The following is a 55,273-nucleotide window of genomic DNA, read 5'->3' on the forward strand; positions in this document are numbered from 1 at the left end:
GCGATCGAGGTGGCGATGACGAAGCGCCAGGCGAACATGTCCATCGCCGGCAGTGGCGCCTGACTGGCCAGTCGGCTGCCGATGAAGCCGGAGCTCCAGCAGATGACGAATCCCGTCATCAGTGCCACGTTCAGCGATAGATTGCGCATGCCAAGCCTCCTTGTCGGTATCGACGAGCCGTTGATATCGTCCCGGTGCGGATGTCATCGAAGCGCCGGTGTGATCGAAGCGCCGGTGTGATCGAAGCGCCGGTGTGATCGAAGCGCCGGTGTGATCGAAGTGGCTTGAGTCTGCGCGCTCAGGCGAGTTCAATGAATCGAATAAAAATCTATCTGAGTTCAATATGATTGAAGGCAACCAGACGCTCGATCTCGAGCTGTTGCGCACATTCCAGGTCGTCGCGCAGACCGGGTCACTGGCGGCAACGGCAGAGGTGCGCCATCGCACGCTAAGTGCCATCAGCATGCAGATGAAACGTCTGGAAACCGAACTCGACGTGAGGCTGCTCGAGCGGAACTCGCGTGGCGTATCGTTGACGCCGAGCGGCGACGTGCTGCTGCGCGAGGCGCGAGAGCTGCTGCGAGTCCACGATACGCTGGTCAGCCGGTTCAGCGGCGAGCGTCTGAGCGGGCGGGTGCGGCTGGGGATCCCCGAAGACTACGCTCGCGAGCTGCTGGACGATACGCTGCCACAGTTCATGGCGCGTTATCCAGGCATCCTGCTGGACGTCACCACCGATACCAGCGGCCGGCTCGCGCGGGCGCTCAGACAGCGAAAGCTGGATCTGGCCGTGGTGCTCGATCATGCAACGGGGCTGGAGGGCGGCGAAACGCTGTGGCATCCCACGCCAGTGTGGGCCGGCCCCGTTCAGGGCGCGCTTCACCGGGAAGCGATCGTGCCACTGGCGGTGCATCCCGAGGAGTGCCCTTACCGACACCTGGCGACCGGCGCGCTGGACTCGGTTCAGCGCCCGTGGCGGGCGATCTTCACCAGTACCAGCATTCACGCCGTGGAAAAGGCCATCGAAACCGGCATGGCGATCGGCGTGCTCGACCGCGAGCGGGTGACCACGGCCATGCGTCCGCTCGACGAGAGTGACGGGATGCCGCCGATACGCCGGTGTGTCGCGCGTCTGCACTTCGCCCAGGCGATCGAAGTCGGTTCGCAGCCGGCGGTCGAAGCGCTGGCACAACTGCTGCGCGAGCGACTGCACGGGCGCGGGCCCTGGCAGCGTGATGCGCTGAGCGAGCGCGATATCGGAAACAAAAAAGGCCGCCCTGGGCAGGGCGGCACTAAGGACCGTGACTAGCTTGATGAGGAGATAACCATGGCAGGAACCTGACATTCGCTGCTGTGGTCAGTGGCGTTTGGCAGCGCCACGATAAGAAGGTTAATCATTCTCATTTGTGATTGCAAGCGTAACGAGAATCTTTTTTATTTGCAGTCGTCAATTCACGCCGAAGCCGTGCAGCAGCAGTGGCAGCGTCGCCATTGCCAGCAGGGTCTGGCCGGTAATCACGGCGGCCATCAGTTCTGCGTCACCGCCCAGCTGGCGGGCCAGAATGTAGGCGGACGTCGCGGTCGGCAGCGCGGCGAACAGCAGTGCCACGTCGCGATCCGCACCGTGGAGGCCGACCATCCAGGCCAGCGCCAGCACGGCCAATGGCGTGACGATCAGCTTGAGCCCGCTCGACAACCAGAAAGCTTTGCCGCTTCGCCACAGTGCGTGAGGGCGCAGGGCAACGCCCACCGCGACCAGCCCCAGTGGGAGCGCGGCGTTGCCGAGCAGTTCGATGGCCTCAAAGCTCCACCCTGGCAGGCCGATACCGCCAAAATTCAAGCCAATCCCCAGCAGGCAGGCAAGAATCAACGGGTTTCGCAGCAGCGCCAGGGCGCTCTGGCGCAGACTGGCGCTACCCAGCGTGCCGGAGGCAATGAAGGCCAGCACGCAGAGAATATTGGCGCTCGGCACCATCAGCGCGACCGCGACGGCCGCCACCGTCGTGCCGGCAGTGCCGTGCAGGGCCGTCGCCCCCGCGACGCCGACATAGGTATTGAAGCGCACCACGCCCTGGAAAGCCGAGGTGAAGGCGGGAGGATCGAGCCGCAGACGATATCTCGCCAGCCACAGGCCCAGCCCCATCAGCGCCATGGCGCCGAGCAGCGTGACGCCGAGCCGAATGACCGGGACCTGGCTGACGTCGGCAGTCGCCAGCGTCGACACCAGCATTGCCGGAAACAGCAGGTAATAGATGAAGCGCTCGAGTCGTGGCCAGAAATCGCCGCCGGGAAAACGTGCCCAGCCCAGCACGGCACCGAGTAGAATCAACAGAAATAGCGGGCCCAGGGCGTTCGCGATATCGCTCATGTGTCATCCTTGTCGAGCGCCTCGGTGATCTGCAGCGCCTTTGCCCGCTAGTCTATCGGCTAATGCTCAACGCTTGGAGTCTCTGAAAGTTCATGGCTGCGTACGAAGAGGAAACCGCCAGGCCGCGGATGCTCAATCTGCTGATCGGGGTCACGTTGATGACGATCGTCATCGCGCTCTGGTATCTGCTCGACTACTACTACCTGCGTGAGTCGACCCGCGACGTGACCTGGTATCCACCGGCGCAGGGCTGCGACCTGCTGGACGGTGGATGCCATGCCAGCCTGGGGATCGACGCCTCGCTGGCGTTCGCGCTGCAGGAGGCCCGGGACGAGACGGGAACGCTGACGTTCGAAGCTCGCGTTGACGGTCGTGCGCCGCAAACGGTGACGGTCCAGTTCATCGGTCGCGAAATGAACGTGCAGTCGCGACGGCTCTCGTTACGGGCGAAGGGGGATGGACGCTTCGTGGGGGAGGGGAATCTGGGGCTCTGCAGCGCTCACGTGAACGCCTGGCGAGCCCAGGTGGTGGTGTTGAGCGATCATGGCTTGAAGGGGAGCTGGTTCGATTTCGACAGCCGTGACCTGGGTGGAGTGCCAATAGGACGAGGCGACAAGCGCTGCCTGTAAACGCCGACGCCGGTCAGGAGTCAACCTGACCGGCGTCGGATGAGGCAGTGACAGAGGGCCACGGGGTCAGCGTTTAGTTGCCGCTGTCGTCGCCGTCATCGCTGCTGTCGCTGTCCGCATCATCGGGGTTGATGGCGAGGAGTTCGACCTTGAACTGCAGCGCCTGGTTGGGACCGATGGGGCCGCCGGTACCGGCCGGGCCATAGGCCAGGTCGGAGGGTACGGCGATCTTCCAGGTGTCGCCGACGTGCATCATCTTCAGCGCTTCCTGCCAGCCGGGAATGACCTGGTCGACCTTGAACGAGATCGGTTCGCCACGCTTGTAGGAGCTGTCGAAGACGGTGCCGTCCGGCAGGGTGCCTTCGTAGTTGACGCGGACGGTATCGTCGGCGCTCGGAGATTCGCCGTCACCGGATTCGAGGACTTCGTACTGCAGGCCGGAATCCGTGGTCTTCACGCCATCTTTCTCGGCGTTTTCTTTCAGGAAGGCCTCGCTCTTCTTGCGATTCTCGTCCGCGACTTTCTTCTGCTCGGCCTTCTGCTCGGCGACCTTCTTCTGCTGGTACTGGGTCAGCGTGGTGCTGATCTCGTCCTGGGTCATCTGCAGGTCGTCATCACCGTAGACGTCCTTGATGGCTGCCGCGAAGGCGTCGACGTCGAGATCCTTGATGTCCTTGGACAGACCCTGGCCGAGCGTGGCACCGATGCTGTAGCTGAGCTTCGCCTGGTCATTGTCGAGATCGACCTTGTCCTGGGCAAAGGCCGTCAGCGGCAGGGTCATGATGCTGCCGAGGGCGACGGCGGTTACCAAACGTTTCATGCAAACTCCTTGAGTCGGAAAGGAAACCGATGCTGGCCAGAATCGGGAAAGAAGCCTCAAACACCGGTGGGTAGTCGTGCTGTGACTCTAACAGGTGGGTTTTGGTTCCGCATCCGGGGCATCGATTATCCAGCGCGCCAGCAGATCGCGTAACGGCGGGTAAGCCTCGGCGGTGACCTCGCGTAGCACGCGACAGGAATCTAATGCCTGTTTGAGGGGGGCATCCGGCGCGGCCCCGATCGTGGGCAGCGCCGCCAGTTGCGTCAGCATCTCGCGCTCGGCGTAGAGCTCCGCCTGCTTCAGCGCCTGGCGCAACGACTCCAGCCGGGGCCGATGCTGCACCTCGATTTTCAGCGTTCGGCGGCGTTCGCGCAGCGGTAGGGTCATTTCCCGTTGCCAGCGTCTCGCGTCGGCCAGGGCGTGGTCGGCCTTGGGATCCGGGCGCTGGCGGCGTTCGCTCAGCCAGGCGATCCACAGCAATTCGCAGACATCCCAGCCGTGTTCATCCTGCAGCGTCAGGCATTCGGCTTCGACGCCGGGGCGGGCGTATCGCGACAGCGCGTAGGACCATAGCGAGGCAGCGGCGTCGGTGGCTGACATGGCATTCCAACCCGATGGTGGATGGCTGGTAGAATGAGCGCCCATTTGACGCGCCCTGGAGCCCGGCATGATCGCATTTCGCCAACTCGCCCTGCAACGCGGCACCCGACGACTGTTCGAAGGGGCCGATCTGGTGCTGCACGAGGGCCAGAAGGTCGGTATCGTCGGTGCCAACGGTGCCGGCAAGTCGAGCCTGTTCGCCCTGATCCGGGGTGAGCTCGGCGCCGATACCGGCAGCGTGGAGATTGCCGGCGGCAAGCGGATTGCCCACATGGCGCAGGAGGTCTCGGCCATCGAGCGCCCGCTGGTGGAGTACGTGCTCGATGGAGACGTCGCCCTGCGCGAGACCGAAGCGGCACTGGCCGAGGCACAGGCCAACGGCGAGATGCAGCGCGAGGCGGGTCTGCACGGCCAGATCGAGGCGCTCGACGGCTACACGGCACGGTCCCGCGCCGAGCAGCTGCTGGCCGGGCTGGGATTCGCCCAGGACGATCTCTACCGGCCGCTGGCGGCGTTCTCCGGCGGCTGGCGGATGCGTGTCGGTCTGGCCCGGACGCTGTTCACGCCATCGGAGATCATGCTGCTCGACGAGCCGACCAACCACCTGGATCTGGACGCGCTGCTGTGGCTCGAGCAGTGGCTGACGCGCTATCCCGGCACGCTGATGCTGATCTCTCACGACCGCGACTTTCTCGATGCCGTCTGCGATCACATCCTGCATATCGATCAAGGCCAGCTGGTGCTCTATCGCGGCCATTACAGCGCTTTCGAGCGCGCCCGTGCCGAGCGCCAGACACAGCAGCAGGCGGCGTTCGAGAAACAGCAGGCGAGGCGCGCCGAGATCGAAGGGTTCGTCGAGCGCTTTCGGGCCAAGGCGACCAAGGCGCGTCAGGCCCAGAGCCGGTTGAAGATGCTCGAGCGCATGGAGACCATTGCCGCGGCGCGGGTCGATTCGCCGTTTCGCTTTCAACTGCCGTGTGCCGACAAGACCTCGACGCCGCTGCTGTCGCTGGATCAGGCCGCGCTGGGGTATTCCGATCGCACCATTCTCGCGGGGGTGAAGGTATCGATTCTGCCCGGTGAGCGTATCGGTCTGCTGGGGCCCAACGGTGCGGGCAAATCGACGCTGATCAAGACATTGATCGGGGATCTGCAGCCCCTCTCCGGCACGCGTGTGCCGGGAGACAATCTGGTGGTCGGCTACTACGCCCAGCATCAGTTGGAGCACCTGGATATCGGTGCGACGCCGTTCACCCATGTGCAGCGGCTTTCCCCCACCGCCAGCGATCTGTCGATTCGCAATTTCCTGGGTGGATTCGGCTTCCGTGGCGACGACGTGTTCGGCGACGTATCGCGGTTTTCCGGCGGCGAGAAGGCGCGTCTGGCACTATCGCTGGTCGCCTGGGAAAAGCCCAATCTGTTGCTGCTCGACGAACCGACCAACCACCTCGATCTGGACATGCGAGAGGCGCTGGCCGAGGCGCTGGCGGAGTATGAAGGTGCGGTGATCATCGTCTCCCACGACCGCCATCTACTGCGGGCCAGCGTCGATACCTTCTGGCGCGTCGCCGAAGGACGGGTCGAGCCGTTCGATGGCGATCTCGATGATTACCACCTGTGGCTCAAGTCCCGCGAGGCGGAACGTCGGCGCGACCTGAAGCAGGAAGCGCGCCAGGAAAAAGGCGCGGCGGATGGCGGCGATCGCAAGGCGGCCCGGCGCGCAGCCGCCGAACGGCGCGAGCAGATGAAGCCGCTGCGCAAGCAGCGCGATGCCGCGGAGAAGACGCTCGACAAGGCCCAGAGTGCACTGTCGGCGCTGGAAGCCCAGCTGGCGAATCCGGACCTCTATGAGGCCGGTCGCAAGGACGAGCTGGCACGACTGGTTCGCGAACAGGGCGAACGTCAGGCCGAGGTGGAGCGGCTCGAGAGCGAATGGATGGCGGCGGAAGAGGCGCTGGAAACGCTGGAGGCGGAGCTGATACAGGCGGAATCCTGACCCATTCCCGAGACCTGTCGCGACCGTCTACACTGGGGATGAACGTCGGACTCAAGGAGAGATTTCATGCCTTACGATTTCCGTGACGATATCCCCGACAGCGCGCGCAAGGTGCTGCCACCGCACGCTCGCACTATCTACAAGGAAGCGTTCAACAGCGCCTGGGAGCAGTACAAGAGCCCCGAGGCCCGGCGCGGCGACAGTTCTCGGGAGGAGGCCGCTCATGCCGTGGCCTGGAAAGCCGTCGAGGCGAAGTATCGAAAAGGCGACGACGGCAACTGGCATCCGAAGTCCTGAAGACGGGCTTCGATCACGCCCGCATTGGCGCCGTGGTCGATCAGCGCCGGCTTCGGGGCGCCGTGGTCGATCAGTGCCGGTTTCAGGGCGCCGTGGTCGATTAGCGCCGGCTTCAGGGCGCCGTGGTCGATCAGCGCCGGCTTCGGGGCGCCGTAGAGAGCAACGCCGCCTGGATGAGCGCAATCCCTGCCGTCCAGCTCACTCGGCGTAGATCATCTTTTTGCTCATCCCTCCATCCACACTGATGTGCTGACCGGTGATGAATCCTGCCTTGTCGCTGGCGAGAAAGGCGACCGTGGCGGCAACGTCGGCCGGCTCGCCGACGCGTCCGACCGGATGCTGGTCTCGATCGATGGCGCGATGCGCTGGCGTATTGCGTTGGCTGGCCTTTTGCCAGGGACCGGTCTCGATCCAGCCCGGACAGATGGCGTTGACCCGGATATCCGGGCCCAGGCTCACCGCCAGCGCGTGGGTCATCGACAGCAGGCCACCCTTGGCGGCGGCGTAGGACTCGCAGTGGGGTTCCGACTGCAGCGCCCGGGTCGAGGCGATGTTGACGATGGCGCCGCGACGCTGGCGCAGGCCGGGAACGGCGGCGCGCGTGCACAGGAAAGCGCCGGTCAGGTGGCTCTCCTGCCAGATCCGCCAGTCCGCGAGCGCCAGCTCCTCGATCGGGCCGCAGACCGGATCGGCGACGCCGGCGTTGTTGACCAGCAGATCCACGCCCGTGGATTGATCGTTCTCCAGCTGCCAGTCCGACAGATGGAAAAAGGCCTCCTTGACCTGCAACTCGTCGCTGACGTCGACGACCATGGTCAGAAGCGTTGCCGCGGGATGGGTCTCGTCGAGTTCCGCCACGGCTTCCGCGTCGCGATCCAGGGCGGCGACTCGCCAGCCCTCTTTCAGCAGTAGCTCCGTCGTGGCACGTCCGATGCCCTGGGCACCGCCGGTGATGATGGCGAGGGGATGAGTCATGATCGTGATTCCTTTCGTCGCGGCTCGCGGCCGCTATTCCCTGTCGTATGTGGCGCCGCCCATTCTGGCGATCACCATTGCTGCCCGAGTCGCCTCAGAACCTACGCTCTGTCTGAAAAATGCCTGCGCTCGCCCATACGGCGTTAAAAATTGACTCAAAATGCTCATTTACACCTCGTAAACTCCGCTTTTTCGTCAATTTTTGCCTAGTCTGGGCATCGCTCGCCGATTTTTCAGACAGAGCTTAGGTCTCCAGCATGAAGGTCACCGGACCGTCGTTGATCAGCTCGATCTGCATGTCGGCGCCGAAGCGGCCGCTCGCCACCGCCGGCCATGCCTGCCCGGCCTGCGCCACCAGATAGTGAAACATCGCTTGAGCGTGATCTGGCGACGCGGCGCCGGAGAAACTGGGTCTCAAGCCTTTGTCGGTTGCCGCTACCAGCGTGAACTGGGATACCAGCAGCAGCCCGCCGTCGATCTGTTGCAGGTTGCAGTTCATCCGTGCCTCGCCATCGGCGAACACGCGGTAGTGCAGCAGCTTGTGAAGCATGCGATCGACATGGCTCCGGTCGTCCCCGGCGGAAATACCGATGAACGCGAGTAAGCCTTGATCGATGCTGCCGATCCTCTCCCCCTCGACGCTCACCGACGCCCGACTGACTCGCTGAATCAGAGCTCGCATGGCATTTTGGTCTCACCTGAAATCGGGTTGGAGGGTGGGCGAAAGACTATCACGCCGAGCCGTTGATGGAATGATCGAGATTAATAGCCTGCAAAGCGTTATTGAAAGCAGACGCTACGAGAACGTATGTTTATGTTACCAGCGTTTCGGAGGATTTGGGGGTGGCCTGGTCGGGGTGACATTCGGTGGCATGACGAAGCTCGAGCCCGAACGGCGTGCGCCACAGACGGCGGGAAACCGCCCCAGGGCGAAATTGTCATGGTTCAATAAAGCCTTTGACGCCCGCCGCTTGGGTGGTGCTACTATCCTGAAGGATCGATCTGCCATAAATTGTCATGGTTTAGGGGTGATGGATCATGACAATTCGCGGCATGGCCACGCCAGGCTGGGCGAGACGACAAGTGACAATGCGCCCGTCACCGAAAACTTGAGTGAATCGTGATTCGCCGCGGCGGGTCCGAACCTTGCAGACGGAGATTTGAACGATGCGATACAACATCAATAAAGACGTTATTCATAAAAGCGTTACGACACTGATTGCCGGTTCCGTGCTGTCCTGCCTGGCTGTCGGCGTTGCACAGGCGGCGTCGCTTCAGGAGATCAAGGATTCCGGTTCGATCAAGATCGCCGTCGCCAACGAAATCCCCTACGGCTACATGGACATGAGCGGTGAAGCCAAGGGCGCAGGACCCGACGTCATCCGCCATATCATGAACGAGATGGGCGTCGACGACATCGAGTGGGTCACGACCAATTTCAGCTCGCTGATTCCGGGGCTGCAGGCGAACCGGTTCGATATCGCCGCGGCAGAGATGGCGGTGCTGCCGGATCGCTGCCAGCAGGTGATCTACTCCGAGCCCAACTCATCCTACGGTGAAGGGCTGTTGGTCAAGGAGGGCAATCCAAAGGATCTGCATGCGTTCAGCGACTTCGTCGATGGCGACGCCAAGATCGCCATCATGGCCGGCGCTGACCAGCTCGACATGCTGCAGGCGCTCGGTGTGCCGCAGGAAAACATGGTCACCATTTCCAGCAATGCCGACGCAATCTCCACGGTTTCCACCGGTCGCGCCGATGCCTATGCGGCGACCAGCCTGACGGTCAGCGAACTGGCCAACAAGAGCGATGACGTCGAGTCCGCCGGCGATTTCAAGGACCCGGTCATCGATGGCGAAGAGGTGCGTAGCTGGGGCGCTTTCGCCTTCAACAGCGACAACACCGAACTGCGTGATGCGGTCAACGAGGCGCTGGCGAAGTACAAGCAGACCGACGACTGGAGCGAGACGCTGATGGGTTATGGCTTCAGCCAGGCCGATGTCGACGGCTCCAGCCATCACACCACGGAAGAACTCTGCACCGCGGATTCCTGAGTGTTCTTCTCGGGCGTCTAAACCCGATGTGATCGCGCATGTCCGCTCGATGGTTTCGACCTCGAGCGGGCATGTGCGCCGTCATTGAACGGTGTCGGTACTGCCGGTGTCGTTACATCAGCGAATGCGGAGTCTAGCCGATGGAATGGACGAGCTATCTCGCTCCCTTGTCCCAGGGTGCGTGGGTGACCGTGCAGCTCACGGTCTACTCGACGATTCTGGGCGGTCTTTGTGCCTTTGTCTTCGGTCTCGGCAAGCTCTCCCACAACCCCCTGCTCAAGGGGTTCAGCGTTGCCTATATCGAGATCTTTCGCGGCACGTCACTGCTGGTACAGCTGTTCTGGATCTACTTCGCCCTGCCCATCATGGGACAGGCGATCGGGCTCGACCTACGCTTTCCGCCGGTGGTGGCGGGGGTCGTCGCGCTGGCACTGAACATTGGCGCCTACGGTGCCGAAGTCGTACGCGGTGCGGTACAAGCCGTTCCCAAGGAGCAGTACGAGGCGGCAACGGCGCTCAATTTTACCTCCCGCAAACGGCTGTGGCGCATCACGCTGCCGCAGGCGATCCCGGAAATGATGCCGACCTTCGGCAATCTCGCGGTTCAGAATCTCAAGGATACGGCGCTGGTATCGCTGATCTCGCTGGGCGATCTGGCCTTCCGTGCCGAGCAAATTCGCAACTTTACCCAGGACAGCGTGACGGTCTACACCCTGGTGCTGTTCATGTACTTCGGCATGGCGCTGGTCTTGACCGCGTGCATGAAACTGCTGGAACGCTACGTTGGCCGCTGGCGCGCGGCGGGGAGATAACGCATGTTTTTCGGCATCGAATGGGACACCAGTAGCCAGTGGGCCTTCGCAATCTCGATCTTTCCGATCCTGCTGCATGGCCTGGTGGTGACGCTGCAAGCGACCGTGGTCGGCTTTTTCATCGCCCTGGCTCTAGGGCTGGTGCTGGCGGCGCTGAAGAGCGCGCCGACCCGTATTATCCGTTGGCCGGCCAAGTTGGTGACGGAGTTCATCCGGGATACGCCACTGCTGATCCAGCTCTTCTTCCTGTTTTACGTTCTGCCCGAATTCGGGTTGACGCTGCCGGCGTTCCTGACCGGTGCGCTGGCGCTGGGTGTCCAGTACAGCGCCTACACCTCGGAGGTCTACCGCGCGGGTCTGGAGGCGGTGGCCAAGGGGCAGCGCGAAGCGGCGCGGGCGCTCAACCTGGCGTCGTCGCGAACCTTCACCCACATCATTCTGCCGCAGGCGATTCCGCGCATCATTCCCGCACTGGGCAACTATCTGGTCTCGATCATGAAAGACGTGCCCGTGCTGTCGGTCGTGACCGTGCTGGAAATGCTCGGCGTAGCCAAGATCATCGGCGACCGTACCGGTGGCTACCTGATCCCGCTTTCCATGGTGGGTGGCCTCTATCTGGTGATGACCCTCATCGCCTCCTTCGGTGTGCGCTATCTGGATACCCATCTGCCCAAGCGAGGCCTGTCTCTTAAATGAACGACGCCACGAATACTCGCGACCCCATCATCAAATTCGACAAGGTCGTCAAACGCTTCGGCGACCATGTGGTCCTCGACGAGCTCGACTTCGAGGTCCAGCGAGGCGAGAAGGTCACTATCATCGGCCCGTCCGGCTCGGGCAAGTCGACGGTGCTGCGCATCCTGATGACGCTGGAGGAGATCAACGACGGTGTCGTCTACGTCGGCGGCGAGCCTCTCTGGCACCAGCGCAAGGGTGACTCGCTCGCGCCGGCCAGCGAGCAGCATCTGCGCCAGATGCGCAGTCAGCTGGGCATGGTCTTCCAGCAGTTCAATCTGTTTCCGCACATGACGGTGCTGCGCAATCTGACCGAAGCGCCGGTGCAGGTGCTGGGCGTGAGCAAGGCCGAGGCAAGAAAGCGCGGCATGGAGCTGCTGGAGATGGTGGGCCTGACCGATCAGGCCAACAAGTATCCTCACCAGCTTTCCGGCGGCCAGCAGCAGCGCGTGGGCATCGCCCGAGCGCTGGCGATGCGGCCCAAGGTCATGCTCTTCGACGAGCCGACCTCGGCACTGGATCCCGAGCTGGTGGGGGAAGTGCTGAACGTGATTCGCAGCCTGGCCGATGAGCACGACCTGACCATGCTGCTGGTGACCCACGAGATGCATTTCGCGCGTCAGGTTTCCGACCGCATCTGTTTCTTCGATCAGGGGCGGATCAAGGAGCAGGGCAAGCCGGAGGAGATCTTCACCGCGCCGAAGGAGGAGCGGACCAGGGCTTTCCTGAAGGCGGTACTCGACCCGGACGATTGATCGAGGCGCCGGTCATCGTCGCCGCCTCGCCAGCTCGCGGCGCCGATCCAGCCAGCTCATCGACAATCCCGATGTCATCCCGTGGAACAGGATCGAGACCAGCACGATGAAGCTGACCAGGGTCCAGGCGTTGTCGATCTGGCCAAAACTTTCCTGGTTGGTGGCATAGGCGAGATAGTAGAACGAACCCACGCCACGAATGCCGAACAGGCTGACGACCGCTCTTTCCCGCGATTTCATCTGCGAACCGATCAGCCCGATCATGCCGGTGAGTGGGCGAACCACGAACAGGATCGCCAGGCCGGCGAAAGCCATCGGCCAGCTCAATCCGTCGAGCAGGGGGCCGGCGAGGCTGCCGCCGAACAGCACCAGCAGCATCATCATCAATAGCCGTTCGATCTCTTCGGTGAAATCATGCAGGCGCACGTGATAATCGTGCACCTCTTTCTGTGTGCTGCGCAGCGCCAGCGCACCGACGAACACCGCAATGAAGCCGTAGCCGTGAATCGCCTCGGCGCCGGCATAGGTGATGAAGGTGCCGCCCAGCGCCACGAAGCCCTGCCCGGTGCTGGCCAGCGACAGCTTTCCCGAATGAAACATGAACATCGCCAGCAGCCATCCCGTCAGCCATCCCGCGCCGGCACCGGCGACAATGCGCCAGAGTACGTCGACCAGCAACCAGTGCCAGGTCCACTCGCCCAGTTGAGTGCCGTGAATGGCAACGGCAATGGCGAGAAAGGTGAACGGGAACGCCAGCCCGTCGTTGAGCCCGGCTTCCGACGTCAGGCTCAAGCGGACCTTGTCGCTGGGCCCGGAGCGCGGCGGGCCGACCTGAACGTCGGCGGCCAGTACCGGGTCGGTAGGGGCGATGACCGCGCCCAGTAGAATCGCCGTCTCCCAGGGAAAGCCTAGCGCCAGCGCGCAGAGTGCCGCCGTGGCGGCGATGGTCAACGGCATGGTGATGCTGAGCAGGCGACCGGTATCCGCCCACACGCGCCATTTCAGCGGATCGTCGATCCGCAGCCCGGCGCCGGCCAGCGAGATGATTACGGTCAGCTCGGTGAGGATTTCGGTCGTCTGGGGATAGTTGCGAGGCTGCAGCGCACCTTCGCCAATCAGCAGGAAAAAGGCCATGCCAATGCCGATGCAGATGATCGGTAGCGACAGCGGCAGCCCCTTGATCAGGACCGGAACCCAGGCGACGAGCAGTATCAGCAGGCCGAAGCCGCCCAGAATGATGATATGAGGATCCATCAGGCAGCGATCTCCCTTGCCCGTATGAGTGCCAGGCCACGCGTCGCACGTCGATTCACTCGCCGCGCGCCGATACTGGCCTTGACGTTGAAGGCATCCTTGCCTGACGGCATAGCTTAGAGGGCGCTCGGGAATCTAGCTGGAAAAATCGCCACTTTTCGCGCAACGAGGCTTACCACCAGGCGTGGAAGTGATGCGGCGGGCCTTTTCCCTGGCCGACATCGAGACGCTCGCTGGCCTCCAGTGCCCGGTGGAGCCAGCGTTTCGCCGCGTCGATGGCCATCTCGACCTCGGTCTGGGGCGATTGGGGGGGCGCCAGATGGGCAAGATGCGCGGCAATCGCGGAGGATAGGGCACAGCCGGCCCCGTGAAGATTGTGCGTCGGCAGTCGCGGTGCGTCCAGCCAGCGCGTACCGCCCGGCATCCACAGCAGGTCCGGACAGCGATCCAGCGGCAGGTGGCCGCCTTTCAACAGGCCATAGGGAGCCCCCAGCGCCGCGAGATCGCCTACCATCGCTGCCATGTCGGCAAGGGTGACGGGCATGTCGGTGCCGAGCAGCGCGGCGGCCTCGGGCAGGTTGGGCGTGATCACGTCGGCCAGCGGCACCAGCACCTCTCGCACGGCGCGCAGACCGTCATCGTCCACCAACCGGTCGCCGCTCTTGGCGACCATGACCGGATCGAGAACGATCCAGCGCGGTCGACGTCGCGTGAGCGCTTCGGCAATCGTCTCCGCCACGTCCCGACTGGCGACCATGCCGATCTTGACCGCGTCGATCTCGACATCGTCGAGCAGATTGTCCAGCTGGGCGCGAATCATCGCCACCGAGACCGGTTCGACGGCTGCCACGCCACGGGTATTCTGGGCGATCACGGCCGTGATCACATTGGTGGCGTAGACGCCCAGGGCCGAGAATGTCTTGATATCGGCCTGAAGCCCCGCGCCGCCAGAAGGGTCGGATCCGGCGATCGTCAAGCCATTGGGAATCGAGCGAGAGACCATGAGGGCATTGCAAGCAGCGGGAAAGCGTCTAGCCTAAAACAAGACGTTGAAATTGCCTAACGACAAAGCGTGCAAAGACGTTTCACGTCACGGATTCACGGAGTAGAGTGCTGATAGGGTGAGGCGGGACAGGCTTCGACACGACTCCCTGGCATGGATTTGATAGGGGGAGTTGTTTGAGGGTTCTATAGACAGGCCGCCAGATTTGGCGACAGGCTGCAATAGGACTAATTAGCAGGCTTGTTACCGCCCCGTCATCATGTAGACTCGTAAACTTACGAACCTGTCGTTTTCGGTTCGTGATTTCGTCACATTCAGGTTCCATCACGTCTGCGAGGAAGGCATGTCCGATCCGGTCTCCGCATGGATTGCCAGCTACTGGGCTACCGGCCTGTTCGTGGTGGCCATCGTTGTGCTTTGCGGATTGATGATCGGCGCCGCCAGCCTGCTTGGCGGCCGCAGCCGCGGACCCAGCAAATCCCTCCCCTTCGAATCCGGAATCGTCGGCGCTGGCTCTGCGCGGCAACGGTTTTCGGTCAAGTTCTATCTCGTTGCCATGCTGTTCGTCATCTTCGATATCGAAGCCGTTTACCTGTTCGGCTGGGCCGTCTCCGTCCGTGAGGTGGGCTGGACGGGATTCGCGGCAGCGGCAGTGTTCATTCTGATTCTGCTGGCCGGCCTCGTCTATGACGCCCGTGTCGGTGCCCTCGATTGGGCGCCTCGCAAGCGGGGCCGCGAAGATGCGTCGAGAGCGCGCGAATTGGCCGCGGTGCCGGGAGTCGAACGCCATGTACGCTGACACGTACGATAAAGAGAAAAGGCGTTCTGAACTCGGCATGCTGGATCGTGCTGACGATCACCAAAAAGATAATGATGGAAGTCTGGCAGCCATGACCGGCCAGCACTTCCTCGACCGTTTTCCTATCTGGTTTGTTGAGGCCCACTATGCAGTACACCCTGACCCGTGCGGAGGGAGGCGATTCCGCGGCTGATCGTTATCCTCTCGGCCAACGCGAACTTGTCGATGACCCGATGAAGCAGCAAGTTCATCGCAATGTGTTCATGGGCAAGCTCGAGGACGTGCTTCATTCGACCGTTAACTGGGGTCGCAAGAATTCATTGTGGCCCTACAATTTCGGTCTCTCCTGCTGCTACGTGGAAATGACCACGGCGTTCACGTCGCCCCACGACGTCGCTCGTTTCGGGGCGGAAGTGATTCGGGCCTCCCCGCGCCAGGCCGATTTCATGGTCATCGCCGGCACCTGCTTCATCAAGATGGCACCCGTCATCCAGCAGCTCTACGACCAGATGCTCGAACCCAAGTGGGTGATCTCGATGGGATCGTGTGCCAATTCCGGCGGCATGTACGATATCTATTCGGTGGTTCAGGGTGTCGACAAGTTCCTGCCGGTGGATGTCTACGTGCCCGGTTGTCCGCCGCGCCCCGAAGCGTTTCTCCAAGGTCTTCAACTGCTGCAGGAGTCGATTCAGGAAGAGCGGCGCCCGCTCTCCTGGGTGGTCGGCGATCAGGGCGTCTATCGCGCCGAAATGCCGTCTCAGCGCGAAAAGCACCGTGATCGTCGCATCGCGGTCAAGGAGTTGCGCACCCCGGATGGCATCTAGTGCGATCGGTCATCTCGATCGCATCTGCCATTGATTCTTGTGGTCTTTCTCGACCATTGATTTTCGCACCGGGGGCCGCCAACCATGACCGCAGCCGATGACTCTCACAACGAGAGCACGATAACTTCCAGCGCTTCCCATGCCGACGTCGTGGCCGAATTGGCGCGACATTTCGGTGAAGCCGCTTTCACGCCGCAGACGACGATGACCGGCATGCCGGTCATCTGGATTTCGCGAGAGCAGCTGCGAGACGTTCTTGTATACCTGCGCCGTCTGGCCGGGCCGTTCTCGATGCTCTTCGATCTGAGCGCCGTCGATGAACGTCTGCGGACTCACCGCCGCGGCCTGCCGCCCTCGGACTTCACGGTCTTCTACCAGCTGCTGTCGGTCGAACGAAATACCGATCTGATGATCAAGGTCGCGCTGCACGAGCGGGACCTGACGCTGCCCTCGATCAGCGATATCTTCGTCAATGCCAACTGGTACGAGCGCGAGGTGTTCGACCTGTTCGGCATCGATTTTGCCGGCCACCCGCATCTGACCCGGATCATGATGCCGCTGACCTGGACCGGCCACCCGCTGCGCAAGGACTACTCCGCTCGCGCCACCGAGTTCGACCCCTATACGCTGACGGTGAAAGGCCAGCAGGTCGAGCAGGAGTCGCTACGCTTCGATCCCGAACAGTGGGGCATGAAACGCGAAGGCGAAGATACCGAGTTCATGTTCCTCAATCTGGGGCCCAACCACCCTTCGGCCCACGGCGCCTTTCGACTCGTGCTCCAGCTCGACGGTGAAGAGGTGGTCGACTGCGTGCCGGATATCGGCTATCACCATCGCGGCGCCGAAAAGATGGCGGAGCGTCAGTCGTGGCACAGCTTCATTCCTTATACGGATCGCATCGATTATACCGGCGGGGTGATGAACAACCTGCCCTATGTGCTGGCAGTGGAAAAGCTGGCCGGCATCACCGTGACCGATCGCGCCAAGACGATTCGGGTCATGATGGCGGAGATGTTCCGCATCAACAGCCACCTGCTGTTTCTGGGTACCTATCTGCAGGATCTCGGCGCGATGACGCCGGTGTTCTTCACCTTCACCGATCGTCAGAAAGCCTATGAAGTGATCGAGGCGATCACCGGCTTTCGCATGCACCCGGCGTGGTATCGCATCGGGGGTACCGCCCATGACCTGCCCAACGGCTGGGACAAGCTGGTTCAGGGCTTCGTCAACTGGATGCCCAAGCGTCTGGCCGAATACGAGAAGGCGATGATGGACAACGCCATCGTGCGCGATCGGACCCGGTTCGTGGCGGCCTTCGACACCCAGCAGGCGCTCGATTGGGGCGTTACCGGTCCCAACCTGCGTGCCACCGGGCTCGATTTCGATCTGCGCAAGAAGCGCCCCTATTCCGGCTACGAGAATTTCGATTTCGAGGTTCCCACGGCGGTCAACGGTGATGCCTTCGATCGCGGCATGATGCGTATCGAAGAGATGCGCCAGAGCGTGCGCATCATTCAACAGTGCATCGACCACATGCCGGCGGGCGACTACAAGGCCGATCATCCGCTGACCACGCCGCCGCCGCGGGAAAAGATGCTGCAGCATATCGAGACCCTGATCACCCATTTCCTGCAGGTGTCATGGGGCCCGGTGCTGCCGGCCGCCGAGTCGATGCAGATGATCGAGGCGACCAAGGGCATCAACAGTTACTACCTGACCAGTGACGGCAGCACCATGAGCTACCGCACCCGCATCCGGACGCCCAGTTTCCCGCATCTTCAGCAGATCCCCGCCGTGATGCGCGGCGGTTTCGTGCCGGATCTGATCGCGCACCTGGGTAGTATCGATTTCGTCATGGCCGACGTGGATCGTTGAACGAGGCCGGTGAGGACGTTGGAGACGAACATGAATCAGACAACCGCCAGCTCTACTACCGCGACGATCGCCAGCGATGCGTTCGCGCTCGACCCGGCCGATCGTGAGGCAATTCTAGAGGAGCGGGCGCACTATCCCTATCCGCAGGCGGCATGCATCGAGGCGTTGAAGATCGTGCAGAAGCGTCACGGCCACGTGCCGGACGGCGCGATTCCGGCGATAGCCGAGACGCTGGGCATCGGGGTCGCCAACGTCGAAGGCGTGGCGACTTTCTACAGCCTGATCTTCCGCCAGCCGGTCGGTCGTCACGTCATCCTGATCTGCGACAGCAGCTCGTGCTTCCTGACCGATTACGAGGAACTGCGCAACGCCTTCATCGCGCACCTGGGCATTCAGATGGGCCAGACCACGGCGGACGGTCGCTTCACGCTGCTGCCGGTGTGCTGCCTTGGCGCTTGCGACCGGGGGCCGACGATTCTGATCGGCGAGGATCTGCATGGGCCGGTGGTGCCGGACGAAATTCCCCGGCTGCTGGAGGCTTACGCATGAGATCCGAGAACATGAGGCTGGAGGGCGAATCATGAGCCGCATTCTGCAATCCGCCAGCGAGCGCCGTGCCGAGACACATCCGCTGACCTGGCGTCTGCATGACGATCAGTCGCCGGTGCAGCTGGAGGAGTACCGCCGTACTCAGGGTTACGACGCAGTCACCAAGATGCTCGAGCAGTACACCTACGAGACGCTGACCGAGGAGGTGAAGAGCGCCAACTTGCGCGGTCGTGGCGGTGCCGGGTTCTCGGCCGGGTTCAAATGGAGCCTGACCATGAAGGGCGAGGACGTCCCACGCGGCTATATCGTCTGCAACGCCGACGAGATGGAACCGGGCACGTTCAAAGACCGCCTGCTGATGGAGCAGCAGCCGCATCTGCTGATCGAGGGCATGATCATCGCCGGCTTCGCCAACCGCTCCAAGCAGGGATACATATTCCTGCGCGGTGAATATCATCGTGCCGCCGCCGCCATTCAGCGCGCCCTGGCCGATGCGCGTGCCGACGGCTGGCTGGGCGCGGACGTGCGCGGCAGCGGCTGGGATTTCGATATCGCCCTGCACACCGGAGCGGGCCGTTATATCTGCGGAGAAGAGACCGCGCTGATCAACTCGCTCGAGGGCAAGCGCGCCAATCCGCGGGCCAAGCCGCCGTTTCCCGGCCAGTCCGGGGCGTGGGGGCTGCCGACGGTGGTCAACAACGTCGAGACGCTGTGCAACGTGCCGGGCATCGTCAATCACGGTGCGGACTGGTTCCAGGCGCTCTCCGGCGATCTCAGCAGCGACGGCGGCACCAAGCTCTACGGCGTTTCCGGCAAGGTCAGGAATCCCGGTCTGTGGGAACTGCCGATGGGCACGACCGGCAACCGGATCATCGAACTCGCCGGCGGCATGCGCGACGGCCTGTCCCTCAAAAGCTGGCTGCCCGGCGGGGGCAGTACTGGTTTCCTGCTGCCGGAACATCTCGAGCTGGCGCTCGATTTCGACACCATCGGCAAGACCGGCAGCCGCATGGGCACCGGGCTGCTGACCGTGGTTGCCGACAACCAGAGCATGGTTTCGTTGACCCGCAATCTCGAAGAGTTCTTCGCTCGCGAATCCTGTGGCTGGTGCACGCCGTGCCGCGATGGCCTGCCCTGGAGCGTCAAGCTGCTGCGCGCGCTGGAGGCGGGCGAGGGTGAGTCCGGTGATATCGAGCTGCTCGAGCAGATGGCCCGTGATCTCGGCCCGGGCAAGACCTTCTGCGCCCACGCGCCGGGGGCGGCGATGCCGTTGGCATCCGCGATCCACTATTTCCGTGACGAGTTCGAGCGTGGCATCACCCAGTCCAAGGGTGAAGCGCACGCGGACCCGATTCCGGTCGGCAGCGTGTAGGAGGAGTTCGACGCATGGCCACAATTCACGTCGACGGCAACGACTACGAAGTCGAAGACAGCGACAATCTGCTCCATGCCTGCCTTTCGCTGGGGCTGGACATTCCCTATTTCTGCTGGCACCCGGCGATGGGCAGCGTCGGTGCATGCCGCCAGTGTGCGGTCAAACAGTACAAGGATGCCGACGACGATCGCGGCATGCTGGTGATGTCGTGCATGGCGCCGGTGAAGGATGACGCCTATATCTCCATCGACGACGAAGAGGCCAAGACCTTTCGTCAGACGGTGATCGAGTGGCTGATGGTCAATCACCCGCATGACTGCCCGGTTTGCGAAGAGGGCGGTCACTGCCATCTGCAGGACATGACGGTGATGACCGGCCACGACCGCCGCCGTTATCGCTTTCGCAAGCGAACCCATCGCAACCAGAACCTGGGGCCGTTCATCGCCCACGAGATGAACCGCTGCATCACCTGTTATCGCTGTACGCGCTTCTACCAGGACTACGCCGGCGGCGAGGATCTCGGCGCGTTCGGAGCGCATGACAACGTCTATTTCGGTCGCGTCACCGACGGCACGCTGGAGAGCGAGTTCTCCGGCAACCTGACGGAGGTCTGTCCTACCGGCGTGTTCACCGATCAGACCCACTCCGACCACTACACCCGGAAATGGGATCTGCAATTCGCGCCGAGCGTCTGCCATCAGTGCGCCAGCGGCTGCAACATCAGCCCCGGCGAACGCTATGGCGACATCCGCCGAATCGAGAATCGCTACAACGGCGACGTCAACGGCTATTTCCTCTGCGACCGCGGCCGTTTCGGCTACGGCTACGTCAATCGCAAGGATCGCCCGACGCGCCCCGAGAGCCGGGACGAGATGGGTATCATCTCGCCACTGGAAGTCGACGAAGCGTTGGATCGCGCTGCCGACACGTTGCGAGCCGCCAGGCGGGTCATCGGTATCGGCTCTCCCCGGGCCAGCCTCGAGAGCAATCACCGGCTGCGTCAGATGGTCGGTGACGCCAACTTCTCTACCGGTATCGAAGCCGGCGAGCTGGCCCGCATCCAGCGTATGGAAGCACTCAACCGCGAGGCCGGTCTGGCCACACCGAGCCTGCGCGAGATCGAGCAGTGCGATGCGATTCTGGTGCTCGGCGAAGATCTGATACAGAGCGCCGCGCGTGTCGCGCTGTCGGTGCGTCAGGCGGTGCGGAGCAAGGGCGCCGAGCTGGGCGAGGCGCGTGGCATCCCCGAATGGAACGCCGAAGCGGTGAAGACCATCGCCCAGGACGCCGGTCATCCGCTGTTTGTGGTGACGCCCGATGTCACCAAGCTCGACGGCATCGCAACCTACGCCGGGCGTCTCGCGCCCGACGATATCGCCCGGCTGGGATTTGCCGTTGCCCATGCCCTGGATTCCACCGCGCCAGCCGTCGATGGCCTCGATGCGGCAACGTCACAGTGGGTCGAACGGATCGCCGATGCCCTGCTGGCAGCGAAAAAGCCGCTGGTCATCGCCGGCGAGTCACTGGGTTCGATGGCGATCCTCGAAGCGGCCGGCAACATCGCCCGCGCGCTCGGCCGGCGTCAGCGACCGGATGCCGGCCTGACCCTCGTTCGCCGCGAGGCCAACAGCGTCGGGCTGGGGTTGCTGGGCGGGGAATCCCTCGACTGGGCGCTGGCGCAACTGGCAACCGGGGACGCCGATGGTGTGGTGATTCTCGAGAACGATCTCTACACCCGTTTGCCGGCTAGCCGTGTGGACGATGCGCTCGACCGGGCAACCGCGGTCGTCGTGGTCGATCATCAGCGAACGCCGACCTGGGAGCGCGCCGGTGTTGCCCTGCCGGCCGGGACGTTTGCCGAAAGCGACGGCACCCTGGTCAGCCTGGAAGGCCGCGCGCAGCGCTTCTATCAGGTGTTCGATCCCAGCTATCTGCGTCCCGATACCCGCATCCGCGAGAGCTGGCGCTGGTTGCACGCGCTGCACGCGACGCTGGATCGTCAGCCGGTGGAGACGATACTGCTCGACGACCTGACCCAGGCGGTCGCCGAAGAGGTGCCGATCTTCGCCCCGCTGCATCAGAATACGCCGGAGGCGATGTTCCGCATCCACGGTCTGAAGCTTGCCCGCGAGCCGCATCGCTACAGCGGGCGAACCGCGATGCGCGCCGACCTCAACGTCAACGAGCCGCGTGCGCCGGTGGATCTCGACACGCCGTTCGCATTCTCGATGGAAGGCTATGCCGGCTATCAGGAGCCGCGCCGCGAAGTCGCTTTTGCCTGGGCGCCGGGCTGGAATTCACCGCAGGCCTGGAACAAGTTTCAGGACGAAGTGGGTGGGCATCTGCGTGCCGGCGACCCGGGCAAGCGGCTGTTCTTGGCCCCGAACGCTGGCATCACCGCCGGTGGCGGCGATTATTGCACCGAGATTCCCGCCGCCTTCACGCCGCGTCACGGCGAATGGCAGGTGATCGATCTGCCCCAGCTGTTCGGTGGTGACGAGATGTCGCGTCGCGCCGAGCCGATTCGCGAGCGCATGGCGACGCCCCAGGTGGCGCTGAGCGAAGCCGATGCGGCCCGCCTCGGTATCGTGGCAGGTGAGACGGTTTCGGTCGCGCTCGACGGCGCCAGCCTGACGCTACCGGTACGCCTCAGCGCGGGGCTGCCGCAAGGGGTGATCGGGCTCCCCAGCGGCACGATTCAGGAGATTACCGGTGCATTGACGCCGGGTGTCACGCGCTGGGGTCGCCTCACGCCGGAAGCCTCGGGTCGCCGGGCATCGGTCGAGGAGGGTCGCCCATGAGCTGGTGGACGCCGCAAGTCGAAGCGACGTTGATCGCGATGGTGCAGGCCGTGGTCATTCTGCTGGTCGTGGTCATTTCCGGGGCGCTGTTGAGCATGGTCGAGCGGCGCCTGCTGGCGCTGTGGCAGGACCGTTACGGCCCCAACCGGGTCGGGCCGTTCGGGCTTTTGCAGATCGCGGCGGACATGATCAAGATCTTCTTCAAGGAGGACTGGATTCCGCCCTTTGCCGATCGCACCTTCTTCGTGCTGGCCCCGGCGATCGCGATGGCTTCGCTGCTGCTGTCGTTCATGGTCATTCCGATCACGCCGAACTGGGGGGTTGCGGATCTCAATATCGGCATTCTGTTCTTCTTCGCCATGGCCGGCATCAACGTCTATGCGGTGCTGTTCGCGGGCTGGGCCAGCGGCAACAAGTATGCCCTGCTCGGCGCGCTGCGAGCCTCCGCCCAGACGCTTTCCTATGAGGTTTTCATGGGGCTGGCGGTCATGGGCATCGTTGCCATGACCGGTTCGTTCAACATGCGCGATATCGTCAATGCGCAGGAAAACGTCTGGTTCATCGTCCCTCAGTTCTTCGGCTTCTGTACCTTCATCATTGCCGGTATCGCGGTGACGCACCGTCATCCGTTCGATCAGCCCGAGGCCGAGCAGGAGCTGGCCGACGGCTATCACATCGAATATTCCGGCATGAAGTGGGGCATGTTCTTCGTTGGCGAGTACATCGGTATCGTGCTGATGTCGGCGCTGCTGGTGACGCTGTTCTTCGGCGGCTGGCACGGGCCGCTGCTGCCGCCGATCGTCTGGTTCCTGCTCAAGACGATATTCTTCGTCATTCTGTTCGTACTGTTGCGGGCGGCGTTGCCGAGACCGCGTTACGACAAGGTGATGAACTTCGGCTGGAAGGTTTGTCTGCCGCTGACACTCGTCAATCTATTGATCACCGGGGCGATGATTCTGCTCATCGATCCGGCGACCTGAGGGGATCATCGATGCTCAATCAGATCCGCAAAATCGTGACCGGCACCGGCACGCAGCTACGCACCCTGTGGATGGTGTTCTCCCACGCCTGGCGCAAGCGCGAGACGCTGCAATATCCGGAAGAGCAGGTCTATCTGCCGCCGCGCTACCGTGGGCGCATCGTGCTGACCCGCGATCCGGATGGCGAAGAGCGGTGTGTCGCCTGCAACCTGTGTGCCGTCGCCTGCCCGGTGGCGTGCATTTCGCTGCAGAAGGGCGAGAAAGAGGATGGTCGCTGGTATCCGGAATTCTTCCGTATCAATTTTTCGCGCTGCATTTTCTGCGGCATGTGCGAAGAGGCGTGTCCGACCTCGGCGATCCAGCTGACCCCGGATTTCGAGATGAGCGAGTTCCGGCGCCAGGAATTGGTCTACGAGAAGCAGGATCTGCTGATCGACGGTCCGGGCAAGGATCACAATACCAACTTCTATCGTGTGGCCGGGCTGTCGATTGCGGGCAAGGACAAGGGCGAGGCGCAGAACGAGGCCGAACCTATCGACGTCAAGTCGTTGATGCCATGAGAATCTGCCTACGATCTGCTACGCGTCGGCCAAACGTTGTTGAAAACACTTTCGAGATGCTCATTTACCCCCGGGTAAACTCCGCCTCCTCAAGTGTTTTCGCCTCGCGACCCACATGGATGTGGGAAGTGCGTTGGCCCGTAGGGAACGGGCATAGCCTTGGCTCTAGCTCGCAAGATCGTAAACAGATTCCAAGCCGGGTGGGACGTGTGAGGGATTTTGTGCTGCCCAAAGCTGGGAGAGAGATATGCAAATTGCGTTTTACTTGAGTGGCCTGGTCGCGATTCTCGCTACCCTTCGCGTCGTCACCGGCACCCACCCGGTGCATGCGCTGCTCTATCTGATCGTCTCGCTGATCGCGGTGGCGATGGTGTTCTTCGCGCTTGGCGCCCCGTTCGCCGGCGCGCTGGAGATCATCGTCTACGCCGGCGCGATCATGGTGCTGTTCGTGTTCGTGGTGATGATGCTCAACCTCGGTGAGTCGGCGGTGGAGCAGGAGCGTGCCTGGCTCCAGCCCAAGGCGTGGGTGGGACCGGCGGTGCTGACGGCGGTGCTGCTGATCGTGATGATCGTCACGCTCGTCAGCGGCGACTACAGCGGCACCATCAGCGGCGAGACCTTGACGGCCAAGATGGTCGGGATTTCGCTGTTCGGTCCCTATCTGGTCATCGTCGAGCTGGCGGCCATGTTGCTGCTGGCGGCGCTGGTGGCGGCGTCGCATCTGGGTCGCAGCGATGCTCACGACGAAGCCGATCTGGCCCGCGACCGTCAGCGCGAATTGAGCGAGCAGGCCCAGGCTTCCGCCCGCCCGGCGCGCGAAACCCCGATCGATGCGTCACAAGACACCCGCAGCACGCAGGAGGGCAAGGCATGACGGGCATTCCGGTAGAACACGGCCTGTGGTTGGCGGCGATCCTGTTCGTGCTGGGGCTGGCCGGCCTGATGACACGGCGCAACATGCTGTTCGTGCTGATGAGCCTCGAGATCATGATGAACGCCGCCGGGTTGGCGTTCATCGTCGGCGGTACCCATTGGCACCAGGCCGACGGTCAGGTGATGTTCCTGATGATCATCACGCTGGCGGCGGCCGAAGCGAGCGTGGGGCTGGCGCTGCTGATGCAGCTCTATCGTCGCTTCAAGACCCTCGATATCGATGCAGCGGGCAGGTTACGCGGATGAATACTTTTCACGAATTCCTGCTGACGCTCACCTTCGTCTTCCCGCTGCTGGGATCGCTGATCCTGGCGCTCTCCTTCGGCCGCTTCTCCGAGCGCGTCAGTGCCACCATCGGGGTGGCCTCGATCGGCCTGGCTGCGCTGTGCGCGCTGTGGGTCGGTATCGATTTCTACGATCAGGGCAAGGCGGCCCAGACGCTGACGCTATGGCACTGGATCTCGGTAGGGGATTTCCAGCCCACCGTGGGCCTGATGCTGGACGGACTGTCGCTGACGCTGCTCGGCGTGATCACAGGCGTCGGCTTCTTCATTCACCTGTTCGCGGCCTGGTACATGCGCGGCGAAGAGGGCGTGACCCGCTTCTTCTGCCACATGAACCTGTTCGTGTTCAGCATGATTCTGCTGGTGCTGGGCGACAATCTGCTGCTGCTCTATTTCGGCTGGGAAGGCGTCGGTCTCTGCAGCTATCTGCTGATCGGCTACTACTACCGGACGCCGGCCAATGGCTGGGCGGCCTTCAAGGCGTTCATCATCACCCGGACCGGCGACGTATTCCTCGCCATCGGCATGTTCCTGCTCTATGTCGAGCTGGGCTCGCTCAATCTGCAGACGTTGCTGGTGCGCGCACCTGAAATCTGGACCGAGGGTGGCCTGATGCCGCAACTCGCGGCGCTGATGCTGCTGGGCGGGGCGGTGGGTAAATCGGCGCAGCTGCCGCTGCACACCTGGCTGGCGGACGCGATGGCCGGTCCGACCCCGGTGTCGGCGCTGATTCATGCTGCCACCATGGTGACTGCCGGGGTCTATCTGATCGCACGCATGAACGGCATTTTCCTGATGGCGCCTGACGTGCTGCTGCTGGTCGGCGTGATCGGTGCACTGACGCTACTGGTGGCAGGGTTCGCGGCGTTGGCGCAGACCGATATCAAGCGGGTGCTGGCCTATTCGACCATGAGCCAGATCGGCTACATGTTTCTGGCGCTGGGCGTCGGGGCCTTCGACGCGGCGATCTTCCACCTGATGATCCACGCGTTCTTCAAGGCGCTGCTGTTCCTCTCCGCCGGGTCGGTGATCATCTGTACCCATCACGAGCAGGACATGCGTCGTCTCGGCGGGTTGTGGCGCAAGCTGCCGCTGACTTATGCCGGCTTCATCGTCGGCGGCTCGGCGCTGGCAGCGCTGCCGCTGGTCACTGCCGGCTTCTACAGCAAGGACGCCATTCTGGTGTCGGCGCTCGCGTCCGGTCATGAAATCCTGATGCTGGCCGGACTTCTCGGGGCACTGCTGACCTCGATCTACACGGTGCGGCTGATCCTCGGCACTTTCCACGGCAAGCCGAAGAGCGATAACGCCCGCAGTGCCCACGCCGGCAAGGGCCTTGTGCATGGCGTGCCGCTGGTGGTGCTGATCGTGATGTCGACCGCCGTCGGCGCGCAGCTGACGCCACCGCTGGACGAAGTGCTGCCGACAGGGCCGGCAGGCGAAGGTATGGGCGTTCATGTTCTGGAGTTCGCTGCGATGATCGTCGCCGTCGGGGGCGTGCTGTTCGCCGGCTGGCTGTTCCGGCGCCGGCGCGATCTGATCCGTCGAGGCATGGCCGATCCGCGCGGCGCCCGGCTGTGGACGTTCTGGCACAAAGCCTGGGGATTCGATGCGCTCTACGACTGGCTGTTCGTGCGGCCCTATCAGGGATTGGTCAAGGCCAACCGGAGCGACTGGATCAACTCGCTGTGCAACATTCTGCCGTGGCTGGCACGCGCTTCCCATGATCGCCTGCGCATGACCCAGACCGGTCTGCTGCGTCATTACGCCGTATCGATGGTGCTGGGGGCGACGCTGCTGCTGGCCTTTCTGCTGGTGGGCTGACGACATGAGCGCACGAACGATGCACAAAACAAATCGCCCGGCCGAGCAGCGCCGACGGCACATGGAATTCACTCTATCGCGGATGGCTGATTCATGACTCTGGTCTGGCTGATACTGATCCCCTTCATTGGCGGGCTGCTGTGCTGGCAGGCCGAACGCTTCGGCGACCGTGCGCCACGCTGGATCGCGCTCGGGACCATGCTGCTCGAGCTGGTGATGGTGCTGGGGTTATGGGTCAGCAGCGATTTCAGCCTGCCGGCGCAAGGTGCCACCAACGCCTGGACGCTGGAGTGGCAGGCCGACTGGATTCCGCGTTTCGGTATTCAGGTGCATCTGGCGATCGACGGGCTGTCGCTGTTGATGATCGCGCTGACGGGGCTGCTCGGCGCCATGGCCGTGGTCTGTTCGTGGAAGGAAATCGTACGCAGGGTCGGGTTCTTCCACCTCAACCTGCTGTGGATTCTCGGTGGCGTGGTCGGGGTCTTTCTCGCCATCGACCTGTTCCTGTTCTTCCTGTTCTGGGAAATGATGCTGGTACCGATGTATTTTCTGATCGCGCTATGGGGCCACAGCGGTTCCCAGGGCAGTTCGCGTATCGGCGCGGCGACCAAGTTCTTCATCTATACCCAGGCCAGCGGCCTTTTGATGCTGATCGCCATCCTGGGGCTGGTGTTCGCGCATCATGCCGCCACCGGCGACTACACCTTCGCCTATGCGGATCTGCTGAATACACCGCTTTCCGAGACCACGGCCTGGTGGCTGATGCTGGGCTTTTTCGTGGCCTTTGCGGTCAAGCTTCCGGTCGTGCCGCTACACGGCTGGCTGCCGGATGCCCATGCCCAGGCACCGACCGCGGGTAGTGTCGATCTCGCCGGCATTCTGCTCAAGACGGCGGCGTACGGCATGCTGCGCTTCGCGCTGCCGCTGTTTCCGGAAGCCTCCCAGGCCTTCGCGCCGGTGGCGATGACGCTAGGCCTGATCGGTATCTTCTACGGCGCGATCCTCGCCTGCGGTCAGCGTGATCTGAAACGCCTGATCGCCTACACCAGCATTTCCCATATGGGCTTCGTGCTGATCGGCATCTACGCCGGCACCGAACTGGCCCTGCAGGGCGTGGTGGCACTGATGGTGGCGCACGCGTTCTCTGCCGCCGGGCTGTTCATTCTTTCCGGCCAGCTCTACGAGCGCCTGCATACCCGCGACATGCGTCAGATGGGTGGGCTGTGGGGGCGTATCCGCGGTCTGCCGGGGTTCGCGCTGGTGTTCGTGGCGGCATCGTTGGGGCTGCCCGGCACTGCCAATTTCGTCGGCGAGTTCATGGTGATGTTCGGTGCGTTCGGCGTCGCACCCTGGGTGGTGGTTATCGCCAGTGCCGGTCTGATTCTGGCTGCCGTCTACTCGCTGTTCATCATGCAGCGCGTCTACTACGGTCCCCCCGCGGAGGAGACGCCATTGGCCGGACTGGATCGACGCGAGACGGTACTGCTGTTCGGTATCGTCGCGCTGGTGGTGTTCTTTGGTATCTATCCCCAGCCGCTGCTAGATACCTCCGCCGGCGCCATGCAGGTCGTGCAACACAGCGTTCAGCAAGCCGGAGCAATGATGGGAGGTAGCCAATGAGTCATGCCGCCATGATGGCATTGATGGCCATTTCCCCGCTGATTCTGGTCTGCCTGACCGTAATCGTGGTGATGCTGTCGATCGCCTGGAAGCGCAATCATACGCTGAACGCGATTGTCACCGCCGTCGGGCTGAACGTTGCGCTGCTGGCGCTGCTGTTCGGCTGGAGCCTGGGACCGGTCGACGTCACCTCGGTGCTGGTGGTCGATGATCTGTCACGCTTCGGGGCCGTGCTGGTGCTGATGTCGACGCTGGCCTGCGTCACTCTGGCCCACCACTATCTGGAAGGTTACGAGGGCCCGCGTGACGAGTTCTATCTGCTGCTGCTGAGCGCTGCCGCGGGCGGGCTGGTACTGGTCTCGGCGCGACACATGACGACGCTGTTCTTCGGTATCGAGCTGCTGTCGATGCCACTGTTCGGGATGCTCGCCTACACCTTCCGGGACCGAGGCGCGCTGGAAAGCGGCATCAAGTACATGGTGCTGTCGGCAGCGGCGACCGCGTTCCTGCTCTTCGGCATGGCGCTGCTCTACGCGGTCACCGGCACCCTGGATTTTGCCGAACTCGGTGAAGCGCTATCGGTCAGCGGCAACGACCCCTGGCTGCTGGCCGGCGCGGGCATGCTGCTGGTAGGACTGGCATTCAAGCTCTCCATCGTGCCATTTCACCTCTGGACACCGGACGTTTACCAGGGTGGACCGGGGCCGGCGACGACGTTCCTGGCCACTGCCAGCAAGGTGGCAGTGTTCCTGGTGCTGTTGCGGCTTTTCCAGTCGACGCTGGCCTTCCACGAGAACTGGTGGCACGACCTGCTTGCGGTGATTGCCGTGATCACCATGCTGGTGGGGAACCTGCTGGCGCTGACGCAGAACGATCTCAAGCGTCTGCTGGGCTACTCGTCGATTGCCCACTTCGGCTACCTGCTGGTAGCGCTGGTGGTCAACGAGGGGCTGGCGGTGGAGACGGTCGGGGTCTATCTGGTCACCTACGTGCTGACCACGCTGGGCGCTTTCGGTGTCGTCACCCTGGTGTCGAGCCCCTACGTCGCCACTGGCGGCACGGCGGATGCCAGCCCGTTGCACCACTATCGCGGCCTGTTCTGGCGCCGGCCCTATCTCACTGCGGTGATGACGGTATCGATGCTGTCGCTGGCGGGGATTCCGTTCACGGCCGGTTTCATCGGCAAGTTCTACATCATCGCGGTAGGTGTCGAAGCCCATCGCTGGTGGCTGGTCGGCAGCGTGGTGGTCGGCAGTGCCATCGGGCTCTACTACTATCTGCGGGTGATGGTGACACTATTCCTGCACGAACCGGGCATGCAGCGTCGGGATGCGAGACACGACTGGGCCGAGCGTGCCGGCGGCATGGTGGTGCTGGGCGTGGCCACGCTGATCATCCTGCTGGGGCTCTACCCGACGCCGATGATCGACTGGGTCAGCTGGGTAGCCGGGTCATGACGGCCGTTCAGTGAAGATGACAAACGCTCGATGACAGAAGCGCCTCCTCGGAGGCGCTTTTTGCATACGTGAGCTGTGTAGTCCGAGCGCATCGGGTCGAATCACGCTGTCGGGACAATCAGGAATCCGCGCCACGCTGGGCGCTGAGCCCGATACTGCGACGGCAGGCACCCGGTAGGTGGATATCGACGGCGATGGGGAGATGGTCCGAGAACATCGCCTCCAGCACGCGCGGCTGTTCGGCCTTCAACGACGACGACAGCAGGATATGATCCAGCGCCCGGCGGGGTTGCCAGGCGGGATAGCTGAGCTGCGGCTTGAGCGGATTGAGATCCAGCGCGCGGCAGAAGCGCGGATGCGCCAGCAGTTGCTCCGGGGTGCAGTTGAGATCGCCCATGACCACTACGTGATGCAGCGGCTGGATGATCTCGCCCAGGTAGTCGAGCTGACGCAGCCGGCCGCGCTGGCTGAGCGCCAGGTGTGCGACGAAGACGTGCAGCGCGTCCGGGCCTTCTCCGTAGCGAGCGTGAATCGCGCCGCGGCCGCGCATGCCCGGCAGTCGATGCTCGTCGACCCGGTTGGGGGCGAGACGCGATAGCAGACCATTGCTGTGCTGAGCGACGCGGCCCAGATTGCGGTTGAGCTGCTGGAAATGAAAATCGAAGGCCGATCGGTTGGCGAGATATTCGACCTGATTGACGTGATTGGAGCGAAAGCTGCCACCGTCGACCTCCTGGAGTCCGACGATATCGTAGGCCGATAGCGTGCTGGCCACGATATCCAGGCGCGAACTGCGCTTGGGGTGGGGCAGCAGATGTTGCCAGCTTCTCGTGAAATAGTGGTGATAGGCCGACGTATGAATGCCGACCTGCAGATTGCAGGTCAGCAGTTTCAGCGTCGGCGAAATCTCGCTGGCAGGGGTCGAGGCGGCTAGAGACATGGCGTCACTCGCTCTCGGTGCGTTCCTCGCGGACCTTCTCGATCAAGGCGCTGGCGATCTTCGGCATGTTTTCCAGCGAGCCGGCGGAGTTGGGCGTGACGACATAACGGCCATCGACGATCAGATCCGGAACGCCCATCAGCTTATAGCCACGCATCTTGGCCGAAGCCTGCTGGATCTCGCTTTTGACGCCAAAGGAGTCGAGCGCCTTGAGCGCTTCGTCCTTGCTGACGCCGTAGCTGGTGAAGAACTCGGCGATCTCGTCCTTGTCGGTCAGACGCTTGCCTCCCTTATGGATGGCATCCATGAAGTCCTGGCGCATCTCATCCTCGATCCCCAGTTGGCGGGCAGCGTAGAACGCCGTGGCATGCTGCTCCCAGACCTTGCCCAGCGGGGCCGCCATGCGATCGAAGGTGACGTCGTCCGGAAGCTGATCGACCCACTCGTTGAGCGGCTTTTCCAGCGCGTAGCAGTGAGGGCAGCCGTACCAGAACACTTCGGTGACTTCGATCTGGTCTGCGGGAACGTCGGTCTTCATCGGCTCGTCGACGACTTGATAGTCCTGACCTTCGACGATATCCGCCGCCATCACTGCGCCCGAGAACGTCAGCCCGGCCAATAGCGCCACAAAAGACTTGATCATGCGTTACTGCTCCTGAATGTATGTCGAAAATCTTGTTGGTGAAATCGAGTTCGATGGAACCATCGTAAGATGACACCTTGCCTGATGAAACCGTCATTCGAGGAAACGACGGTTCCGAAAACGAAGGCCCTATGAATCGGCGCCCGGTAGGGGTACGGGTATTGGAGCCGCGAAAAGCGCCGAGGTTCCCTTGCTAGCCTGCTACCGACCGGTTTCCGTTAGCCTGACAGAAATGGCCGGAAAAGCGTAGGGTGCCAATCGCTCGTCTTCGGGAGCGAAAACATCGGCGCTCGTCTTCGGGAGCGAAAACATCGGCGCTCGTCTTCGGGAGCGAGAACATCGGCGCTGGCGGTCGAGCGCGTTACACGCCCGCGCTCATCCGACGCGGAGCACGCGTGCTACACTGCGCGGCGCTACCGTCTCAAGATAATCGAGCCTGCCATGACTGCCACTCCCGAGCGCCGTAACTACCAGACGGCGAGCTTTCTGATCAGCGCCCCGACGCTGGCCAAATGCCCGCTGGATCAGGGCGTCGAGGTTGCCTTCGCCGGGCGCTCCAACGCCGGCAAATCCAGCGCCATCAACGCGCTGACCCAGCAGCGGGCGCTGGCGCGAACCTCGAAGACACCGGGGCGGACCCAGTTGATCAACTTCTTCACGCTGCAGAACGACGATCAGCTGCGGCTCGTCGATCTGCCCGGCTATGGCTATGCCAAGGTGCCGGAGGCGATGAAGAAGGAGTGGCAGGCGCATCTTGCCGACTACCTGCATCGCCGGCGCTCGCTGGCCGGGCTGATCCTGCTGATGGACGTGCGGCATCCGCTCAGTGATTTCGATATCCAGCTGCTGGAGATGGCGGATGATCGCGAGCTACCGGTGCACATTTTGCTGACCAAGGCCGACAAGCTGAAGCAAGGGCCGGCCAAGGCCTCGCTGCAGCAGGTCAAGCAGCGCCTCGCCGAATGGGAGGACCTGGTCAGCGTGCAGCTGTTCTCCTCGCTGAAGCGCCAGGGGCTGGATCAGGCTTATTCCGTGATGGATAGGTGGTTGGCCCGTTGAAGTTCCCTCGGGTTAGCGACTCATTTGAGTTTCCCGCTTACCACTGACCGAGCACTGGCCTCCCTTTTGCTCGTTGATGCGAGGGGCAGGCCCCTCGCGCTCCCCTTTTTGACGCCCAGGGCGGCGAAACCCTTCGCGCGCCATCGCTGAGCTCGGGTCGGCGCGAAAGGGCATCCTGCCCAACGCACCTCTTGCATCATCCATGATGCAAGACCCGGCTCATCGACTCCGCGCGTAGCGCCGCCCTGAACAGGCGTCGAATGGTGGCCAATTCCAGCAATGTCGTGAGTCAGGTGCCGTTGGTCCCGTCGTCGGGGAGGCTCTGGGAAGCCGCTATCAGCGCGTTTGTTCGTCCAGCCGGGCAACGACCTCCGGCAACTCCCTCACATGCGTCACGCGATGCACTCGCGGCGGCAGTTCGCGTTCGCCCTCGTCCTTGGCGTCGATCCACACCGCATGCATGCCGAGACGCTGAGCCGCCATCACGTCCTCCTCCCAGTTGTCGCCCACGTGCAGGGCGCGATAGGGCTGCGTGCCGAGTTGGGCCACGGCCGACAGGAACGGACGCGGGTCCGGCTTCGAGGCGTGCATTTCGCCGGCGAGAATGATCACGTCGAAATGGTGATCCAGCGACAGACGGCGCACGTCGACGTTGCCGTTGGTGATGATGCCGAGGCGGTAGCGCCGTGCCCAGGCGTCGAACATCGGGACCACTTCGGGATAGAGCGCGACCTCATGGCGCAGCGCCATGAACTGCTCGAAGCCGGCGGCCGCCCACTGCGCCGCTTCGTCGGAAGAGAGGCCATGTTCGGTCAGCAGTTCGCGCATGGCGCGCTCGCGAATCCAGCTGTGATCGCCGCGGCTGAGCGGAAAGCGCGCCATCAGCGATGCGCGGATGGACTGATAGGCTTCCAGCGGAAAGGCCTCGGCCAGCGGCGTTGCGTCGGCCCCACGATGGGCGTCGATCTGCTCGGCGAGCCACTGATAGTGCGTGGGCTCGGCGTGTGCCATGACCGGGCCGTTGTGCCACAGCGTGTCGTCGAGATCGAAGGTGATGGCGTCCAGCGGCATGATGGATGATCCTAGGGGTTGTCTGAACTCTCGCTGGCGGGCGAAGCCGGCTTGCGTCGCGCGCGGGGATGAGCCTGATCGTAGACCTCGGCGAGCTGCTGCCAATCCAGGCGGGTGTAGATCTGCGTGGTTGAGAGATTGGCATGGCCCAGCAGTTCCTGTACCGCGCGCAGATCCTGACTGGACTCCAGCAGATGGCTGGCGAACGAGTGGCGCAGGCGGTGAGGATGAAGATGCTCCGGCAGACCCCGCTTGCGCGCGGTCTCGGCCAGCCGGCTCTGGATCGACCGATGGCCCAGGCGCCCGCCGTGCTGGGCGACGAACAGCGCCGTCTCGCTCTCTCCCGCCAGGGTGCTGCGAAATCCGAGCCAAGCCTGGATGGCCTGGCCGGCGCGTTGGCCCAAAGGTACCTGGCGCGGTTTGCCGCCCTTGCCCACGACCCGCACGTGACGCTGGTCGAGGCTGGCGAGGTCGAGCGCCGCCAGCTCCGCCAGACGCAGACCGCAGGAGTAGAAGAGTTCCAGCATGGCCTGGTCGCGAAAGTCCAGGGGATCGCCGTCGTGGGGCGTGTCCAGAAAATGACCGAGCAGGTCGACATCCACCGGGCTGGGGAGGTGGCGCGGCTGACGGGGCGCCTGTGTCAACTGTACCGGGTTGTGATCCAGCTCGCCTCGATGGACCAGCTCATCGGCGAAACGGGACAGCGCGGCGCGACGTCTTGCCAGCGTTCTCGGGGCCATGCCGCGGGCTCGCTCGTGAGCCAGATAGCGCCGCAGCAGGGTGACGTCCAGCTGGCGCCAGGCGCGCACGTCCTGGGTTTCGAGATAGGCGATCACGCCATGGATATCGCGGCGATAGGCGTCCACCGTTGCCGGGCTGGCGCGCTGCGCCAGTCGCTTCAGAAAGGCATCAACCGCGGCCTGCATGGGTGACCTCGGTACGCCGCAACAGCCGGCTGACCACCTCGCCCAGATACTCGGTGAAGAGCGTATCCAGGGTCGCCCTGAAATGTTCGCCATCGTGGCTGGCCAGGAGCAGAAAGCCCAGTGACTCGCCCTGGGTCAACCGGGTGATCGCGCAGGATCCGGATTCCCGCGGAGGGGTGCAATGCGGTAACAGGGCCTCCCAATCCTCGCGGTTCAGTGTGGTGCAGCGACTGGTCTGTTCATTGAGCAGCAGTTCCAGCCGTCGGCGTGCATCGTCGGTCAAGGCGAAGCGCGGTGGCTGCCAGGCGTTGGTGTCATGGGGGGTGGCATGGCAGGCGGGCGGGGCGTCCAGCCACAGACCGATGCCCTGGGTGCGAAAGCGTTCGGCCAGCTGCGTCGACAGGGCTTCGGCCAGGGCATCGGCGCTCTCGGCCTCAATCAGGCCGAGAACCAGCTCGCGGGTTCGGCGATACTGGGCTTCGTTGTAGCGCGCCGACTCGAGCAGATTCTCGAGCCGCCATTCGGCATCCTCGGCCCGATGGCGCAGGTCGTGGACCAGCCGCTCGAGCAACGAGACAGCGCCGGGGATGTGTGGGTGCGGCACCTTGAGTTGTTGTAACAGCCCCTCCCGACCAACGAAGAAGTCGGTGTGCTGTGCCAGCCACTCGGCGACCCGATCGGGGTCCAGAGTCTGGCGGGGCTCGGGGGCCTGGGCGCGTGACATGCGTTGTTCTCCTGTGAATCCCTGACGAGGCGGCAGTCTGTCCCGCCGACTCTTTTTGTTAGGCTTTCCTAATTCAAGGCAATGCGTCCCTCGAAGACACGTTCGGCGGGCCCGGTCATGAACATCGCCGCCTCCGTCCCTGCCCATTCCAGAGTCAGCCTGCCGCCCCGCAGTTCCACCTCGACGGGGCTTTGCAGCAACCCCCGGCGAATGCCGCAGGCCACCGCCGCGCAGGCGCCGGTGCCGCAGGCCAGCGTTTCCCCGACGCCACGCTCGTAGACCCGCAGGCGGATCGCGTGGGGAGAGTCGATCTGCATGAAGCCGACATTGGCCTGGCGGGGGAAGCTGGGGTGTCGCTGCAGACTGGGTCCCAGGTCGTCGACCGGGGCGCTATCGACATCGTCGACCTGCAGCACGGCATGGGGATTGCCCATCGAGACGACGCTGAGCGCGACGCGCTGGTTGCCGATCTCGAGGTGATGCAGGAGCTCGTCGCTATCGGCCACGAACGGCACGTCCGCCGGCGCAAAGCGGGGCGTGCCCATGTCGACGCGGACTCGGCCGTCGTCGTCGACCCTCAGCGTCAACGGCCCACCCAGGGTCTCGACCTTGAATTCACGCTTGTGGGTCAAGCGTTGGTCGATGACGAAGCGGGCGAAACAGCGTGCACCGTTGCCGCAGTTTTCCACCTCGCCGCCGTCGGCGTTGAAGATCCGGTAGCGGAAATCCATGTCCGGCTTGCGCGGCGGTTCCACCAGCAACAGCTGGTCGAAACCGATGCCGAAGGGGCGATCGGCCAGCTGGCGGATCTGCTCGTCGCGCAGGTAGGCGCGCTGACTGATCAGATCGACCACCATGAAGTCGTTGCCCAGGCCGTGCATCTTGGTGAAATTCAACAGCATCAGCCTTCCTCCGGCAGCCGGGACTCGAGTGCCCACAGCGATTCGAGGCTCTCGCGGCGACGTACCAGATGGCTCCTGCCGCCGTCCACGAGGACTTCGGCAGGGCGGCCACGGCTGTTGTAGTTGGACGCCATGGCGAAACCATAGGCGCCGGCCGAACGTACCGCCAGCAGGTCGCCTTCGGCGATCGCCAGTTGGCGCTCCTGGCCGAGGAAATCACCGCTTTCGCAGATCGGACCGACCACATCGTAGACGGCGCTGTCGCGGAACGGACGGGTGTCGACGCGCTCGATGCGTTGCCACGCCTGATACAGCGACGGCCGGATCAGATCGTTCATGCCGGCATCGACGATAGCGAAATTCTTGGTCTCGCCGGGCTTGAGGTACTCGACCCGGGTCAACATCACGCCGGCATTGGCGGCGATGGAGCGGCCGGGCTCGAGCAGCAGTGTCAACTCACGACCTTGCAGGCGTTCGCGCACGGCATGAACGAAGTCGCCAGCCGCCGGCGGGCGCTCATCCTGATAGGTGACGCCCAGACCGCCACCGATATCCAGATGCTCGATCACGATACCGTGATCGGCGAGTCGATCGACCAACGCAAGCAGTCGATCCAGCGCATCGAGATACGGCGAGAGTTCGGTCAGCTGCGAGCCGATGTGGCAGTCGAGTCCCACGACCTTGAGATTCGGCCGTTGGGCTGCCCAGGTGTAGAGATCGAACACGTCTTCCGCGGCCACGCCGAACTTGTTGGCCTTGAGTCCGGTGGAGATGTACGGATGGGTTCTGGCATCGACGTCCGGATTGACCCGAATCGAGATGTTCGCGACCTGGCCGCGCTCGGCGGCCACCCGGTCGAGACGCTCGAGTTCCGGGCGCGATTCGATGTTGAAGCACTTGATGCCGACCTCCAGCGCGCGGGCCATTTCGTCGGCCTGCTTGGCAACGCCGGAAAACACGACCTTGGCCGGATCGCCGCCGGCAGCGATGACTCGCTCGAGTTCGCCCACCGAGACGATGTCGAAACCGGCACCGAGGCGGGCAAGCACGTCGAGCACGGCCAGGTTGGAGTTGGCCTTGAGCGCGTAGCAGACGAGATGCGGCATATCGCCGAGGGCATCGCTGTAAGCGCGGAAATGTCGAGTCAGCGCGGCACGCGAATAGACGTAGCAGGGCGTGCCGTACTGCTCGGCCAGCCGATCCAGGGCGATATCCTCGGCGTGCAGCACGCCGTCGCGAACGGGAAAAGCGTCGAACGTCACGGTAGCTCCTCGGCGGTCGGCGATGTGGCTGCCGGCGCCGGGCTGGCCTGGGGCGCTGCCGGTTGACGCTGCTGCGCATCGGGGCCGCTCTGGCCGGGCGTCTGTTTCGACGAGGCTGACTGCGACGTCTCGTAATCGCCCTGCGGGTCGTAGGTCTTCGAGGACTCGCTGTCGCCGGGCATGTAGAGCGGGCCCTTCTGGCCGCAGCCGGAGAGGGCCAGCAGCATCGTGCTCAATGCCGCGATGATGAGTGCATTACGCGACATGATGGCGCTCCTGGAGGGTGGCCAGGGCATCGCGCGCGCGCTGGGCGGCAGCGCGAACCTGATCGGGCGCGGTCCCGCCGATGTGGTTGCGGGCGGCGACCGAGCCTTCCAGCGTCAGCACCTCGAAGACGTCCTCGCCGATCACGTCGGAGAAGCGCTTGAGTTCCTCGAGCGACATCTCCGAGAGGTCCTTGCGCTGTTCGATTCCGTAGGCGACCGCCTTGCCGACGATCTCGTGGGCATCGCGGAACGCGACACCGGCCCTGACCAGATAGTCGGCCAGGTCGGTGGCGGTGGAAAAACCGCGGCGCGCGGCCTCGAGCATGCTCTCCGGCTTGGCTACCAGCGCCGGCGCCATGTCGGCGAAGGCGCGCAGGCAGCCCTTGACCGTATCGAGAGTGTCGAACAGCGGCTCCTTGTCTTCCTGGTTGTCCTTGTTGTAGGCCAGCGGCTGGGACTTCATCAGCGTCAGCAGGCTCATCAGGTGACCATAGACACGCCCGGTCTTGCCGCGTACCAGCTCCGGCACGTCCGGGTTCTTCTTCTGCGGCATGATCGAGGAGCCGGTACAGAAGCGGTCGGGCAGGTCGACGAAATCGAACTGGGCGCTGGCCCACAGCACCATCTCTTCGCTCATGCGCGAGAGGTGCATCAGCAGGATGCTGGCGAAAGCGGTGAATTCGATGGCGAAATCGCGATCGCTGACCGCATCCAGCGAGTTTTCCGAGGGACGATCGAAGCCCAGCAGCTCGGCGGTGACGTGACGATCGATGGGATAGGTGGTGCCGGCCAGCGCCGCAGCGCCAAGTGGCAGCACGTTGACCCGCTTGCGACAGTCGAGCAGACGCTCGTGATCGCGCGTCAGCATCTCCTGCCACGCCAGCAGATGATGGCCGAAAGTCACCGGCTGCGCGGTCTGCAGGTGCGTGAACCCGGGCATGATGGTATCCGCTTCGCGGTCGGCCAGTTCGATCAGGCCGCTGCGCAGACGCGAAAGTTCGGCGGCCACGGCATCGATCTCGTCGCGCAGATAGAGCCGGATATCGGTGGCGATCTGGTCGTTGCGCGAGCGTCCGGTATGCAGCTTCTTGCCGGTGATGCCGATCTTGTCGGTCAGCCGCGCTTCGATGTTCATGTGGATATCTTCGAGCGCGATCGACCACTCGACCTCGCCGCGTTCGATCTCGGCCTCGATGGCGTTGAGACCATCGATGATGCGGTCCCGCTCGTCGTCGGTCAGCACGCCGACCTGAGCCAGCATGGTGGCATGGGCGATCGAGCCGCGGATATCGTGATGATAGAGACGCTTGTCGAACGGGATCGAAGCGGTGAAGGCGGCGACGAATGCGTCGGTGGGTTCGCTGAAACGTCCGCCCCAGGATTGGTTGGTTGCCTGCGTCATCGAAAATCGAGCTCTGCGTGGTCTGCGGATTGAAGGGTCTGCGAGACGGGTCCATTCGCCCGCCCATGAAGCGCTGATCCGAGTGTATCAGAGACGGCGTTGGCAGAGGACGGTGTTGACACCGCACGGTTCAGTCCAGAACGGCCGGCAAGGTAGGCGAGCCCTGGATGGAAAACGATACCGGCCCCGGAACCTGGGAACCGACAGGGTCGCCCGCGCCTATCGGTCGTGGTCAGTTTTTACTCACTCCGTGACTGCTTTATCATGTAAGCCAAGTTTCGCGAATGCGAACACCCACTTGGTGACAGGCCGAGGTACCACTGGCGGTGCCGAGGGTGATAGCCATCCAACTCGGAGAACGGCGTGCTCGACGCTAATAGATTGAGAATCGCAACCCGCAAGAGCGCATTGGCGCTGTGGCAGGCCGAACACGTCAAGACGCTGCTGGAACAGTTCCATCCGCATCTGAGCGTCGAACTGGTGCCGCTCTCTACCCGCGGCGATCAGATACTCGATACGCCGTTGGCGAAGATCGGTGGCAAGGCGCTGTTCGTCAAGGAGCTCGAGGAAGCGATGCTCGATGGGCGGGCGGATCTGGCCGTGCACTCGATGAAGGACGTGCCGATGCAGTTCCCCGAAGGCCTGGGGCTTTCGGTGATCCTGGAAAGTGGCGCGCCCACGGACGCGTTCGTCTCCAACGATCATGCCAGCCTCGATGCGCTGCCCGAGGGCGCCCGTGTCGGCACCTCCAGTCTGCGCCGCGGGCTTCAGGTCAGTGCCCGGCGCCCGGATCTCGAGGTGCTGCCGCTGCGCGGCAACGTTCAGACTCGGCTGGGCAAGCTCGACGCGGGAGACTTCGAAGCGATCATCCTGGCCACCACCGGATTGCAGCGGCTTCAACTGGCGGACCGAATCACCGCCGAACTGACGCCGGAAGAGAGCCTGCCGGCGTGCGGTCAGGGCGCGCTGGGGATCGAATGCCGGCACGACGATGCCGATTTGATCACCCTGCTGGCGCCGCTGGATCATATTCCGACGGCGACACGGGTGCGCGCCGAGCGAGCGCTGAATACCCGCCTGGACGGCGGCTGCCAGGTGCCCATCGGCGGCTATGCCGTGCTCGAGAACGATGGCGACACGCTGTGGTTGCGCGGTCTTGTCGGGCACCCCGACGGTTCCGTGGTGCTGCGTGCCGAGAGCCGGGGATCGGCTTCGGAGCCGGAATCGCTGGGCATCCGCGTGGCGGAAGATCTGCTGGCGCAGGGAGCCGGCGAGATTCTGGCCGAAGTCTACGGCGGCGCCGACAGCGAGTGATGCCTGCTCGCGTACTGCTGACGCGTCCGGGACCGCGCGGCGAGGTGCTGGCTCGGGCGCTCGAGGCTTGCGGTATCACCACGACCGCACTCGACGTGCTGCGCTTCGAGTCGGTGGCGCTATCGGCTTCGGCTCGCGCCGCGCTGCTCGACCTCGATCTGTTTCACGGCATCATCGTGGTCAGCCCCCAGGCGGCGACGTGTCTTGCCGAGGCCATTGCGTCATACTGGCCTCAGTTGCCCCAAGGCCTGCGTTTCTACGCCGTCGGCGAGGCGACCGCGCGGACGTTGCATGCGGAACTGGGTGTGCCGGCGGTCATTCCCGCGCGGGGGGAAGGCGAGGACAGCGAGGCGCTGCTGGAAGTGGCCTCGCTCAAGGCGGTGGCCGGCAAGCGGCTGTTGCTGGCTCGCGGCGAATCGGGCCGGGAACTATTGCGGGAACGACTGCGTGAGCGCGGCGCCGATGTCGAAACCGTGGCGCTCTATCGGCGTCGCTATCATCCACCGTCTCCACCCATGGACAAGTGGCTGGAGAGTGGGGATTTTGCCGCGCTGGTGGTGACCAGCGGGGAAATATTGCAACATTTGGTCACATGGTGTGGCCCAGTTGCGTTGAACCAACCGCTAATCGTCTCGAGTCAGCGGTTGGCTACACTGGCGGGAACGCTGGGGTTCGGCTCGCCTCATGTGGCGTCGGGTGCTTCACCGGCGGCACTGAGCGCTGAGATCCGCGCGGTGCTCGATCCGCGGGGCGCCACCTCCGATCAGGGTGATCACGAAAAAGGCAAGCGTAGATGAGCAAGCAGAGCAAAGATCAGCAACCGTCGTCGGCATCGGCTGCCGATACCGAGCAGGCCGCGGACGGTACGGCCAGCCCGAGCGGGAAAGACCCGAAAGCCGCTCCGGTCGTGACGCCAAGCACGGACAGCAGCAAAAGCCATTCGTCATCACCTGCCGACTCGTCCTCGCGGCCCGGCTCGACCACGCCAGAGCCGGCCAAGACCGAGCCCGTCAAGACCGAGCCGGCCAAGACCGACCCAGTCAAACCCGATGTCGTTCAGCCAGCCGCCACGGAGCGTGCGACCGGCAAGTCGTCAGCGAGTGCAGCCGCAACGAACTCGTCGACCAAGGCCCAGCCAGCTGCTGGCGCCAAGGCCAGCAAGTCAGGCAAGACGAGCGCTTCCGCAACGACCCCCACCTCGGCGGCCGCATCCGGCGCTTCCCATCAGCCCAGCGCCTCGACCGGCAACCAAAGTGGTCAAGGCGGCAAGCCTGGCAGCGCTTCGTCCGCGGGTGGCGCTGCCACGCCGCCGGGCGGCACGCCGCCGGGCGGCACGCCGCCAACGAACGGCGAAAAGCGCGGCCGCGCGGGCAAACTGGGTCTGCTCGCCCTGATTCTGGTCATTCTGCTGGCCATCGCAGTGGCTGTCGTCGGCTTCCAGGGATGGCAGAAGCTTCAGCAGCAGCAGGCACAATTGAGCCAGATCGGCACCAACAGCACCACGCTCGACCAGCTCGAATCGAAAGTCGGTGAGCTCGATCAGAGTCGTCAGCAGAATCTGAAGATGATGCGGGGCGAGTTCGATCAGTACCGCCAGAATCTCGACAACACGCTGGACAAGGTGCTCAAGGAACTGGCCCAGCAGCAGCAGGCCGATCCGCGGGAGTGGCTGCACGCCGAGGCCGAGTATCTGCTGCGTCTGGCCAACCAGCGGCTGCAGCTCGAACGCGACGTCAACGGCGCCAAGGCGTTGCTGAACGCGGCCGACGAGCGTCTGCGTGAGGCGGACAACCCGGCCCTGGTGCCGGTTCGCCGTGCCATCCAGTCGGAGCTCGCTTCGCTCGATTCCGTGCCGGTCATCGACCGAACCGGCCTTTATCTGGCACTGATGGCGCAGCAGGAGCAGCTGGCACGTCTGCCGCTGAAGCAGGACATCGAAGAGATCGCCGCCGGCCAGGGTGATGCCAAGCCGACCGGCGGCTGGCGCCAGCAGCTGGCAACGCTGGGTAGCGAGCTCAAGGATCTGGTGACCGTGCGGCGTCACGATCAGCCGCTCGAAGCGCTGATCACGCCCCAGCAGGAGTCCTACCTGCGTCAGAACGTGCGGTTGCTGCTCGAGCAGGCGCAGCTGGCGTTGCTGAAGTCCGAGCCCAAGCTTTATCAGGCCAGCCTCGACAAGGCGATCGAACTGGTCGAGGGCTATTACGCCACCGACAACGACGGCGTGACCAACGCGCTCGACAAGCTCAAGAGTCTTCGCGACAACGAGGTTCGACCGGAGCTACCGGATATCAGCGAGTCCTCCCAACTGCTCAAGCGCTTCATCGAACAGCGCTTCGGCAACGGGGGTGGCCAGGGTGGTTCTCAAGGCGGCGCTCAGAATAGCGGGTCACAAAACGGCGACTCGCCACAGGGAGAGAGCGAATGAGAAAGCTGATCCTGCTGATCGTCTTCGGTCTGGCGGTCGGCGCGCTGTTTGGGCAACTGATGCAGTCGCTGCCGGGCTACTGGTTCATTCGCGTCGGCGACACGTCCGTTCAGACCTCGTTCTGGTTCGGCTGCGTCCTGTTGCTGGCCACCTTTCTGGTGTTGCACTTCCTGCTGCGCGCGCTGGTCCGACTGCGTCGTCCGGTGAGCCGGATCAAGGTGTGGAATAGCCGCACCCGTCATCGGACGGCAATGAAGCGCACTGTTCGCGGCCTGGTGGCGCTGGCCGAAGGCCGCTGGAAACGTGCCGAGAAGTCTCTCACCAAGGCCGCCGACGATTCCGGCACGCCGCTGGTCAACTATCTTTCGGCAGCCCTGGCGGCACACTATCAGGGCCGCTACGAGCAGGCCGACGTGCTGCTCAAGCGGGCCCATCACAGCACCGAAGGGGCGGACACCGCGGTAGGACTGGTGCAGGCGCAGCTGATGCTGGATCGCCAGCAGTTCGAGGAGGCCCTGGCGACATTGACGCGACTGGAGCAGCAACTGCCGGAGCATCCGCAGGTACTCAAGCTGCTCAAGCAGGCCTATCTCAGCGTCAACGACTGGGATGGCATGCGTCGTCTGTTGCCACGTCTCGACAAGCACCGCCTGATCACCGAAGACGAACGTCGCGAACTCGACCAGCGTGTCTATCGCGAGCTTCTGGTGCAGGCCGCGCAGCAGCCCGACAATCTGCCGCGCGTTCGTTCGCTATGGGCGGACATGCCGGACAATCTGCGCGGCGAGGTCGAACTGGTCGGACTCTATGCCGAAGCGCTGATCCAGGGTGGCGAAGAGGGCGATGCCGAGCGCCTGCTGCGCAACGCGCTCAAGGAGCACTGGGATACGCGGCTGGTGCTGCGCTACGGGCTGCTCAACGTCGATGCGGCTCGCCAACTGGTCTATGCCGAAAAGTGGCTGCAGGAGCGGCCCAACGACCCGGACCTGCTGCTCACGCTGGGCCGCCTGTCACTGCGCAACGCCTATTGGGGTAAGGCGCAGGAGTACTTCGAGGCAAGCCAGCGCCAGCGTCCGAGCGGTGTCGTCTGCGCCGAGCTCGCGCGGCTCTATGCCAACCTCGGCGATCACAGCAAGAGCCAGCTCTACTATCGCCAGAGCGTGACGCTGCTCGACAAGTCGCTGCCGGCGCTGCCGCAGCCCAGCGACATGACGCGCTGAACCGATTGACGATCGATTGCTCTCCTGGGCGCCTGCGGGCGCCTTTTTTGGTGCGGTAGATTGCCGCCGTTCAGTTCACGGAGAACCTGCATGCATTACGGTATCGATGTCGGCGGCACCAAGACCGAGATCGCGATCTACGACCGCCAATGGGTGTGCCTCGACCGCTGGCGCGAGCCGACGCCCTCGGACGATGGCGCAGCACTGCTGGCCATGTTGTCCGAGATGGTTCGGGAAGCGGATCGTCGCCAGGGCGGTCGAGGCTCGCTGGGGCTGGGTTTTCCGGGGGTGGTCGATGACCGAGGCTATCTGATCGCGGCGAATCTACCGGGACTGCGCTCCTTCGTGCTGGAGGCGGCGCTGGCGACCTCTCTTGATCGTCCCTTCGTGATCGAGAATGACAGCCGCTGTTTCGTGGTATCGGAAACCGGGCCCGGCGGGGCGGCAGAGGGCGTGGTGCATGCCTTCGGCGCGATTCTGGGAACCGGGGCCGGCGGTGGTGCAATGGTCGCCGGCCGCCTGCTCGCGGGAAGCGGCCGGTTTGCCGGAGAGTGGGGGCATCTGCCACTGCCGGCGGCGGCGGCCAGGCGCTACGATCTGCCCCTGTTGCGCTGTGGCTGTGGTCTCGAAGCGTGCCTTGAAACCTATATTGCCGGGCCGGGGCTGGTGAGGCTGCATCGTCATTTCGGTGGCGAGTCGGCGACCGCCGAAGCGTGGCATCAGGCGTGGCTGGCGGATGAACGCGCGGCGCAACAGGCCCACCGGTGTCATCTCGAGCTGCTGGGCGGCGCCCTGGCCAATGTGGTCAAGCTGCTGTCACCCAGTGTCATCATTGTCGGTGGAGGCCTGTCGACGCTGGACGAGCTGATGGAAGCCTTGCCGGCATCGATCGCGGAACAGCTGTTTCCAGGTGTCGAGGTGCCCGCAGTCGTGCGCTCCCGCCTGGGCGATGCCAGCGGCGTGCGCGGCGCGGCCATGCTGGGTGCCGAGGCGTCGAGGCGTGTCCACGTTTGAGGCGAGCACAAAAAGGCCGCCCGCAGGCGGCCTGTAAAGCGTTTCACGACATCAGCAGGCTTCTGGCTTAACGCTCATCACCGTTGTCCTCGTCGACGTCATCGTGGCTGGGCTTGCGATGCGTCTCGTCCGGGATGGGCGTATCGGGCGTGCTGGTCGCGTCGTTTTGCGGCTCGTCGGCGACTGCCCCCGGGATGTCACGCTTTTCATCACGCAGCACGCGCAAGTGGGCGGGTGGCGCCATGCCATCACGGTCTTCGCCGAAGTAGAGTGTGGTGTGCGGGAACGGAATCTCGATACCGGCTCTGTCGAAGTAGAGCTTGACCAGGCGGTTGTAGGCACGGCCGACGCCCCACTGATCGCCCGGCGTGGTCTTGATCACCACGCGAATGTTGACCGAACTGTCGGCGAGCGCAATGACACCGGCCACGGTCATCGGTGCCAGTAGCTTGTGACCATGCTCCTCGCTTGCCTGGAGTTCCGCGTAGGCCGCTTCCAGCTGCTCGATGGCGTAATCGATATTCTCGCGGTAAGCGATTCCGTACTCGCCGACGTGATTGCCGAATTCGCGCATGTAGTTGGATACCGTATCGACCGACGAGAATGGCACGATGTGATAGGTGCCCGACAGGTCGCGGATGGCGACAGAGCGAATGCTGACTCGCTCGGCGGTGCCGGTAACGCCGCCCACGGTGACAACGTCGCCCGTGTTCATGGCGTTCTCGAGCTGAATGAATACGCCGGTAATGACGTCTTGCACCAGCTTCTGCGAGCCGAAACCGATTGCCAGACCCAATACCCCGGCACCCGCGATCAGCGGTCCGATATTGATGCCGATTTCCGACAGCACGATCATCAGCGTCATGACGATCAGCGTGATCGCCAGCGCGTTACGGAACAGGCTCATCAACGTCTTGGCACGAGCCGTCGGCGCGCCGCCGCCGGTATCCGGATTCAGGAAATTCTCGATCAGACTGGCCAGACCGATCCAGACGGCAGCTGCGACGACCAGAATCAGCATCACCTGAATGACGGTGGCAATGGTATGGGCGCCCGCTTCCGTGGCACGCCAGGCGGCGAGATCGAAGACGTGCCAGGCATCCAGTACGTAAAGCGCCACGGCGATCAGGATGATCGCGCGGATGACCTTGAGGAAGGTCGGAATATAGGAGTTCAGGCGAGTTTCCAGCAATGGCAGTTTGGCCCGAAGGTTGTCACCGAGATCGATGCGCTGACCGATGAGCTGGGTCAACAGGCCGGAGATCAACATGCCGATACCGATGTAGATGATCGTCTTCAATGTCGCGATCAGCACGAACGGAAGCGCGGTTTCCGGATGCAGCAGCGTGACGCCGAATACCATCACGGTATAGAGCAGTGCGATGATGAACCAGATTCGGGCAAACAGGCGGAGCGCGACCCGCGACAGCGACATCGAGGCCTCGTCGGCGCGCTGCATGATCAGGTCACGGACAGGGATGCGCTTCTTGAGGATCACCGAGACGGCGACCAGTAGAGCGATCACCATGATCAGCACGCCGACGGCCTTGCCGAAGGCCAACGACAGGGTGGTGTTCACGATCGGGACCACGACCAGCATGCCATAGCCGATGAAGCCCGCCAGAGTCGCCAGGAAGCGGTTGCAGTAGCGTGCCTGATCGGCGCCGATGGGCAGCAGTCGCAAACCCTCGTGGCTGGAGGCAAACAGCACGCGCAAGGCGCACTTGAACAGTTCGATCATCAGGAACGCGTTGAGGAACAACGAGAAACGGCTATCGAGACTGCCGCTTTCCCCTACCAGGAACGTGGCCACCAGATTGCCGGCGACATAGGCGAGCACGACCGCCACGACATCGACGATCGCGGCGAGCACCACCGCCACGATGACCCGCAGCAGATGGCCTCGACTATCACCCTTCATCGACCACTGGCTGAACCGGTTGAACAGCGGTGTAGCGATGCGCCGTAAAATGAAGAAAGCCACGACCGTGGCAATCACCACCATTGCCAGATTGATCGCCGCGCTCAGGAAAGCGCCCATGTCGAACGCGGGTGCGGCGCTGCTGGCGGCGGCATCGCCGCTGCCGAAGAAGCCTCCGATCATCGCCACCAGGCCGTTGAGCTGGCCACCGATATCGCCTGCGATCCCGCTGGTGAGTTGCGCCATTCGTCGCGGAAAGGACGCCGTGGAATCGACGTTATCGTTGCTCGCGGCGACGGCCGGTTCCGACTCTGCGGAGTTCTGGGAAGTCTCTGCGGAGTTCTGGGAAGTCTCGGCGGAGTTCTGGGAAGTCTCGGCGGGGCTGGTGTCAGTGGCGTTCCCATCGGCTGCCTGGGTGGCGTCGCCCTGGGCATCGCCGGAGGATTCCTGCTGGGATGCCAGCTGTCTCAGCTGATCGATAAGAACCTGTCGCGACTGGGCGTTTTCCAGCAGATCCGCCATGGTGGAATAGGCGGGGCCATCCTGGGCGGTTTGCCCTTCGGATCCACTTTCCTGGGCCAGCGCGGGGGCAGCGAATATCAAAAGTAACAGCAATAGCCAGCGACTGAGCCAGCGATCGGGGCGAAGGACTATCAAGCTCCAATCTCCTTGTCTTGTGAGCGGATCGGTCCGGCGGCACTCTGCCAGCCTAAACATCGTTAGGATAACACTTTATCGCTAATGGCAAATTCGTGCGGCCATCGAGACAACGGCGATCAGATGAGGCTAGCCGATCTGGTCGAGTTTTCCAGAATCGGAGCGGCGGTTGTGAGCATTCGGTACTGACTGGCGGCGCCTCTTCTACCGGCCTTTACGAAAGAGCACCGTCGGTTCGCTAAGGAGAAACGATGAAATCGCTGGCGCCGAGACGCTGACAAAGTTCATGCCCGGCGGGCGATGTCGAGTCAGGTCTGCGCCGGGATATAGTGATCATCGATCGAGAGTCCATCCCGCCATCCGCGCGCTCTCGCTGTCTTCCGCTGCCAGTCATCAGAGGTCGCCATGAGTTCATCTTCCTTTGCCGAGCGCATCGAGCAGACACCCGAACGGGTTGTCGAAGCCGAAGATCGATTGGCGCATCACGATTTTGCCGGCGCCATCGCCTTGCTCGAGCCGGCCTACCAGGCGGGTGATGACAGTCCGGATGTCGTCAGGGGCCTGATGTTGGCCTACCAGGGTGCTGGGGATACCGCCGGATACGAAGCGATGATGGGCGTTACGCTGCAGAAGTCGCCCGAACCACCCCTCAAGCTGGGAATTGCCCACGCCGAGGCGGCGATGACCCGGGCGGACTGGTCGGTAGCGGCAGACAGGTGGCAGTTCGTCATCGATCGTTGTGCCGGCTTCCCTCATCAGGTCCACGTGCGGCAGGCACGAGCCTTTCTCGCCGCTCGGCAATTCAGCCAGGCGCTGCGTGCGGTGAATCTGGCCCTGGAAAAGCAGCCCGGCAACACGACGCTCAGCGATCTCAAGGATGTCATTGCCAGTCAGAAGGCGAAGAAGTTCCAGCTGGCGGCGCACAAGCTGGCAGCCCCGGTCGCGATACGGTGGGAGGCCGGTGAAGGTCAGAAGCAGATCACGACGCTCGAGTCGTTCCGTCACTATCGAATCCGGGGCTGGATCGATGCCCGGCGGGACCAGCGGCCGGAGCTGACCGTTTCGACTAACGGCGACATCACCTGCCTCGGACTCACGGCGATCGAACCGAGTGCGCCTTACCAGGAGGCGGGATGGATGTTCGAGCACACGTTCGATCTCTCGCACGAGCTTACCCTGGGCGTTCGGCTCGAGGGCGGCAAAGCCTACGACTGTCTGCGTTTTTCGCTGGCGCCGGTCATGGAGGTTCTCGAGGGACGCGAAGGGTGGCTGTTTCTGGCCAACGATACCAACGCGAGCATCGATCAGTTCACCGGTAAAAGGCGCCTGGAAAGCAGTCAGGAACAGGCCTGGCAGCAGTTTGCCGCCCAGCTCGCGCCACTACAGCAACAGCGCTCGCTGTTGTTCCTGATCGCCAACTCCAAGGAGAAGGTCAGGCCGGAATGCTATCCGTTCGAGAAGGCCGATATCACCACGACCGAACAGGTGTCGGCGATCCTCAAGCAGGGCGAGATCGATTACTGCAATCCGGTCGCGGCGATGCAGGCGGTATCGGATAGCTACTATCCCACCGACACCCACTGGAGTGGCCGCGGCGCTTATCTCGCGTTTACCGCCTGCATGCGATATTTCGGGTTCGACGACGAGTTCGACTCGCTATACGCCTTCGAGCAGCGGGAGGTGGTCGGCGATCTGGGATCGAAGATGGATCCTCCTGCCAAGTCGCTTTCCACCGTCGCCGTTTTCCGGGAGAAGAGCGGCGTGTACTGCCGCTTTTCCAACTACCTGCCGGGCACCGGCAACATCACGATTTTCGAGAATTCCAAACCGATCCATGCCAGAACGCTGGTCATCTTCGGCGGTTCCTCGGCGGGTGCGGGCGGTTTCGCGATGCTGTTTGCCAACATTTTCCAGCGGGTCGTCGTGGTCAATCTGCCAGGCAGCCATGTTCAGGAAATCATCGATCATGAAGCCGCGGATTACGTGATTCTGCAGACCAATGAACGTTATCTCGCCACGCCCGGCAGGATCGTCAGGAGATTGGTCGAGGCGAATCTCGATCAGGCCGTCAAGGCGCTGCCGGCGGCCGAAAGGATCAAGCTGCTGGAGAGAATGAATCGTCACGCACCCTGTGAGCCTTATCATGGCCACATGACTGCGCTGCTGGCTGAGTGATCGGGTGGAAGGTGTCGGCTGTTCGTCCATGTTGCGGAGACAAGGCGGGAGCCTGACAGCCAGCGGATTGGCGTCGCGAATATACGATAACCGTGCTTATACGATAATTGTACGATGCAAGAAATTCTGTCAAGGTATCGCCTGACGACACCGACCTGTCGGTGAATCATGACGACGCCAAGGAGGGATTCTCATGCATCATCGTCTCGATTGCCCGCGCTGTGGCAGCCAGCAAGCCACTTCTTCCAACAGCGAGCTGGCCTGGGACGAGGTCTGTTGCGCGGCCTGCGGCGAGTTTCTCGAGACTCGCCAGTCGCTCGAGGAGCGCAATGCGCCGCTTTTGATCGAAACCTGCCTGAAGTCTCAAGCACTGGCTCGGGATATGGGTCTTCGAGTCTGACCGGTCACACCATGTCGCTGACCTGACAAGATCGCCGCCCATGGGTGGCCAGTACCAAGGAAGGAAGATGCTTAAAGTCACGCTGGATCTACGCTGTAACGTCTGCGGCGGCGAGCAGTTTCTACTGCCGACGTTGAGCGAAACGTCCGAAGACGTCCGTTGCGCCAGCTGTTCCGCTTTCAAATGCAAGAGCAATGACCTGGAGCGGGCAATGTCTACCGCCCAGCGTCAAAAGGCAGCCTTGGCGATAGTCGCCTGAGGGTTTCTTTCATTCCACGCTGTGGAAATTGATCACAAAAAAAGCACCCGTTCGGGTGCTTTTTCATGTTTGGTGGAGGCGGGGGGAATTGAACCCCCGTCCGCCGGCACTCGCCCATCAGCTCTACATGCTTAGTTCCGTCTTTTGATTTAACGCAGTGCACTCCGACGGGCAGGATGGCACCTTGCGATCTCTCTAAGGTTTAACGAATGTCAGGAGAGCGCTGACATCCTCGGTCCCATCAGCTTTAGCTCATATCCCCGCCGCGATGAATGGGCACATCGCTTTGGGGCCAGACTAACAACTAGCAGTTTTTACGCTGCCAGTGCGCCTTGAGCATAGTTTTCGTCGTTTGCGACTATTCATTTGCAACGTTGGATTTACGAGATACGTTACGCTCTCGGCATGCACCTCAGGGATTGTCACCAGCGTCGAAGCCATGTCGCCCCCGTATAACTCGTTCATTCTATCAGATGGCGACGAGTCCACGCCATATCAAGTGCTGTCCCGAGTATTCAGCGCACGATCAGGCGTGGTCACGTATGACGCGTGCCTTCTCGCGATTCCAGTCGCGCTCCTTCTCGGTGGCGCGCTTGTCGTGCAACTGCTTGCCGCGCACCAGTGCCAGCTCGCATTTGACCAGATTCTGCTTCCAGTAAAGCTTGAGTGGTACGCAGGTGTGCCCCTTCTCCTGAGTCCGGGAGAAGATCCGGGCGATCTCCTTGCGGTGCAGCAGCAGCTTGCGCGTTCGCGTCGGGTCGGCGAGAACGTGCGTGCTCGCCGTGTTGAGCGGCATGATGTGGCTGCCCAGCAGCCACGCCTCGCCATTCTTGACCAGAATGTAGGTGTCGGTCAGCTGAGCTTTGCCGGCGCGCAGGCTCTTGACCTCCCAGCCGGCCAGCGACAGGCCGGCCTCGAAGGTCTCGTCGATGTGATATTCGAACCGAGCCTTCTTGTTCTGGGCGATCATGTTGCTGCTTGGCGCGTTGCTTTTCTTCTTACCCATGACACCTCTTTACGGCGATATCCGGTATGCCCTCGGGCGGTGTGATGAATGGCCTTCACGCTGGCTATGCACTTCACACGCCAGACGCGGGAGAGAAGCGTCGGCGAGGCATCGTGTGAAGTCTAGTTATGAGGGCAGCCGTGATACCATTCAAGCATCGAAAACGGTGCCCCATGATACGCATGTCGGGGCGATAAATCAGTGGAGACCCCTATGCCCAGCGTGAATCGGTCCGCATTCGTTCGGCATACACCGGAACAGATGTTTGAACTGGTCAATGATTTCGAGCGCTACCCTGAGTTTCTGCCCGGCTGTCGACGAGCCAACGTCGTCGAACGGGGAGACGACTACCTGATCGGCCGGATGACGCTCGCCAAGGGCGGCGTGGAGCAGAGCGTGACCACCCGCAACGATCTCGAGCGGCCCGAACGTATCGATCTTTCGCTCGTCGACGGGCCTTTCAAGCGCCTCAGCGGCCAATGGCACTTCCGGGCGATGGGGGAAGATGCCTGCAAGATAGAACTCGAGATGAACTTCGAGTTCAGCAATCGGCTGCTGGGGATGGCGTTTGGTCGGCTGTTCCAGCAGGTGGCAGGCCAGCTGGTCGATGCGTTCACGCGCCGCGCCGATCAGGTCTACGGACGCTAGCGCAGGAATGCCAGGGAGGAGCGTGATGGCAAACATCGAAGTCGCTTTCGCAACGCCCGAGCATCAGGTGATCGTGAGTCTCTCGCTCGTGCCCGGGATCAACGCCAGGCAGGCAGTCATGCAGGCCAGCCTGTCCGAACGGCACCCGGCCTGGGCGCACGTCGACTTCGCCGAGGCGCCGGTGGGCGTCTTCGGTGTTCGCCTGGCCGCGCCGGAGGATTACCAGCCGGCCGCCGGAGACCGTCTCGAAGTCTACCGGCCCCTCGAGATCGATCCCATGCAGGCGAGACGCGAAAGGGCAGCCAGCGCCTCAGCGCGCTGACTGCCCTCTCATCCGCTCGAAAGGCGGCCGGCGGCGTTCTAGATGCCGCTGGGGCCGATCTGTGGCACCGGGGCCGCGCTGTCGCCGGCACCTTCCACGGCGGGGCCCGGGCCGTCGTCCTGGTTGAGTTCGACGTTGGAGTCCATATCGCCGGATTTGGCGATATCGGCCAGCTGATCGTTCTGGAAGGTCAGCGTCAGGCGCTTCTGCACCGTGTCACCGTAGGCTTCGTCGAGGTAGAAGACGTAGTCCCACTGATCCGATGAGAAGGGGGCTTCCATCAGTGGTGTCCCCATGATGTAGGCGACCTGTGCACGACTCATGCCGAGGTGGAGCTGAGACACCATATCCTTGGTGATGAGATTGCCTTGGGGGATGTCCCTTTTATAGACGCCAAAGTAGCTGCAGCCGGTGATGAGCGACACAGCGAGGATGAGTACAGTCGTTCTGATCAGATTTTGCATTTGGGCCCGTCTTTCACTATCGTTGCGTGGATTGATCATACCCGACACAAGACGCTACTGCGAAGAGCGACCATGGCCGACGAAAACCAAGAATTGCGTAAGGCGGGGCTGAAGGTCACTCTGCCGCGCGTCAAGATTCTGCAGATCCTCGAAGCGACTCGGATGGAAGAAGAGCTTCACATGAGTGCCGAGGACGTCTACAAGGCGCTGCTGGAATCGGGAGAAGATGTCGGATTGGCGACGGTCTATCGCGTTTTGACCCAGTTCGAAGCAGCAGGACTGGTCGTTCGACACAACTTCGACGGTGGTCATGCGGTTTTCGAGATGTCCCAGGAAGAGCACCATGACCATATGGTGGATCTGGAATCCGGTGAGATCGTCGAGTTCTTCGATGAAGAGATCGAACGCCGTCAGCGCGAGATCGTCGAGGAACACGGGTACGAACTGGTAGAGCACGCCCTGGTCCTCTATGTTCGCCCGCGGGGATCCAAGGCCACGCGTCAGGACGGTATCAAGAAGTAATCGCGCTATCGGCGCCAGGACAGAGAAAATCGGCTGCCGACATGTCGACAGCCGATGAAAGGACGCCAGACCGTAATACGCCGACCTCAAGGTCGGCGTTTTTGCGTTGGATTCTCCAGTTCGCAGGGAAAAGGTGGCGGCACGGCGCCGACGACGAGCGCGTCAGTGAGCCGAACTCTGGCTGGCCGCCAGCATTTCGCGGGCGTGGGCCAGTGTCCGATTGGAGAGCTTGACCCCCCCCAGCATCCGCGCCAGCTCGCGCACCCGCCCGGCGTCGTCCAACTGGGCCATCTCGGTATGCGTTTCGTCGTCGCTCGAGCGCTTCTCGATATGCAGATGCTGATGAGCCTGTGCGGCGACCTGCGGCAGATGGGTGACGGTCATGACCTGGGCGTCGTGGCCCAGCCGGCGCAGCAACTGGCCGACGATTTCCGCGGTGGCGCCGGAGATACCCACATCGACCTCATCGAAGACCAGCGTCGCCAGGGTGCTGTGACTCGCCGCGACGACCTGAATCGCCAGACTGACGCGAGAGAGTTCGCCGCCGGAAGCGACCTTGGCCAACGGCCGCGGCGGCTGACCCGGGTTGGCGCTGATCTGCAGGCTGACGCGATCCAGCCCGTGGGGTTGAGGTGTCTCCAGCGGCGTGACGTCGACGGCAAAGCGCGCCTTGTCCATCCCCAGAAATGCCAGCTGCTCCTGAACCTGCTGGGCAAAAGCCGTGGCCGTGCGCTGACGAGTCTCGCTGATCTTCCTGGCGTCGTCGCGATACTGCTGACGCAGGTCGTCGAGCCGGGTTCTCAGCGTTTCGAGATCGTCGTCGCCACTATCGAGCGCCTCGAGTTCTCCACTCAGCCGGCGATGCAGATCATCCAGCTCTTCCGGCATGACGTGATGCTTGCGTGCCACGCGATGAATTTCGGCGAGCCGTTCGTCGACCCAGGCGAGTCGCTGCGGGTCGAGCTCGTTGGATTCGACGAAGTGATGAAGTTCGCGGGCGGCTTCCTCGAGCTGGATCTGGGCGTCGTTCAGCATTGTCAGCGCTTCGGACAGGCTGCCGCGGTCGCTGCCGGGAACGCGAGAGAGACGTAGCGTCGCCTGCGAGAGTAGTGTCAGCGCACCGTTTTCATCGTGATCGCAGCTATCGGCGGCGAACTGCGCCTCGAGCAGGCTCTCCTCAAGATGCGCCAGCGTCTCCTGTTCCTGCTCCAGGCTTTCCAGTTCCTCGGCCTGCAGATCGAGCTGGTCGAGCTCCTCGACCTGGTAGCGCAGCAGCTGGCGCTTGGCCTGGCGTTCCTCGTCGTTCTCGCTGCGCTCGCGATACTGCCGGCGCAGCGCGTGCCACTGACGATGCAGATCGCCGAGCTCGGCGACCGCCTGGTGATGGCCGGCCGCGTCGTCGAGCAGGCGCCGATGGGTGTCCTCGTTGAGCAGGGCCTGATGGGCGTGCTGGCTATGCACGTCTATCAGGCATTCACCCAGCTCGCGCAGGTCCGCGATGGTGCAGGGCTGGCCGTTGATCCACGCCTTGGAACGGCCGCTGGCGGTAAC

General features: G+C 63.1%; 56 protein-coding genes and 1 other RNA gene (2 of these 57 cut by a window edge). 35 read left to right on the forward strand and 22 right to left on the reverse strand.

Annotated features, from left to right (window positions below):
* Positions 1–149: the 5' portion of a DMT family transporter gene (locus BTW07_RS01965; protein WP_075568479.1), read on the reverse strand. 760 nt of this gene lie to the left of the window's left edge; the window shows 149 of its 909 coding nt (coding positions 1–149); its start codon is at positions 147–149; its stop codon lies beyond the left edge, outside the window.
* Positions 150–343: 194 nt separating this feature from the next.
* On the opposite strand from BTW07_RS01965, the gene BTW07_RS01970 reads away from it, so the two are divergent.
* Positions 344–1,309, forward strand: coding sequence for a LysR family transcriptional regulator (locus BTW07_RS01970; protein WP_075568480.1), 966 nt, complete (start codon positions 344–346; stop codon positions 1,307–1,309).
* A gap of 138 nt (positions 1,310–1,447) precedes the next feature.
* On the opposite strand, the gene BTW07_RS01975 is transcribed toward BTW07_RS01970, so the two are convergent.
* Complete coding sequence (locus BTW07_RS01975) at positions 1,448–2,368, reverse strand: AEC family transporter (RefSeq protein WP_075568481.1); 921 nt, start codon at positions 2,366–2,368, stop codon at positions 1,448–1,450.
* A 92-nt stretch (positions 2,369–2,460) separates the two neighbouring features.
* Between BTW07_RS01975 and BTW07_RS01980 the strand changes: the two genes are divergently transcribed.
* Complete coding sequence (locus BTW07_RS01980; protein WP_075568482.1) at positions 2,461–2,997, forward strand: hypothetical protein; 537 nt, start codon at positions 2,461–2,463, stop codon at positions 2,995–2,997.
* 73 nt (positions 2,998–3,070) lie between these two features.
* On the opposite strand, the gene bamJ is transcribed toward BTW07_RS01980, so the two are convergent.
* Complete coding sequence (gene bamJ, locus BTW07_RS01985) at positions 3,071–3,817, reverse strand: BamJ family beta-barrel-assembly machinery protein (RefSeq protein WP_075568483.1); 747 nt, start codon at positions 3,815–3,817, stop codon at positions 3,071–3,073.
* A gap of 87 nt (positions 3,818–3,904) precedes the next feature.
* Positions 3,905–4,417: a TIGR02444 family protein gene (locus tag BTW07_RS01990; protein ID WP_075568484.1), complete on the reverse strand. Its 513-nt coding sequence runs from the start codon at positions 4,415–4,417 to the stop codon at positions 3,905–3,907.
* Positions 4,418–4,484: 67 nt separating this feature from the next.
* Here BTW07_RS01990 and BTW07_RS01995 point away from each other — a divergent pair, with 67 nt between their 5' ends.
* A complete protein-coding gene (locus tag BTW07_RS01995) occupies positions 4,485–6,413 on the forward strand; it encodes an ABC-F family ATP-binding cassette domain-containing protein (protein WP_075568485.1) in 1,929 nt (642 codons plus the stop codon).
* A gap of 66 nt (positions 6,414–6,479) precedes the next feature.
* Positions 6,480–6,710: a ChaB family protein gene (locus tag BTW07_RS02000; RefSeq protein ID WP_075568486.1), complete on the forward strand. Its 231-nt coding sequence runs from the start codon at positions 6,480–6,482 to the stop codon at positions 6,708–6,710.
* Between the two features lie 198 nt (positions 6,711–6,908).
* Here BTW07_RS02000 and BTW07_RS02005 read toward each other — a convergent pair whose 3' ends face one another.
* Positions 6,909–7,685, reverse strand: a complete 777-nt coding sequence (locus BTW07_RS02005; RefSeq protein ID WP_075568487.1) for an SDR family NAD(P)-dependent oxidoreductase — start codon at positions 7,683–7,685, stop codon at positions 6,909–6,911.
* A gap of 244 nt (positions 7,686–7,929) precedes the next feature.
* Positions 7,930–8,367 (reverse strand): D-aminoacyl-tRNA deacylase, encoded by a 438-nt coding sequence (gene dtd, locus BTW07_RS02010; protein WP_075568488.1) that lies wholly within the window; start codon positions 8,365–8,367, stop codon positions 7,930–7,932.
* Between the two features lie 70 nt (positions 8,368–8,437).
* Between dtd and BTW07_RS19545 the strand changes: the two genes are divergently transcribed.
* The 5 genes from BTW07_RS19545 to ehuA all read left to right on the forward strand — a co-directional run bounded on the left by BTW07_RS19545 (position 8,438) and on the right by ehuA (position 12,039).
* Entirely contained in the window at positions 8,438–8,809 is a 372-nt protein-coding gene (locus tag BTW07_RS19545) for a hypothetical protein (protein WP_144076785.1), read from the forward strand.
* 43 nt (positions 8,810–8,852) lie between these two features.
* Positions 8,853–9,737: an ectoine/hydroxyectoine ABC transporter substrate-binding protein EhuB gene (ehuB, locus tag BTW07_RS02015; protein WP_075568489.1), complete on the forward strand. Its 885-nt coding sequence runs from the start codon at positions 8,853–8,855 to the stop codon at positions 9,735–9,737.
* Between the two features lie 140 nt (positions 9,738–9,877).
* Entirely contained in the window at positions 9,878–10,549 is a 672-nt protein-coding gene (ehuC, locus tag BTW07_RS02020) for an ectoine/hydroxyectoine ABC transporter permease subunit EhuC (protein ID WP_075568490.1), read from the forward strand.
* Positions 10,550–10,552: 3 nt separating this feature from the next.
* Entirely contained in the window at positions 10,553–11,245 is a 693-nt protein-coding gene (gene ehuD / locus BTW07_RS02025; RefSeq protein ID WP_075568491.1) for an ectoine/hydroxyectoine ABC transporter permease subunit EhuD, read from the forward strand.
* Positions 11,242–12,039 (forward strand): ectoine/hydroxyectoine ABC transporter ATP-binding protein EhuA, encoded by a 798-nt coding sequence (gene ehuA / locus BTW07_RS02030; protein WP_075568492.1) that lies wholly within the window; start codon positions 11,242–11,244, stop codon positions 12,037–12,039. Before ehuD ends, ehuA begins: the two co-directional genes overlap by 4 nt.
* Before the next feature lie 12 nt (positions 12,040–12,051).
* Here ehuA and BTW07_RS02035 read toward each other — a convergent pair whose 3' ends face one another.
* Positions 12,052–13,293: a cation:proton antiporter gene (locus tag BTW07_RS02035; RefSeq protein WP_075568493.1), complete on the reverse strand. Its 1,242-nt coding sequence runs from the start codon at positions 13,291–13,293 to the stop codon at positions 12,052–12,054.
* Positions 13,294–13,465: 172 nt separating this feature from the next.
* Entirely contained in the window at positions 13,466–14,296 is an 831-nt protein-coding gene (gene thiD, locus BTW07_RS02040) for a bifunctional hydroxymethylpyrimidine kinase/phosphomethylpyrimidine kinase (protein WP_075568494.1), read from the reverse strand.
* Between the two features lie 343 nt (positions 14,297–14,639).
* On the opposite strand from thiD, the gene ndhC reads away from it, so the two are divergent.
* The 14 genes from ndhC to nuoN all read left to right on the forward strand — a co-directional run bounded on the left by ndhC (position 14,640) and on the right by nuoN (position 30,177).
* Positions 14,640–15,095, forward strand: a complete 456-nt coding sequence (ndhC, locus tag BTW07_RS02045) for an NADH-quinone oxidoreductase subunit A (protein WP_075568495.1) — start codon at positions 14,640–14,642, stop codon at positions 15,093–15,095.
* Positions 15,085–15,288 (forward strand): hypothetical protein, encoded by a 204-nt coding sequence (locus BTW07_RS19970; protein ID WP_162618355.1) that lies wholly within the window; start codon positions 15,085–15,087, stop codon positions 15,286–15,288. Before ndhC ends, BTW07_RS19970 begins: the two co-directional genes overlap by 11 nt.
* Positions 15,242–15,919, forward strand: a complete 678-nt coding sequence (locus BTW07_RS02050) for a NuoB/complex I 20 kDa subunit family protein (protein ID WP_075568496.1) — start codon at positions 15,242–15,244, stop codon at positions 15,917–15,919. The genes BTW07_RS19970 and BTW07_RS02050 overlap by 47 nt, the downstream gene beginning before the upstream one ends.
* An 84-nt stretch (positions 15,920–16,003) precedes the next feature.
* Positions 16,004–17,794 (forward strand): NADH-quinone oxidoreductase subunit C/D, encoded by a 1,791-nt coding sequence (gene nuoC, locus BTW07_RS02055; RefSeq protein WP_075568497.1) that lies wholly within the window; start codon positions 16,004–16,006, stop codon positions 17,792–17,794.
* Between the two features lie 30 nt (positions 17,795–17,824).
* Positions 17,825–18,343 (forward strand): NADH-quinone oxidoreductase subunit NuoE, encoded by a 519-nt coding sequence (gene nuoE, locus BTW07_RS02060; RefSeq protein WP_075568498.1) that lies wholly within the window; start codon positions 17,825–17,827, stop codon positions 18,341–18,343.
* Between the two features lie 31 nt (positions 18,344–18,374).
* Entirely contained in the window at positions 18,375–19,715 is a 1,341-nt protein-coding gene (gene nuoF / locus BTW07_RS02065) for an NADH-quinone oxidoreductase subunit NuoF (RefSeq protein ID WP_075568499.1), read from the forward strand.
* Positions 19,716–19,729: 14 nt separating this feature from the next.
* Entirely contained in the window at positions 19,730–22,519 is a 2,790-nt protein-coding gene (gene nuoG / locus BTW07_RS02070) for an NADH-quinone oxidoreductase subunit NuoG (RefSeq protein WP_075568500.1), read from the forward strand.
* Positions 22,516–23,499, forward strand: coding sequence for an NADH-quinone oxidoreductase subunit NuoH (gene nuoH / locus BTW07_RS02075; RefSeq protein ID WP_075568501.1), 984 nt, complete (start codon positions 22,516–22,518; stop codon positions 23,497–23,499). Before nuoG ends, nuoH begins: the two co-directional genes overlap by 4 nt.
* Positions 23,500–23,510: 11 nt before the next feature.
* Positions 23,511–24,059 carry an NADH-quinone oxidoreductase subunit NuoI gene (gene nuoI / locus BTW07_RS02080; RefSeq protein WP_075568502.1) on the forward strand — a complete coding sequence of 183 codons (549 nt, stop codon included), beginning with the start codon at positions 23,511–23,513 and terminating at the stop codon, positions 24,057–24,059.
* Positions 24,060–24,306: 247 nt separating this feature from the next.
* On the forward strand, positions 24,307–24,933 hold the full coding sequence (nuoJ, locus tag BTW07_RS02085; protein WP_075568503.1) for an NADH-quinone oxidoreductase subunit J: 627 nt from the start codon (positions 24,307–24,309) through the stop codon (positions 24,931–24,933).
* Complete coding sequence (nuoK, locus tag BTW07_RS02090; RefSeq protein ID WP_075568504.1) at positions 24,930–25,238, forward strand: NADH-quinone oxidoreductase subunit NuoK; 309 nt, start codon at positions 24,930–24,932, stop codon at positions 25,236–25,238. The genes nuoJ and nuoK overlap by 4 nt, the downstream gene beginning before the upstream one ends.
* Positions 25,235–27,100 (forward strand): NADH-quinone oxidoreductase subunit L, encoded by a 1,866-nt coding sequence (nuoL, locus tag BTW07_RS02095; protein WP_075568505.1) that lies wholly within the window; start codon positions 25,235–25,237, stop codon positions 27,098–27,100. Before nuoK ends, nuoL begins: the two co-directional genes overlap by 4 nt.
* A 93-nt stretch (positions 27,101–27,193) precedes the next feature.
* On the forward strand, positions 27,194–28,720 hold the full coding sequence (gene nuoM / locus BTW07_RS02100) for an NADH-quinone oxidoreductase subunit M (RefSeq protein WP_075568506.1): 1,527 nt from the start codon (positions 27,194–27,196) through the stop codon (positions 28,718–28,720).
* Positions 28,717–30,177 (forward strand): NADH-quinone oxidoreductase subunit NuoN, encoded by a 1,461-nt coding sequence (gene nuoN / locus BTW07_RS02105; RefSeq protein ID WP_244158293.1) that lies wholly within the window; start codon positions 28,717–28,719, stop codon positions 30,175–30,177. Before nuoM ends, nuoN begins: the two co-directional genes overlap by 4 nt.
* Positions 30,178–30,295: 118 nt before the next feature.
* Here nuoN and BTW07_RS02110 read toward each other — a convergent pair whose 3' ends face one another.
* Together BTW07_RS02110 and BTW07_RS02115 are read right to left on the reverse strand one after the other, a co-directional pair.
* Positions 30,296–31,117, reverse strand: coding sequence for an endonuclease/exonuclease/phosphatase family protein (locus tag BTW07_RS02110; protein ID WP_075568507.1), 822 nt, complete (start codon positions 31,115–31,117; stop codon positions 30,296–30,298).
* A gap of 4 nt (positions 31,118–31,121) precedes the next feature.
* Positions 31,122–31,760, reverse strand: coding sequence for a thiol:disulfide interchange protein DsbA/DsbL (locus BTW07_RS02115; RefSeq protein ID WP_075568508.1), 639 nt, complete (start codon positions 31,758–31,760; stop codon positions 31,122–31,124).
* A 441-nt stretch (positions 31,761–32,201) separates the two neighbouring features.
* Between BTW07_RS02115 and yihA the strand changes: the two genes are divergently transcribed.
* Positions 32,202–32,819, forward strand: a complete 618-nt coding sequence (gene yihA, locus BTW07_RS02120) for a ribosome biogenesis GTP-binding protein YihA/YsxC (protein ID WP_075568509.1) — start codon at positions 32,202–32,204, stop codon at positions 32,817–32,819.
* 336 nt (positions 32,820–33,155) lie between these two features.
* Here yihA and BTW07_RS02125 read toward each other — a convergent pair whose 3' ends face one another.
* From BTW07_RS02125 to argH, 7 genes are all read right to left on the reverse strand, one after another.
* A complete protein-coding gene (locus BTW07_RS02125; RefSeq protein ID WP_075568510.1) occupies positions 33,156–33,890 on the reverse strand; it encodes an HAD family hydrolase in 735 nt (244 codons plus the stop codon).
* Positions 33,891–33,901: 11 nt separating this feature from the next.
* Positions 33,902–34,816: a tyrosine recombinase XerC gene (locus BTW07_RS02130; RefSeq protein ID WP_075568511.1), complete on the reverse strand. Its 915-nt coding sequence runs from the start codon at positions 34,814–34,816 to the stop codon at positions 33,902–33,904.
* Positions 34,800–35,540, reverse strand: a complete 741-nt coding sequence (locus tag BTW07_RS02135) for a DUF484 family protein (RefSeq protein ID WP_075568512.1) — start codon at positions 35,538–35,540, stop codon at positions 34,800–34,802. Before BTW07_RS02135 ends, BTW07_RS02130 begins: the two co-directional genes overlap by 17 nt.
* Before the next feature lie 68 nt (positions 35,541–35,608).
* The gene (dapF, locus tag BTW07_RS02140) at positions 35,609–36,442 is read right to left on the reverse strand and encodes a diaminopimelate epimerase (RefSeq protein ID WP_075568513.1); all 834 of its coding nucleotides are present in this window, start codon (positions 36,440–36,442) and stop codon (positions 35,609–35,611) included.
* On the reverse strand, positions 36,442–37,704 hold the full coding sequence (gene lysA / locus BTW07_RS02145; protein WP_075568514.1) for a diaminopimelate decarboxylase: 1,263 nt from the start codon (positions 37,702–37,704) through the stop codon (positions 36,442–36,444). The genes dapF and lysA overlap by 1 nt, the downstream gene beginning before the upstream one ends.
* The gene (gene lptM, locus BTW07_RS02150) at positions 37,701–37,970 is read right to left on the reverse strand and encodes an LPS translocon maturation chaperone LptM (RefSeq protein ID WP_075568515.1); all 270 of its coding nucleotides are present in this window, start codon (positions 37,968–37,970) and stop codon (positions 37,701–37,703) included. The genes lysA and lptM overlap by 4 nt, the downstream gene beginning before the upstream one ends.
* The gene (gene argH / locus BTW07_RS02155; protein WP_075568516.1) at positions 37,960–39,372 is read right to left on the reverse strand and encodes an argininosuccinate lyase; all 1,413 of its coding nucleotides are present in this window, start codon (positions 39,370–39,372) and stop codon (positions 37,960–37,962) included. The genes lptM and argH overlap by 11 nt, the downstream gene beginning before the upstream one ends.
* A 363-nt stretch (positions 39,373–39,735) precedes the next feature.
* Here argH and hemC point away from each other — a divergent pair, with 363 nt between their 5' ends.
* The 5 genes from hemC to BTW07_RS02180 all read left to right on the forward strand — a co-directional run bounded on the left by hemC (position 39,736) and on the right by BTW07_RS02180 (position 45,348).
* Entirely contained in the window at positions 39,736–40,686 is a 951-nt protein-coding gene (hemC, locus tag BTW07_RS02160; RefSeq protein WP_075568517.1) for a hydroxymethylbilane synthase, read from the forward strand.
* Complete coding sequence (locus BTW07_RS02165) at positions 40,686–41,483, forward strand: uroporphyrinogen-III synthase (protein WP_075568518.1); 798 nt, start codon at positions 40,686–40,688, stop codon at positions 41,481–41,483. Before hemC ends, BTW07_RS02165 begins: the two co-directional genes overlap by 1 nt.
* Positions 41,480–43,114 carry a uroporphyrinogen-III C-methyltransferase gene (locus tag BTW07_RS19375; protein ID WP_083941422.1) on the forward strand — a complete coding sequence of 545 codons (1,635 nt, stop codon included), beginning with the start codon at positions 41,480–41,482 and terminating at the stop codon, positions 43,112–43,114. The genes BTW07_RS02165 and BTW07_RS19375 overlap by 4 nt, the downstream gene beginning before the upstream one ends.
* Positions 43,111–44,334, forward strand: a complete 1,224-nt coding sequence (locus tag BTW07_RS02175; RefSeq protein ID WP_075568519.1) for a heme biosynthesis HemY N-terminal domain-containing protein — start codon at positions 43,111–43,113, stop codon at positions 44,332–44,334. Before BTW07_RS19375 ends, BTW07_RS02175 begins: the two co-directional genes overlap by 4 nt.
* Positions 44,335–44,424: 90 nt before the next feature.
* The gene (locus tag BTW07_RS02180; RefSeq protein WP_075568520.1) at positions 44,425–45,348 is read left to right on the forward strand and encodes an ROK family protein; all 924 of its coding nucleotides are present in this window, start codon (positions 44,425–44,427) and stop codon (positions 45,346–45,348) included.
* A gap of 67 nt (positions 45,349–45,415) precedes the next feature.
* On the opposite strand, the gene BTW07_RS02185 is transcribed toward BTW07_RS02180, so the two are convergent.
* Entirely contained in the window at positions 45,416–47,926 is a 2,511-nt protein-coding gene (locus BTW07_RS02185; RefSeq protein WP_244158294.1) for a mechanosensitive ion channel domain-containing protein, read from the reverse strand.
* 405 nt (positions 47,927–48,331) lie between these two features.
* Here BTW07_RS02185 and BTW07_RS02190 point away from each other — a divergent pair, with 405 nt between their 5' ends.
* The 3 genes from BTW07_RS02190 (at position 48,332) to BTW07_RS02200 (ending at position 50,760) form a co-directional block, all read left to right on the forward strand.
* On the forward strand, positions 48,332–50,101 hold the full coding sequence (locus tag BTW07_RS02190; RefSeq protein WP_075568521.1) for an alginate O-acetyltransferase AlgX-related protein: 1,770 nt from the start codon (positions 48,332–48,334) through the stop codon (positions 50,099–50,101).
* A gap of 193 nt (positions 50,102–50,294) precedes the next feature.
* Complete coding sequence (locus tag BTW07_RS02195) at positions 50,295–50,501, forward strand: hypothetical protein (protein ID WP_075568522.1); 207 nt, start codon at positions 50,295–50,297, stop codon at positions 50,499–50,501.
* A 67-nt stretch (positions 50,502–50,568) separates the two neighbouring features.
* The gene (locus tag BTW07_RS02200; RefSeq protein ID WP_110642074.1) at positions 50,569–50,760 is read left to right on the forward strand and encodes a hypothetical protein; all 192 of its coding nucleotides are present in this window, start codon (positions 50,569–50,571) and stop codon (positions 50,758–50,760) included.
* A gap of 70 nt (positions 50,761–50,830) precedes the next feature.
* Here BTW07_RS02200 and ssrA read toward each other — a convergent pair.
* Both ssrA and smpB read right to left on the reverse strand, forming a co-directional pair.
* Positions 50,831–51,210: a transfer-messenger RNA gene (gene ssrA, locus BTW07_RS02205) on the reverse strand.
* A 76-nt stretch (positions 51,211–51,286) separates the two neighbouring features.
* Entirely contained in the window at positions 51,287–51,766 is a 480-nt protein-coding gene (gene smpB, locus BTW07_RS02210; protein ID WP_075568524.1) for an SsrA-binding protein SmpB, read from the reverse strand.
* 213 nt (positions 51,767–51,979) lie between these two features.
* Between smpB and BTW07_RS02215 the strand changes: the two genes are divergently transcribed.
* The gene (locus BTW07_RS02215; RefSeq protein ID WP_075568525.1) at positions 51,980–52,414 is read left to right on the forward strand and encodes a type II toxin-antitoxin system RatA family toxin; all 435 of its coding nucleotides are present in this window, start codon (positions 51,980–51,982) and stop codon (positions 52,412–52,414) included.
* A 25-nt stretch (positions 52,415–52,439) separates the two neighbouring features.
* Positions 52,440–52,736, forward strand: coding sequence for an RnfH family protein (locus BTW07_RS02220; RefSeq protein ID WP_075568526.1), 297 nt, complete (start codon positions 52,440–52,442; stop codon positions 52,734–52,736).
* 38 nt (positions 52,737–52,774) lie between these two features.
* On the opposite strand, the gene BTW07_RS02225 is transcribed toward BTW07_RS02220, so the two are convergent.
* Positions 52,775–53,200, reverse strand: coding sequence for an outer membrane protein assembly factor BamE (locus BTW07_RS02225; RefSeq protein WP_075568527.1), 426 nt, complete (start codon positions 53,198–53,200; stop codon positions 52,775–52,777).
* A gap of 72 nt (positions 53,201–53,272) precedes the next feature.
* Between BTW07_RS02225 and fur the strand changes: the two genes are divergently transcribed.
* The gene (gene fur, locus BTW07_RS02230; protein WP_075568528.1) at positions 53,273–53,722 is read left to right on the forward strand and encodes a ferric iron uptake transcriptional regulator; all 450 of its coding nucleotides are present in this window, start codon (positions 53,273–53,275) and stop codon (positions 53,720–53,722) included.
* 162 nt (positions 53,723–53,884) lie between these two features.
* Here fur and recN read toward each other — a convergent pair whose 3' ends face one another.
* Positions 53,885–55,273: the 3' portion of a DNA repair protein RecN gene (gene recN, locus BTW07_RS02235; protein WP_075568529.1), read on the reverse strand. It continues 285 nt past the right edge of the window; only the last 1,389 of its 1,674 coding nucleotides appear in the window; the start codon falls outside the window, past its right edge — the gene reads right to left on this strand; it ends in the stop codon at positions 53,885–53,887.

The organism is Salinicola socius, from assembly GCF_001937195.1.
Taxonomy (GTDB): Bacteria; Pseudomonadota; Gammaproteobacteria; order Pseudomonadales; family Halomonadaceae; genus Salinicola; species Salinicola socius.

Bases quoted from the DNA above. Each gene is read 5' to 3' on its own strand.
- BTW07_RS01970 (WP_075568480.1), top strand. From the start codon at position 344: ATGATTGAAGGCAACCAGACGCTCGATCTCGAGCTGTTGCGCACATTC.
- BTW07_RS01975 (WP_075568481.1), bottom strand. From the start codon at position 2,368: ATGAGCGATATCGCGAACGCCCTGGGCCCGCTATTTCTGTTGATTCTA.
- BTW07_RS01980 (WP_075568482.1), top strand. From the start codon at position 2,461: ATGGCTGCGTACGAAGAGGAAACCGCCAGGCCGCGGATGCTCAATCTG.
- bamJ (WP_075568483.1), bottom strand. From the start codon at position 3,817: ATGAAACGTTTGGTAACCGCCGTCGCCCTCGGCAGCATCATGACCCTG.
- BTW07_RS01990 (WP_075568484.1), bottom strand. From the start codon at position 4,417: ATGTCAGCCACCGACGCCGCTGCCTCGCTATGGTCCTACGCGCTGTCG.
- BTW07_RS01995 (WP_075568485.1), top strand. From the start codon at position 4,485: ATGATCGCATTTCGCCAACTCGCCCTGCAACGCGGCACCCGACGACTG.
- BTW07_RS02000 (WP_075568486.1), top strand. From the start codon at position 6,480: ATGCCTTACGATTTCCGTGACGATATCCCCGACAGCGCGCGCAAGGTG.
- BTW07_RS02005 (WP_075568487.1), bottom strand. From the start codon at position 7,685: ATGACTCATCCCCTCGCCATCATCACCGGCGGTGCCCAGGGCATCGGA.
- dtd (WP_075568488.1), bottom strand. From the start codon at position 8,367: ATGCGAGCTCTGATTCAGCGAGTCAGTCGGGCGTCGGTGAGCGTCGAG.
- BTW07_RS19545 (WP_144076785.1), top strand. From the start codon at position 8,438: ATGATCGAGATTAATAGCCTGCAAAGCGTTATTGAAAGCAGACGCTAC.
- ehuB (WP_075568489.1), top strand. From the start codon at position 8,853: ATGCGATACAACATCAATAAAGACGTTATTCATAAAAGCGTTACGACA.
- ehuC (WP_075568490.1), top strand. From the start codon at position 9,878: ATGGAATGGACGAGCTATCTCGCTCCCTTGTCCCAGGGTGCGTGGGTG.
- ehuD (WP_075568491.1), top strand. From the start codon at position 10,553: ATGTTTTTCGGCATCGAATGGGACACCAGTAGCCAGTGGGCCTTCGCA.
- ehuA (WP_075568492.1), top strand. From the start codon at position 11,242: ATGAACGACGCCACGAATACTCGCGACCCCATCATCAAATTCGACAAG.
- BTW07_RS02035 (WP_075568493.1), bottom strand. From the start codon at position 13,293: ATGGATCCTCATATCATCATTCTGGGCGGCTTCGGCCTGCTGATACTG.
- thiD (WP_075568494.1), bottom strand. From the start codon at position 14,296: ATGGTCTCTCGCTCGATTCCCAATGGCTTGACGATCGCCGGATCCGAC.
- ndhC (WP_075568495.1), top strand. From the start codon at position 14,640: ATGTCCGATCCGGTCTCCGCATGGATTGCCAGCTACTGGGCTACCGGC.
- BTW07_RS19970 (WP_162618355.1), top strand. From the start codon at position 15,085: ATGTACGCTGACACGTACGATAAAGAGAAAAGGCGTTCTGAACTCGGC.
- BTW07_RS02050 (WP_075568496.1), top strand. From the start codon at position 15,242: ATGCAGTACACCCTGACCCGTGCGGAGGGAGGCGATTCCGCGGCTGAT.
- nuoC (WP_075568497.1), top strand. From the start codon at position 16,004: ATGACCGCAGCCGATGACTCTCACAACGAGAGCACGATAACTTCCAGC.
- nuoE (WP_075568498.1), top strand. From the start codon at position 17,825: ATGAATCAGACAACCGCCAGCTCTACTACCGCGACGATCGCCAGCGAT.
- nuoF (WP_075568499.1), top strand. From the start codon at position 18,375: ATGAGCCGCATTCTGCAATCCGCCAGCGAGCGCCGTGCCGAGACACAT.
- nuoG (WP_075568500.1), top strand. From the start codon at position 19,730: ATGGCCACAATTCACGTCGACGGCAACGACTACGAAGTCGAAGACAGC.
- nuoH (WP_075568501.1), top strand. From the start codon at position 22,516: ATGAGCTGGTGGACGCCGCAAGTCGAAGCGACGTTGATCGCGATGGTG.
- nuoI (WP_075568502.1), top strand. From the start codon at position 23,511: ATGCTCAATCAGATCCGCAAAATCGTGACCGGCACCGGCACGCAGCTA.
- nuoJ (WP_075568503.1), top strand. From the start codon at position 24,307: ATGCAAATTGCGTTTTACTTGAGTGGCCTGGTCGCGATTCTCGCTACC.
- nuoK (WP_075568504.1), top strand. From the start codon at position 24,930: ATGACGGGCATTCCGGTAGAACACGGCCTGTGGTTGGCGGCGATCCTG.
- nuoL (WP_075568505.1), top strand. From the start codon at position 25,235: ATGAATACTTTTCACGAATTCCTGCTGACGCTCACCTTCGTCTTCCCG.
- nuoM (WP_075568506.1), top strand. From the start codon at position 27,194: ATGACTCTGGTCTGGCTGATACTGATCCCCTTCATTGGCGGGCTGCTG.
- nuoN (WP_244158293.1), top strand. From the start codon at position 28,717: ATGAGTCATGCCGCCATGATGGCATTGATGGCCATTTCCCCGCTGATT.
- BTW07_RS02110 (WP_075568507.1), bottom strand. From the start codon at position 31,117: ATGTCTCTAGCCGCCTCGACCCCTGCCAGCGAGATTTCGCCGACGCTG.
- BTW07_RS02115 (WP_075568508.1), bottom strand. From the start codon at position 31,760: ATGATCAAGTCTTTTGTGGCGCTATTGGCCGGGCTGACGTTCTCGGGC.
- yihA (WP_075568509.1), top strand. From the start codon at position 32,202: ATGACTGCCACTCCCGAGCGCCGTAACTACCAGACGGCGAGCTTTCTG.
- BTW07_RS02125 (WP_075568510.1), bottom strand. From the start codon at position 33,890: ATGCCGCTGGACGCCATCACCTTCGATCTCGACGACACGCTGTGGCAC.
- BTW07_RS02130 (WP_075568511.1), bottom strand. From the start codon at position 34,816: ATGCAGGCCGCGGTTGATGCCTTTCTGAAGCGACTGGCGCAGCGCGCC.
- BTW07_RS02135 (WP_075568512.1), bottom strand. From the start codon at position 35,540: ATGTCACGCGCCCAGGCCCCCGAGCCCCGCCAGACTCTGGACCCCGAT.
- dapF (WP_075568513.1), bottom strand. From the start codon at position 36,442: ATGCTGTTGAATTTCACCAAGATGCACGGCCTGGGCAACGACTTCATG.
- lptM (WP_075568515.1), bottom strand. From the start codon at position 37,970: ATGTCGCGTAATGCACTCATCATCGCGGCATTGAGCACGATGCTGCTG.
- argH (WP_075568516.1), bottom strand. From the start codon at position 39,372: ATGACGCAGGCAACCAACCAATCCTGGGGCGGACGTTTCAGCGAACCC.
- BTW07_RS02165 (WP_075568518.1), top strand. From the start codon at position 40,686: ATGCCTGCTCGCGTACTGCTGACGCGTCCGGGACCGCGCGGCGAGGTG.
- BTW07_RS19375 (WP_083941422.1), top strand. From the start codon at position 41,480: ATGAGCAAGCAGAGCAAAGATCAGCAACCGTCGTCGGCATCGGCTGCC.
- BTW07_RS02175 (WP_075568519.1), top strand. From the start codon at position 43,111: ATGAGAAAGCTGATCCTGCTGATCGTCTTCGGTCTGGCGGTCGGCGCG.
- BTW07_RS02180 (WP_075568520.1), top strand. From the start codon at position 44,425: ATGCATTACGGTATCGATGTCGGCGGCACCAAGACCGAGATCGCGATC.
- BTW07_RS02190 (WP_075568521.1), top strand. From the start codon at position 48,332: ATGAGTTCATCTTCCTTTGCCGAGCGCATCGAGCAGACACCCGAACGG.
- BTW07_RS02195 (WP_075568522.1), top strand. From the start codon at position 50,295: ATGCATCATCGTCTCGATTGCCCGCGCTGTGGCAGCCAGCAAGCCACT.
- BTW07_RS02200 (WP_110642074.1), top strand. From the start codon at position 50,569: ATGCTTAAAGTCACGCTGGATCTACGCTGTAACGTCTGCGGCGGCGAG.
- smpB (WP_075568524.1), bottom strand. From the start codon at position 51,766: ATGGGTAAGAAGAAAAGCAACGCGCCAAGCAGCAACATGATCGCCCAG.
- BTW07_RS02215 (WP_075568525.1), top strand. From the start codon at position 51,980: ATGCCCAGCGTGAATCGGTCCGCATTCGTTCGGCATACACCGGAACAG.
- BTW07_RS02220 (WP_075568526.1), top strand. From the start codon at position 52,440: ATGGCAAACATCGAAGTCGCTTTCGCAACGCCCGAGCATCAGGTGATC.
- BTW07_RS02225 (WP_075568527.1), bottom strand. From the start codon at position 53,200: ATGCAAAATCTGATCAGAACGACTGTACTCATCCTCGCTGTGTCGCTC.
- fur (WP_075568528.1), top strand. From the start codon at position 53,273: ATGGCCGACGAAAACCAAGAATTGCGTAAGGCGGGGCTGAAGGTCACT.